We start from the raw sequence: 55161 nt of genomic DNA, 5'->3' as shown, positions 1-55161 counted from the left end.
GCGATGCGCGACACCGTGCGCACCTGGCGGCCCGACGCGGTCGTCCGCGAGCCCGCCGAGTACGCCGCCGCGGTCGCGGCGGACGAGGAGGGTGTGCCGCACGTGCAGGTCGGCGTCGGGCTGATCTCCGCGCAGCTGCAGATGACGGACCTGTCGTCGGAGGCGATGGAGGCGTGGCGCCCGGGGCTGACCGAGCATTCGGCAGCGTGGCGGGGAACGTCCCGTTCGCGGCGCCGATCTTCGACGTCGCCCTGGAGGCCGTGGCTGACCTCCCGGCGCGGGTGCTGCTCACGACCGGCCACGGGATCGAGGACGGGCGGCTCGCCGCGCCCGGGCCGCACGTCCACGTCGAGCGCTGGGTGCCGCAGGCCGACGTGCTCGCGAGCGCGAGCGTGGTCGTCTGCCACGGCGGCTCGGGGACGACGCTCGGCGCGCTCGCGGCCGGGGTGCCGCTGGTGATCACGCCGCTGTTCGCCGACCAGCCGGAGAACGCCCGCCGGGTCGCCGAGATCGGCGCGGGCGTGCGGGTCGGTCCCCGCGATCCCGGCGCCCCGACCAGCGCCATCGACCCGGCCGACCTCCGGCGAGCGATCACCGACGTCCTCGCCGACCCCGCCCCGGCCGCGGTGGCGCGACGAGTGGCCGCGGAGATCGACGCGCTGCCGCCGGCCGACGACGCCGTCGCCGTGATCAGTGCAGCTGTCCGGTGAGGGCCGACCCGGCCCGTCCGCGAATCACCCCGTGAGGCCCGACGCCGTGACCCGTCCCGTGACCTCGCGCAGCGTCGCGAGGAAGCGCTGCGGCGCCGATGTTCGGCTCTCGCGGCGCGAGCCGGTCACCGTGAGAATGCGGGACCCGACGTCGACCGCCGACGCGAAGACGCTGACGCCCTCGGTGCGCAGATAGGACAGCGTCAGGTCGGGCACGATGCCCGCGCCGAGTCCGGCGGAGACGAGCGCCAGCATCGTCTGGGATTCGGTGCAGATGTGCTGGTATCCGGGCTTGATGGAGTATTCGGAGCAGAGCCTTTCCAGCATCTGCCGAGTCGGTCGGTCACTGGGCGAGGTCACCCACGTCCCGGCGAGGAGTTCCTCGACGCTTCCGGGAACCGACCACAGTTCCGGGAAGACGATGCGGAACTGTTCGCGGTACAGCTCGTCCTCGACCAGACCGGGATAGGACGCGGCCGGGCTGGTCCGGTCGACGTAGCGCTCGCCGATGAGGAGGTCGAGGTCGCCGGCGCGCAGCAGGTTGATGCCCTGGGTCTCGTTCACCTCGATCACCTGGACGTTCAGCGCCCCGTCGGTGATCGCGAGCTGCTGGAGGGTGGGGACGACGAGGTGCCCGAGGGCCGTGGCGAAGCCGCCGATCCGCACCGTGCCCGACGTCCCCTCGCGCAGCCGCTCGGCCTCGCGCTGGGCCTCGGCCAGCGCGTCCGCGACGTCGTCCGCGCGCTGGGCCAGCGCCAACCCCGCCTCGGTCAGCCGCACGGTGCGTCCGCCGCCGCGCTGCGTGCGGTCCAGCAGCGGCAGCCGTGCCTCGGCCTCGAGCCGCGTCAGGTGCTGCGAGACCCCCGACGCCGTCAGGTGCAGCGCCGTCGCCGCCGCGTGCACGCTCCCGGTCCGGTGGACCGCACGCAGGACGAGGAGGCGGTGCGGGTCGATCGACATGAAGTGATGCTGAACCAGGACTGGAGCAGCTGTCACTGCCGTCCGTGACACTCGTCGTGCAGAATCGGTTTCGTAGGACGAACGTCGCGATCCCCCTCTCCCCGGAATACGCGCCTCGTGCCGATTGCCGCCCCGCGAATTCGGCGGCGATGCGATTCGACCTGTCGAACGGAGTGACCACCGATGGAAATCACTGCTTCTGTCATGACCGCTCCGAACGAGCCGTTGGAGACGGTCACGCTCGAGCTCTCCGATCCGCGGCCCGACGAGGTCCTCGTGCGGCTCGCGGCGACGGGCATCTGCGCCTCGGACGCCCACACCCACACCGGGCGCATCCCCTCCCCGTCGCCGTGCGTGCTCGGGCACGAGGGTGCCGGGGTCGTGGAACGGGTCGGGGCGAACGTGACCCACGTGGGCGTCGGCGACCACGTCGCGCTCTCCTGGGTGCCCAGCTGCGGCGTCTGCCGCCACTGCGTCTCCGGGCGGCCGGTCCTGTGCACCGCGGCGGCCCCCGCGCTGCTCGCCGGGACCCTCCTCGACGGCACCGTGCGCCTGCACCGCGACGGCCGGCCCGTCAGCCACTACTCGTTCCTGTCCACCTTCGCGACGCACGCCGTGGTCCCCGCCGCGAGCGCCGTCCGGATCGGTCGCGACGTCCCGCTGGCCGTCGCGAGCCTGGTCGGGTGCGGCATCCTCACCGGCTACGGCGCGGTCGTGAACAAGGCCAAGGTCACCCCGGGCAGCTCGGTGCTGGTCTTCGGCGCCGGCGGCGTCGGGCTCAGCGCCGTCATGGCGGCGCGCGTCAGCGGGGCCGGGCAGATCATCGTGGTCGACCCGGTCGAGTCGAAGCTCGAGGAAGCGACGGTCTTCGGGGCGACCGCCGGGCTCGTCCCGTCCGACGACCTCGTCTCCCGCATCCGCGACCTCAGCGGCGGGGGCGTCGACTACGCGATCGACGCCGCCGGGGGAGAGGGCATCCTCGGCCAGGCCTTCGCCGCGACGATCCCCGGCGGCACCATCGTCTGCGTCGGAATGCCGGACGTCGACGCGCGCCCGTCGCTGCCCGGGCCGGAGCTGGTGCGCGACGAGAAGATCGTCACCGGCAGCCTGTACGGGTCGTCGCGGCCCAGCCTCGACATCCCGTCGATCCTGCGCCAGTACGCGGCGGGCGTGCTGCCGCTCGACCGCATGATCACCCAGGCCTACGACCTCGACCGGATCGACCACGCCTTCGCCGACATGCGCGCGGGCAAGCTCAAGCGCGGCGTGGTCGTGTTCGACGAGCAGCTGGCGGGACTCCCGGCCCCCGACCCCGTCGTCACGCTGGCGGCCTGACTCCGCCGATCGTCCGGTCGATCGCCGCTGCTCCGGAACCGGCCCAGAGCAGGTACACCGTCGACACGAGCAGCGCCGGTGCCACCCCGAGGTGGATCGGCCCGCCCACCTGGACCCCGGCGGTCGCGATGGCGCCGGCCATGTTCAGCGCCATGCCGAGGGCCGCCAGCCGGGTGCCCACGCCGAGGACGAGCATCAGGCCCGCTCCCAGCTCGAGGGCGCCGACCAGGTAGACGAGCACGCTGGAGTCCGGGAGCCCGAAGCGGACGAACTCGCCGAGCTCGTCCTCGTGCAGCAGGAACTTCGGCAGGGAGAAGAGGACGAACGCCAGCCCGGTGACGATGCGCAGCGCCGCGGTGGCGACGGCCGTGCGCCCGTGGACCCGCGTGCCGAGGAACCGCTCGACCGGGCCGCGGGGACGATCGCGTGCGACGTCGCGGTCCTGGGCCATGATCGTTCTCCCCTCGATCAGCCGATCGCCCGCTCCCGACCGGCCCAGTGCGGCGCGCGGAGGGCCTTCTTGTCAACCTTCCCGAACGGCGTGACCGGGAGGTCGTCGACGAGCTCGGCGGACTTCGGGCGGGCGTAGGCGGCGAGGCGGCCTCGGGACCACTCCAGGATCTCGTCCACCCCGACGGAACCGACGATCACCGCGTGCACCGCCTCGCCCCAGTCGTCGTGCGGCACGCCGATCACGGCGACCTGGGCGACCCCCGGGTGCTCGGCGAGCACGTTCTCGACCTCGCTGCAGTAGACGTTCATCCCGCCGCTGATCACCATGTCGGCGCGGCGGTCGCGCAGGTGCAGGTAGCCGGCGTCGTCGAGGAACCCGACGTCGCCGGTGCGGATCCAGCCGCCGGGCAGGAACTTGTCCGCGGTCGCCGACGGGTCGTCGAGGTAGCCCTCGAGGACGTAGGGAGATCGCAGGCACACCTCGCCCGTCTCGCCGGCCGGGACCATCGAGAGCTGATCATCGACGATCGCCACGTCCGCCATGATCGACGCCCGGCCGCAGGAGTCGAGCAGTTCGGGGCGCGCCGGGTCGTGGTCGTCCTTGGCCAGCCGCGTGCCCCAGTTCGGGCACTCGGTCTGGCCGTAGAGCTGCACGAACACCGGCCCGAACACCTCGAGCGCGCGGGTGAGCCGCGCGGGCGTGATCGGCGCCGCGCCGTAGACGACCGTCCGTAGGCCGAACGGCTCGGGACCGTCGACGGCGTCGAGCAGCCGGTAGAGCATCGTCGGGACGAGGAAGGTCCACGTGATTCCGCGAGCACGGACCGCGTCGAGCACGCGCTCGGCGTCGAACCCGTCCTCGATCACGCTCGTCGCGCCCCGGATCAGCGCCGACTGGGCGAACAGGCCGGCGGCGTGGGCGAGCGGCGTGGTCAGCAGCAGCCGGTCGTCCTGCACGATCTCGGCTTCCAGCAGCTGCGCGTAGTGGACGGCGACGGCCGAGGCCTGGGTGTGCACGACGCCCTTGGGCTTCCCGGTGGTCCCGCCGGTGAAGTAGATGGCCGCGCGCGCCCCGGGTCCGACCGGCGCCGGCAGGGCGTCGAGCGGGCCCTCGGTCGCCAGCTCGTCCTTCAGGATCACCGGCGCCGGGTGGTCCACGCCGAACACCGGGTCGACGATCACCACCCGGGCCTGCGTCGCCGTGACGATGTACTGCACCGTCGACGCCGGCAGCAGCGGGTTCACCGGCACCTTCACCGCGCCCATCAGCGCGATCGCCACGTCGGCGACGACGAACTCGACGCCGTTGCCGAGGTGGAGCGCGACGGCGTCACCGGCCTCCACCCCGTACGCCCGCAGCTGCGCGACGACGGCGCGCGCCCGGCGCTCGACGTCGGCGAAGGTCCAGCTCTCCCCGCCCGACTCGATCGCGGTCCGGTCCCGGTAGCGGTGCAGCGCCGCCGCGAACTCGGCTCCGAGGGTGCTCCGCACGATGAGTTCCTCTCAGTGCATCGCCATGCCGCCGTCGACGCCCAGCGTGGTCCCGGTGATGTAGGACCCGGCGTCGGAGGCGAGCAGCAGCAGGGGACCGGCGAGCTCGTCGACACGACCGATCCGGCCGAGCGCCGTGACCGAGCGGACCGACTCGGCGCTGCTCTCGTGCGAGAGCAGCGGCGCGGTCATCTCGGAGGAGAAGAAGCCGGGCGCCAGCGCGTTGACCCGGATCCCGTGGCGGGCCCACTGGCGCGCCAGGTCGCGGGTCATGCCCAGGAGCCCGGCCTTGGAGGCCGAGTAGGCGGCCTGGGGGAGCTCGGTCGTGGTGAGCGCGAGGGCCGAGGAGATGTTGACGACCGACCCGCCGCGCTCGCCCGCGATCATGGCCTGACCGGCGGCGACGGCCACCTGGTAGGCGCCGAGCAGGTTGACCTCGAGCAGGCGCGCCGCGCGCAGGGGGTCGTCGCGCTCGCTGCGCCGCGCGTACCCGGCGCCGGCGTTGTTGATCAGCACGTGCACGCCGCCGAGCTCCTCCACCGCGACGTCGACCAGTGCGGTGCACTGTGCCGGGTCCGTGACGTCGGTGGGCACGGCGAGGCAGCGGCGGCCCTCGGCGAGGACGGCCTCCGCGACCGTGTCGAGCATGTCGCGGCGCCGGGCGGCCACCACGACGTCCGCACCGGCCCGGGCGAGCACGGTGGCGAAGGAGGCACCGAGCCCCGACGACGCCCCGGTGACGACGGCGACGCGCCCGTCGAGGCGGAAGGCGGCGCAGGGATCGGTCACGGCGTGGCGTCCACGGCGAGCGGGTCGGGCAGCGCCCCGAGCATCGCGCGCATGCTGCCGCCGGCGGCGAGGCCCCCGAGCGCGAGCGCGAAGATCTGGTCGGCGAGCCGGAGGTCCTCCTCCTCGCCGTGCGGCGTGAACCAGTGCTGCATCCAGTCGATCATGCCGACGATGGCGCGGGCGACGATCCGCGGCTCGGCGGCCAGCGAGAACTCGCCGCACGCCGCGCCCTCGGCGACGAGGGCCTCGACCGCCTCCATGTACCGGGCGTCCATCCGCCGGAACTCGGCGAACCGTGCCGACTGCTCGAGGCGTCCGAGGTGCTCGAGGTAGACGAACGCCGCGGGGTAGTACTCGCTGAAGATCCTGATCTGCATCCGGACGAGCTCGCGCAGCCGCACCGCGACGCCGCTGTCGGTGTCGGCGAGCAGCCGTTCCAGCTCGTCGAGCAGCGCCCGGGCGGGCTGCTCGACGACGGCGAGGAGGAGGTCCTCCTTGCTGTCCACGTAGTTGTAGACGCTGCCCTTGAGGATCCCCACGCGCGTGGCGATGCCCTCGAGGGTCGCGTTCTCGTACCCGTGCTCGCGGAACTCCTGGCCGGCGGCCTGCAGGATCTCCGGCCAGCGGCTGGGACGGGGCATGGGGGACTCCGGGTCGGCTCAGAGAGAGAACTGCGCGGGGAAGCGTTGCATGCCGCGCGACAGCAGGACCGGATGCCAGTGCAGCGGCTCGTCGTCCAGGCGCAGTCCGGGGAGGCGCGCGAACGCCTGCGGGATCGCGATCGAGGCCTCGAGCCGGGCCAGGGGAGCGCCCAGGCAGTAGTGCATGCCGATGCCGAACCCGAGCTGGCCGGACTTCTCGCGGGTGATGTCGAGGGTGTCCGGGTCGTCGAACACCTCCGGATCGCGGTTGGCCGACGACGGGCAGAGGAACACGCGCTCGCCGCGGCGCAGCACCCGGCCGCGCAGCTCGACGTCGTCGCCCATCACCCGGGCGACGGTCTTGGCCGGGCCGTCGAACCGCAGGGCCTCCTCGACGGCCCCGCCGACGAGCTCGGGGCGGGCGTCGAGCAGCCGGCGCTGCTCGGGGTGCTGCAGCAGCGCGAGGATCCCGCTGCCGATGAGGTTCGTCGTCGTCTCGTGGCCCGCGAACAGCAGCAGGACACCGGTCGCGATGACCTCGTCGTGGCTCAGCGCGTCGCGGGCGTCACGGGCGCTGATCATCGCGGAGATCAGGTCGTCGGCGGGCTCGCGCTCGTGGGCGCGGACGAGGTCGCCGAGGTAGGCGGTCAGCTCGGCCATGCCCTCGGCGCCGACGGCGTGCCGGGTCGCGTCGCCCATGCCGCCGAAGACCAGCCCGGTGATCTGGTCGGACCAGTCCTTGAACTGCTCGCGGTCCTCGCGGGGCACGCCGAGCATGTCGGCGATCACCGAGGCGGTCAGCGGGTAGGCGAAGTCGCCGATGAGGTCGACGGTGCCGGTGCCGCGCGCGACGATCCCGTCCAGGAGCTCCGACGCGATCACCTCGACCGACGAGGTCATCTCGGTGACCGCGCGGGGGGTGAAGGCGCGGCTGAGCAGGCGGCGCAGGCGCTTGTGGTCGGGCTGGTCCTTGAACACCATCCAGCCCTCGAGGACCTCGAACGCCGCGCGCACCCGCGGGTCGGCGTCCGGGCCCTCGAGCTTGGCGCGGCGGTAGGGCGTGATGCGGTCCGACGAGAACCGGTCGTCGCGCAGCGCCGCGGCGACGTCGTCGTAGCGCGTGACGAACCACGACCGGTACTTCGTGCTCCAGTGCACCGGGTCGTGCTCGCGCAGCGCGGCGAGCAGCGGGTACGGGTCGGCCACCGCCTCGTCGCTGAGCAGGTCCGCGCGCTCGAGGTCGATGTGCTGGGCTGTCACCGGGCCTCCAGCACCGTCACGACGCACGAGTTGCCGTCGAGGACCGACACGCCGCCGCCCATGGTCTCGACCAGCCCGAGGCGGGCCCCGCCGACCTGGCGCGCGCCGCACTGCCCGCGCAGCTGCCAGGTGATCTCCGCGATCTGCGCGAGCCCGGTCGCGCCCAGGGGGTGGCCGCGGGAGAGCAGCCCGCCCGACGGGTTGACCGGGTGCGCGCCGCCGAGGGCGGTGACGCCGCCGGCCGCGGCCTTGCCGCCGTCCCCGGGCGGCACGAGCCCGAGGGCCTCGGTGGTGACGATCTCGCCGATCGTGAAGGCGTCGTGGACCTCGACGACGTCGACGTCGGTGGCCGCATCGAGGCCGGCGGCGCTCAGGGCGTCGCGGGCGGTGTCGGCGACGATGTCGTGGCCCCAGACGTGGGGGGAGCGGTGGTTCCACGGCGCGCCGCTGCGCAGCGCCGCGCCGCGCACAACGACCTCGCCGGACCCGCCGGAGGCCGCCGTCAGCACCGCCGCGGCGGCGCCGTCCGAGGTCGGGCAGCACTGGAGCAGCGTCAACGGGTCGGCGATCATGCGCGACGCCAGCACCTCGTCGACCGTGTACTCCCCGGAGTACTGGGCGCGCGGGTTGTGCACGGCGTGCGCGTGGTTCTTCACCGACACGGCGGCGAGCTGCTCGAGCGTGGCCGCGCCGGTGTACAGGTACCGGGCGGCGCTCATGGCGTACATCGCCGGCATGGCCAGCCCGGCGCGGCCCTCGGGGTCGGTGGTCTCCGGGACGATCGCGCCGGAGAACGCCGTGCTCATCTGCTCCAGGCCGAGCGCGAGGACCCGCCCGTAGCGCCCGGTGCGGACGGCCTCGTGCGCCTCGACGAACGCCGTGGTGCCGCTGGCGCAGGCGTTCTCCACCGTGAGGATCGGGACGCCGGTGATGCCCATGGCCCGCAGGACGCGCTGGGCGACCCCCGCCGGCGCGAACACCGTGCCGACCCAGACGGCGTCGACGTTCTCCACCCCGGCGTCCGCGAACGCCTCGCTGACCGCGTCGTACGCCAGGCCCACGAGGTCGCGCTCGGGCTGGCGCCCGAAGTGGGAGGTGCCGACGCCGGCGACGGCGACCGGCGCGCTCACCGGGTCACCTCGACCTGGAGGTCGCCGGCGTCCGAGACGCCGGTGAGACGCGCGCCGCCACCGATCGGCGCGGGCTCGTCCCCGGCGACGTGCGCGAGCACCCGCGGCCCGTCCTCGAGGTCGACGTAGGCGAGCGCGTACGGCGGGGTGTGTCCGGGGACGGCGATCCGGACCACGGTGCTGCTCCACACGGTGCCGAGCGGGCCGAAGTCCGCGGGCTCCACCTCGGCGCCGCAGGCCGGGCAGCGCGGCCAGGCGTAGGCCACCGGCTCGGCGCAGGCACGGCAACGACGTCCCGCGACGACCCAGTCGCCCTGGGCGGTGCGGCGGATCTCCGGGCGCGGATCGCTGCCCGTCGGCGAGGTCATGAGCACTCCTGCGTCTCGACTGTCGACCATGTAAGCAAACGTCGAGTCGGCTAACAACACCAGGTTTGGCGCGGCGTCAGGAGGTTAACGACGAACCCGCGGGCCGAGTCTTGACACCACTCGTGAGCCGGACCACAGTGAGCCCAACGTCGATGGCAAACTCACGTTTGCCAACGCCGACCCCCCGCCCCCTGAGTGCGTGCTCGAGTCGAGCAGGAGGACCGATCGATGAAGTTCGGCTTTTTCACCATGCCGGAGCACCCGCCGATCGAGAACTGGACGCTGTCCTACGACCGCGACATCGCCGCGATCGTCGAGGCGGAGCGGCTCGGGTTCTCGGAGTACTGGATCGGTGAGCACCACACCGGTGGGTACGAGAACGTGCCGGTGCCGGAGTTCATGATCGCGAAGGCGTCGGCCCTGACCCACACGATCCGGCTCGGCACGGGCGTGGTGAACCTGCCGTACCAGGACCCGTTCATGGTCGCCGAGCGCCTCGCCTTCCTCGACCACCTCACCCACGGCCGGCTCGAGTACGGCTTCGGCGGCGGGGGGCTGCCGACCGACAAGGCGCTGTTCGGGCTCGAGCCCTCCGAGGCCGCGCCGCGGACCAACGAGGCGCTGGAGATCATCTGGCAGCTGCTGACGTCCGAGGACCCGGTCAGCTACGAGGGCGTGTACTGGAAGTACGAGAACCGCCAGCTGCAGGTCGGCCCGTACCAGGACGTCCCGCCGTTCGCGATCGCCGGCCTGACCGGCACGCACAACTACGCGAAGTGCGGCGAGAAGGGCTGGAAGCCGCTGTCGGTGCACTTCGCGCCCACCGACAACGGCACGTACATGGACGCCCCGGACCTCAAGGCGATGGGCGCCGCCATGCTCGAGGCGGGCAACCGCGCGGGCATCGCCGAGTCGGTGACCCGCGAGAACTGGCGCGTCGTGCGCGAGGTCTACGTGACCGACAACAAGGACCAGGCGCTCCGCGACATCCGCGAGGGCGTCAAGCTCTCCTACGACTACCTGTTCGGCCTCGGTCTCGGCGCCCTGATGAAGATCGGCGACGGGATGACCGACGCCGACCTCACCCTCGACTGGATGGTCGAGAACATCCCCTGGATCGTCGGCAGCCCCGAGGAGTGCACCCGCCAGATCCAGGAGCTCGAGGAGGAGACCGGCGGCTTCGGCACGCTGCTCATCAACTGCCGCGACTGGGTCACCACCGACAAGTGGAACCGCTCCCTGGAGATGTTCGCGCGCTACGTCATGCCCCACTTCCAGGCGAACCAGCGCATGGCGCGTCGCCAGAAGATGGCCAACGTCGCGCTCGGGATCGCCTGATGGCGCCCGGGATCACGCGCCTCGAGGGGCGCGTCGCGGTCATCACCGGCGGCGTCCAGGGGATCGGGCGGGCGGTGGCGCTGCGCGTCGCCGCCGAGGGCGCCACCGTGATCATCGGCGACCTGCAGGACGACGACTCGACCGCCAAGCAGATCGTCGCCGACGGCGGGCAGGCCACCCACATCGTCATGGACACGCGCCAGCGTGACGACTGGAAGCGCCTCATGGACGAGGCGATCGGCGGGCACGGCCGGCTCGACATGCTCGGCAACATCGCCGGGGTCACCAACACGTTCGGTCCCGACAACGTCGTCGACCTCGACGACATCGGCTGGGACCACGTCGTCAACACCGACCTGCGCGGTGTCTGGCTCGGCATGCAGGCCGCCATCCCGCGGATGCTCGAGAACGGCGGCGGCAGCATCGTCAACATCGGCTCGATGGCCGCGCTCAAGGGCCTCGAGAACCTCGCGGCCTACTCCGCGGCCAAGGGCGGGGTCGTGAGCCTGACCCAGCAGGCGGCCATGGAGTACGGCCCGCAGGGCGTCCGCATCAACTGCATTTGCCCCGGCACGATCGACACCCCGATCCTCGCCGGCATCACCGACAGCATGAAGAAGAACTTCGAGGCCGCGCACATCATCCCGCGCCTCGGCAAGCCCGAGGACATCGCGGCCGCCGCGGCGTTCCTGTTCTCCGACGACGCCGCCTTCTGCACCGGCGAGATCCTCCCGGTCGACGGCGGCTGGAACACCAAGGGCAGCGCCGGCTGATCCAGCCGACGCGAGCGCGGGACCGGCGCCTCCCCCCGGCGCCGGTCCCGCGCTGTGGTGACGACACGAAGGAGTCAGCGTGGACCTGTCCGGACAGACCGCCGTGGTGACCGGCGCCGGCAGCGGTATCGGCAAGGGGATCGCGAAGGCGCTGCTCGAGCGCGGCGCGAACGTGGTCGGGCTCGAGATCGAGCCGGCCAACATCAAGTCGGCGGGCGAGGAGCTCGCGGGCGGCCACCGTCTGGCCTGGTCCGAGGGGTCGGTGGCCGTGGCCGCGGACGTCGAGGCCGCCTTCGACCTCGCCGAGAGCCGCTACGGCACCGTCGACCACCTGGTCAACAACGCCGGCACCGCCTCGCTCTCCCTGGTGATCGACACCCCGGAGGAGGAGTGGGACCTCATCGTCGACACCTGCCTCAAGGGCACGTTCCTGTGCACCAAGGCCTTCGCCCGGCGGGCCCTCGCCGCGGGGAAGGGCGGCACGGTCGTCAACATCTCGTCGCTCAACGCCATCGCCGCGACCGACGGCCTGGGGCACTACTGCGCCGCCAAGGCCGGCGTCATGAACTTCACCAAGGTCGCCGCCGGTGAGCTCGGGCGCCACGGCATCCGCGTCAACGCGATCGGGCCCGGCACGGTCAACACGCCGCTGGGCGCCGGCTTCACCGTCGGGCAGATCGGCCAGGAGTTCCTCGACCGCACCCTCGTCGGGCCGCCGCGCCACCAGGAACCCTCGGACATCGCCGACGTCGCCCTGTTCCTCATGTCGCCGACGGCGGGCCGGATCACCGGCCACTTCATCCCCGTCGACGGCGGCCAGCACGTGCGCGGCCTGCACTCCTACTGGGACGTCGCCGAGGCGCAGGGCATCGTCGCGCGGCCGGCCCAGTGACGACCGAGGCACGGCCGCAGGCCCCCACCACCGACGGGCCCCCCCTCGACGACCGCGGCTTCCCCCGCTTCTGGGACGCCGAGCGCGAGACCCGCAGCCCCGCGGAGCGCGACCGGGTCGTCCTCGAGCGCATGCAGCACCAGCTGCACTACGCGTACGCCGAGCTCCCGTTCTACCGGCGCCACTACGACGCCCACGGCTTCCACCCCGACCAGGTGCGGTCGATCGAGGACTTCACCACCAAGGTCCCGGTGATCACCAAGAAGATGCTGATCGCCGACCAGCGCGAGCACCCGCCCTTCGGCAGCTACACACCGGAGTTCGCGCCGGGGCAGATCGCGCGCATCCACGGCTCGTCGGGCACCTCGGGGACGCCGACCATGTACGCGGTCTCCCACGGCGACTGGCGCCGCGCGGCCGACGTGCACGCCATGGCCCAGTGGTGCGCCGGGATCCGGCCCGACGACCTCGTGCAGGTCGGCTTCCCGTTCGGCCTGTTCTTCGGCGGCTGGGGCGTCGTGCAGGGCGCCGAGCGGATCGGGGCCACGGTCTTCCCGCTCGGCGTCACCGACTCCGAGCGCCACCTCGAGCTGATCACCACGCTGGGCTCGACGGTCTTCAGCGCCACGCCGTCGTACTGCATCCACCTGCTATCGGTGGCCGAGCGCCTCGGCATCGACCTGGCCGCGAGCACCGTGCGGCGCATCCTCGTCGGCGGGGAGCCCGGGGGCAGCCTGCCCGGCACCCGCAAGATCATCGAGGAGGGCTGGGGGGCGATCGCCAGCGACGCCGGCTCCACCTCGGAGATGTACCCGTTCCAGACCAGCGTCGGCTGCGAGGCCGGGACCGGCACCCACCTGATCACCGACGAGGTGTTCACCGAGGTCGTCGCCGCCAACGACCTCAACGCGCCGATCCCGGTCGGCGACCGCGGCGCGGTCGTCTACACCCACCTCTGGCGCGAGTCGCAGCCGATGATCCGCTTCGCGCCGGGCGACGAGACGTACCTGGCGACCGACCCCTGCCCCTGCGGGCGCACCTACCCGCGCCTGCCGGAGGGGATCCTCGGCCGCCTCGACGACATGCTCGTCATCCGCGGCGCGAACGTCTTCCCGAGCGCCGTCGAGACCGGCCTGCGCACGATCCCGGAGCTCGGCCCCGAGTTCCGCATGCTCGTGACGAAGGTGGGCGCCCTCGACGAGCTCACGGTCGAGGCGGAGCTGACGCCCCGCGCTGCCGGCGAGGCACCCCGCGAGGAGCTGACCCGTCGCGTCGAGGACGCGCTGCGCCGCAGCGTCCAGATCCGCGTGCCGGTGACCCTGCTCGAGCCCGGAACCCTGCCCGAGACCACGTTCAAGGCCCGCCGCGTCGTCGACCAGCGGCCGCGGGCCTGACGACGAAGGAGCCGATCGGTGATCGTCCAGCTGTCCGCGGACTCGGCCCACGTGGCGGAGCCCGACGACTGCGCCCGCCTGCACGTGACGACGTCCCTGCCCGCCGACGCGGTCGACGGCGCCCTGCGCGGGGCGGGGATCGGGCGCCTCGACGCCGAGGACGCCCTGCTGGACCTGGAGGTCCTGCGGACCCGCGCCCGCGCCGGGGCGCGGGAGCCGGACTGGGACGAGAAGTGGACGAAGATGATCGACTACGCGAGGTCGAAGGGCTGGGTCACGCCCGACGACGGCGCCGTCCGGGCCCACGTCGAGTACGGGGCGGACCGGTGACCACGGTGGAGAAGGTCCGCGTGCCCCTGACCGGTGACGACCTGCGCCAGGTCTACGGCCGGTTCCCGACCGGCGTCGTCGCGGTGTGCGCCGAGGTGGACGGCGCGCCCGTCGGCATCGCGGTGAGCACGTTCGTCCCGGTCTCGCTCGACCCGCCGCTGGTCAGCATCTGCGTGCGGACCGAGTCCACGACCTGGCCGCTGCTCCGGCGGGCGCCGCGTCTCGGCATCAGCGTCCTCGGGGCGCACCACGAGGGCGTGGCCCGCGCGCTCGCGGGTCCGGCCGAGCACCGCTTCCGCGACGTCGCCGTCGAGCGGCGGGACGCCGGCGCGCTGTTCGTCACCGAGGCCCCGCTGTCGCTGAGCGTCGGCGTCATCGACGACGTCGTCGCCGGCGACCACCTCATCGCCGTGTGCCGCGTCGACGAGGTCCTCGTCGACGACGGCCACGGCCCGCTCGTCTTCCACCGCAGCGCGCTGCGTCCCCTGGCCGCCTGACGGCGGAATGGCGGGGAGCCGGCCGAGGTTCCCCGCTCATGAGGATCGGCATCATCGGTGCGGGCAAGATCGGCGGAACGTTGACGCGGCGCCTGGCGGCGCTGGGTCACGAGGTGCGTGTCGCGAACTCCCGGGCACCCGAGACCCTGGCCGAGCTCGCGGCGGAGACCGGGGCGACGGCCGTCTGGGCGCGCGAGGCCGCGGTCGACGCCGACGTGGTGATCGTCAGCATCCCGCAGAAGAACACGCCCGACCTCGAGCAGGGGATCGTGGCGTCGGCGAAGCCGGGCGCCCCGGTGATCGAGACGAACAACTACTACCCGCAGCAGCGCGACGGGCGGATCGACGCACTGGAGGACGGCACGCCGGAGAGCGTGTGGGTGTCCGGGCTCCTCGGTGTCCCGGTGCTCAAGGCGTTCAACGGGATCAACTGGAAGCACCTCCTCGAGCGCGGCACGGCGCGCGGGGAGCCGGGGCGCATCGCCCTCCCGGTCGCCGGCGCGGACGGTCCGGCCAAGGACACCGTGCTCGCGCTGATCGACGAGCTGGGGTTCGACCCCGTCGACGCCGGCCCGCTCGAGGAGTCCTGGCGCCAGCAGCCGGGCTCTCCCGTGTACGGCGCGGACCACGACGCGGACGGCGTCCGACGTGACCTCGCCGAGGCGTCGCCGGAGCGCCCCGACGGGTTCCGCGCCGCCTGAGCCGGGGCCGGGATCGTTGCGGCCGGGACACCTCGCCCGAGCAGGTCGAGGCGGGCAACTCTTCGGTGAGAATGCTTCGATTTCCGAAGCGTTTCCAGCAGAGCGAGGACGCCCTGGTGAGCGCACCGGAACTCTCGCCGGGTCGACCGGCGAGACATGGGCGCAAGATCGCGTCGAGACGGACCGTCCGGCTCGACGCGATCTCGCGTCTAGACGTCAGCTCCCGGACTTGAGCTGTTCGTTCCGCATGATCGTCCAGGTGACCATCGCCGAGTCGAGGTACGCCCGCACCTCGACGATCTTCGCTCCCGGCTCCGCGGAGTCGAAGCGGCAGATCCAGCACAGCGCCTGGTCGTACGGCGCGCCGTCGAGGGTCGTCGACAGCGCGTGCAGTTCGGCGATGGTCGTCGCGCCGTCGAGGAAGAGGTGCTTCACCTCGAGCTGCGTGCCGTGCTGCATCAGGGCGCCGAGCCGCCCGAACGTCTCCGCGACGAAGACCTTCTTGTCCGTGTAGTGCCCGGCGAGCTGGTGGGTGCCCTGGACGGTCCAGTCGACGTCGTCGGCGACGCGCTCGAAGAACTCCGGAGTGGTCTCCGGCGAGCCGAGAAGGGCGAAGAGCTGCTCGCGGTCCTCGCGGAGATCCATGGAGCCCGACGCTAGCGACCCCCGCCGGGAGTGACCAGGCTCGTCTCGTCGGCGAGCACCGCACAGCCCGGCGTGGGCCACTCACCCCCTCAGGCCGGCGCCGTCGCCCCCGCCCGGCTCAGGGTGAAACCCTCGTAGCCCTTGGCGGCGACGTCGTCGCAGATGCCCCGGTAGACGCCGACCCCGCCGGCGTACGGGTAGAGCGTGCGGTGCTTGCCGGGGATGTTGGCCCCGACCCACCACGAGTTCGCCCGGGGGAGCAGCGTCGTCGCGGTCACCTCGTCGTGGTGGGCGACCCAGCCCTCCTCGGCCTCGGCGGTCGGCTCGATCCGCTCGATGCCCTGGTCGCGCAGGTGGCGCAGGCAGTCGGTGACCCAGTCGACGTGCTGCTCGATCGAGACCGGCATGTTGCTCAGCACCGAGGGGCTCTGCGGGCCGGTGATCATGAAGAGGTTCGGGAAGTCGTGGGTCGCGATCCCGAGGTAGGTCCGCGTCCCCTCGGTCCACTTGTCGACGAGCGAGAGCCCGTCGCGCCCGGTGATGCCGAGCTTGAACAGGGTGCCTGTCATGGCGTCGAAGCCGGTCGCGTAGACGATGCTGTCGACCTCGTACTCGCCGTCCGCGGTCCGTACCCCCGTGGGCGTGATGGCCTCGATGGGGGAACGTCGGACGTCGACCAGGGTGACGTTGTCCCGGTTGTACGTCTCGTAGTAGCCGTTCTCCAGCGGCGGACGCTTGGTGAAGAACGGGTGGTCCTTCGGGGCGAGCATCTCGGCGATCTCCGGGTCGTCGACCCGCTCCCGGATCTTGTTGCGCAGGAACTCGGCGGCCGTCTCGTTGGCGTCCTCGTCGAGGAGCAGGTCGTTGAACGTGGTGCCGAGCCGGAAGCCGCCCTGCGCCCACGCGTCCTCGAAGATCTCCTGGCGCTCGTCCTCGGGGACGGAGAGCGCGGTGCGGTCCGCGACGTCGTACGGGAACCCGAAGGCCGTGTCGCGGGTCCGCGCCCAGATGTCGCGGTAGTCGTCCTTGATCCGCCGGTCGAACTCGGCGGTCACGGGGTGGTTGCCGCCGGCGATGTCGTAGTTCGGCGTCCGCTGGAAGACGGTGACGTGGGCGGCCTCCTCGGCGACCTCGGGGATGAGCTGGACCCCGGTGGCGCCGGTCCCGATGACGGCGACGCGCTGGCCGGTGAAGTCGACGCCTTCGTGCGGCCAGAGCCCGGTGTGGAACGAGCGGCCGCGGAACTCGTCGCGGCCCGGGAACTCGGGCAGGTTCGTCGTCGACAGGCAGCCCACGGCGGTGATCAGGAATCGTGCGGCGTAGCGGTCACCGTCGGCGGTGGTGACCAGCCAGCGCCCGGCGTCGTCGTCCCACGACGCGGCGGTGACGGTGGTCCCGAAGCGGATGTCGCGGCGCAGGTCGAAGCGCTCGGCGACGTGCTGGAGGTAGCGCAGGATCTCCGGTTGGGCCGCGAAGCGCTCCGTCCACGTCCACTCCTCGAGGAGATCCTCGGAGAGCCGGTCGGAGAAGCTGTAGAAGTAGCTCTCCGAGTCGCAGCGTGCGCCGGGGTAGCGGTTCCAGTACCAGGTGCCCCCGAGGTCGTCGGCCGCCTCCAGCACCACCGTCGACATGCCGAGCGTGTCGCGCAGGCGGTGGAGCATGTAGAGGCCGGAGAAGCCGGCCCCGACCACCAGGGCGTCGAGTTCAGGGAGATCGGTCTCGGACATCGGCGTCCTCCTCGTCGGCGCCCGGCCCCCGACGGCCGTGTGGCGCGCGTCACCACATGGTGACGCTCCGAAGCCACTTTCTCGACCGCCGGTCGGCCGAGTGACCGCCCGCCCGGGAGCGCTCTGGGTGACCTGCGTCATGATTTGCGCGGACCATCTGGACCGATGACGGGAGCGCGAGCAGATGCGCGTGGGTGTGCTGACCGGCGGCGGCGACTGCCCCGGTCTCAACGCGGTGATCCGGGCGATCGTCCGGCGCGGTGTGCCCGAGTACGGCTACGACTTCCTCGGCTTCCGCGACGGCTGGCGCGGACCACTGGAGGCCGAGACCCGCCCGCTGGACATCCCGGCCGTGCGCGGGCTCCTCCCGCGCGGCGGCACGATCCTCGGCTCGTCGCGCACCAACCCGTTCAAGATCGACGACGGGGTCACGCGCATCCGCAAGAACCTCCAGTCGCTCGGCGTCGACGCGCTGATCGCGATCGGCGGCGAGGACACCCTGGGCGTCGCCAGCGAGCTCCACGAGAAGGGCGTCAAGGTCATCGGGGTGCCGAAGACGATCGACAACGACCTCTCGGGCACCGACTACACCTTCGGCTTCGACACCGCGGTGACGATCGCGACCGAGGCCATCGACCGCCTCCACACCACCGCCGAGTCGCACCACCGTGCGCTGATCGTCGAGGTCATGGGCCGGCACGCGGGGTGGATCGCGCTGCACTCCGGCATGGCCGGCGGCGCGAACGCCATCCTCATCCCCGAGGTGCGCTTCGACATCGACCAGGTCTGCTCCTGGGTGGAGAGCCGGTTCCGGCTGGACTACGCGCCGATCATCGTCGTGTCCGAGGGCGCAATGCCCCAGGACGGCGAGAACGTGCTGGTCGCGGGCGGGAAGGACGAGTTCGGCCACGCCCGGCTCGGCGGCATCGGCGACTGGCTGGCCCACGAGATCGAGTCGCGCACCGGCAAGGAGGCCCGCACGACGGTGCTCGGGCACGTCCAGCGCGGCGGGACGCCGAGCGCGCGCGACCGCTGGCTCGCTACCCGTTTCGGCCTGCACGCCATCGACGCGGTCGCGGGCGGGCAGTGGGGCCAGATGACGGCCCTGCGCGGCACCGACATCACGATGGTGCCGCTGCGCGAGGCGACCGAACAGCTCAAGCTCGTCGACCCGTCCCTCTACGCCGAGGCCGAGGTCTTCTTCGGCTGATCAGCGCCCCGGGAGCACCTCGGCGAGCTCGTAGACGAGGTCGAAGCCCACGCGCCGGCCGAGGCCGACGGCCTGGACCGTGTTGAGCCAGGCGTAGCGCGGGTCGGCGGTCTCGAAGGTCGGGGCGACGACGAGGTCGACGGGGATCCCGTCGGAGAGGCGGGCGCGGCCGCCGTAGCGCATGAAGATCACCGCGTCGTCGTCGGTCCGGAACGCCATGCGCGCGTCGACGTGGCAGGTGCCGTCCGGGGCGACGGTCATCCAGTCGTGCCCGGCCCGGCCCTGCTGGCGGGCGCGGACGCGGTCGCCGTCCCAGCGGCACTCGCCGACCTCGCCGAGGACGCGCCGTCCGGCGGGCAGGCCGTCCTCGATGGTCCGCTCGCGCACGGTGATGGTCAGGGTGCCCAGGGGGCGGGTCTCCGGCACGGTGGCTCTCCCGTCCTACAGAGAAGGGTTCCGACGGTCAGGATGTGTCCCTAGTCTCAGTGGGATGGGTAGCGCCAACAGCGAGTTCGACTTCCAGGGCATCCACCACCTCGCGCTCGTGTGCTCGGACATGGCGCGCACCGTCGAGTTCTACAGCGGCGTGCTGGGCATGCCGCTGGTGAAGACGATCGAGCTGCCCGGGGGCCGGGGGCAGCACTTCTTCTTCGACTGCGGCGGCGGCGACTGCCTGGCGTTCTTCTGGTTCCCGCACGCCCCCGACGCGGTGCCCGGCGTGTCCGCGCCCGCCGGGCGCCCGGGCGAGGTCGACCTGGCCAACGCGGTCGGCGCGATGAACCACGTGTCGTTCACCGTGCCCGAGCCGAAGTTCCTCGAGTACTACGAGAAACTGCAGGCCAAGGGCATCGACTGCACGCCGGTCATCGACCACGACGACAGCCCGCGCGGGATCGCCCCGTCGTTCCACGAGGGCGTGTTCGTCCGGTCGTTCTACTTCCAGGACCCCGACGGGGCGCTGCTCGAGTTCGCCTGCTGGACGCGCACGTTCGGGCCCGGCGACGTCTCGCACGTGCCGCGCACGGCCGCCGAGCGCACCGTCCCGGTCGGGCTGTAGCGCGATGGAGGGCGGCGACACCGACGTCGTCGACCGGTTCTTCGCCGCGCTGGAGGCGGGCGACTTCGCCGGGGTGGAGGCGCTCTACCACCCGGAGGCGGTCATGTGGCTCAACGACGGCACCGAGCGCGACGTGGCCGGGACGCTCACCGTGCTGAAGGGCCTGCACGCGGTCGTCGACGGCTTGCGCTACGAGGTCGCGCGCCGCCACGTCGTCGACGGCGGCGTCGTCCAGCAGCACGCGCTGTGCGGGCGCCTGCCCGACGGCACCGAGGTCCGCATGCCCGCGGCGATGTACCTGGAGATCGCCGACGGCCGGGTGCGCCGCATCGAGGAGTACCTGGACTCCGCCCACGCGGCGCCGATCCGGGCGGCACGGGGCGCATGACCGTCACCCGCGAGTTCGTCTCCGCCGTCTCGCCCTTCGCCCCGCGGGCGGGAGCGGGCGGGCATCCCTGCCAGGGGCTCTACCACCGCGCGGCCGGCACGAGCCCGCGCGTCGCGGTCATCGCCGCCCACTACGACGTCGACTTCGCCGAGCACTACCTGGCGCCGTACCTGGCCGCCCGCGGCTACGGCTTCCTCGGGTGGAACACCCGCTTCCGTGGCAACGGCGCCCACTTCCTGCTCGACCACGCCCTCGCCGAGATCGGCGTCGGCGTCCGGTGGCTGCGCGAGCAGGCCGGCGTCGAGCGGGTCGTGCTGCTGGGCAACTCGGGCGGCGGGTCGCTGATGGCCGCCTACCAGGCCCAGGCGGTTGCCGGGACCGTCACGGCGTCGTCGCTGGAGGCCGAGGACGCGATCGCCGACCTGCCGCCGGGGGACCTCTTCGTCTCGCTGGCCGCGCACACCGGCCGTCCCGAGGTCCTCACGGCGTGGATGGACGCCTCGGTGATCGACGAGACCGACCCGGCGGCCTGCGACCCCTCCCTCGACCCCTACGACCCGGCCCACGGCCCACCGTTCGACGAGGAGTTCCAGGCGCGCTACCGGCAGGCCCAGCGCGCCCGCAACATCCGGATCACGGCCTGGGTCAAAGCGGAGCTGGGCCGGCTGAAGGCCACGCGCGCCGACGACCGGCTCTTCACCGTCCACCGCACGTGGGCCGACCTGCGCATGATCGACCCGATGATCGAGCCGTCGGAGCGGCGCCCCACGTGGTGCTACCGGGGCGACCCGCAGGCCGCGAACTACGGGGTCATGGGCATCGGCATGGTCTCGACGCTGCGCTCGTGGCTGTCGATGTGGAGCCTCGAGACCTCGGAGTGCCAGGCGGCGCTGCACCTGCCACACGTCACCGTGCCCTCGCTGGTCATCCAGGCCCGCGGCGACACCGGCGTCTTCCCCGGCGACGCGCGCGCGATGCTCGACGGGCTGGGCGCCGACGACCGGCGCGTCGTCCTGCTCGGCGGCGACCACTACTTCCTCAAGCCCGAGGGCGCGCGGGACGAGGTGGCCGACGTGATCGCGGAGTGGCTCGGAGCCCGTGCCTAGTCCGTCCCCACCAGCACCGGGAAGCCGACGCCCTCGGCCTGGAGCGCCAGGCAGTCCGCCGCGGTCGGGCGGGGGAGCGGGCGGGTCCCGAGGGCGCGCAGGACCAGCCCCATCACCAGCCCGGCGCGGGGCAGCGACGCGTGGGGTGTCTGCGCCGACGGGCAGACCGACTGCAGCCGGATCGCCGTCACGCCGGGCAGCGCCGCGGAGTCGGCCGGCCGGACGATCCCGTCGGTCTCGGTCCACAGCGACAGCCACGGGATCGCGGGCCGCGGGCGGACGGCCAGCTCGGTGAGCAGCGCGCTGCCCGGGACGAGCTGGCGGCACGCCTGCTCGCACACCTCGGGGGTCAGCGCGGTGCCGGCGGCGGCGATCTCCGTGCCCTGCAGGGGCGAGCCGAGGGTGACGACGCGACGCACGGCCGGCGCGGTCCGCCCGGTGGCCAGGTACTGCCACACCGCCACCCCGCCCGAGGAGTAGCCGACGAGGTCGACCGTCCGCACGCCGTGACGCAGCAGGTCGCGGACCGTGCCGTCGATCATCGCGGCCTGGCTGCGCAGGTCCCCGGTGCCGTTCGCCGGGAGCGCCACGACGACGCTCGGCCGCCCGACGATGCGCAGCCGGAAGGCGAGGCCGACGAGGGCGTCGCGCGCGCCGCCGTAGCCGGGCACCAGCACGACCGCGCCCTTGTCGAGCGGGTCCGCGGCCGGGGGCACGCCCCACTCGCGGACGACGGCGTCCGTCACGAGCGTCGTCGCGGCGAGGAGCACCGCGGTCACCGCGAGCAGGAACGTCCGCCGCCGCGGCGCGCGGTCCCCGAACGGCGCCCACCGCGCCCACGCCGGCCACCCGTCCTGACCTCGTCGTGGACCGGCCATGCGTCGAACCCCTGCTCTGCGCCCCGGACCTCAGTATTCGACGACGTCCGCGGGTTCTCCACCCCGTCGCGCCGGCCCGGGCGCGGGCCGCCTGCTGCCGCGCCGGGTCAGGACGCCGACGCCAGCGCCTCGGTGAGCAGGGCGACGAGCGCCGCGTGCTGCGCGTCGGTGGACGACCCGAGCTCCTCGTCGGACCCGTCGAGGGCCACGGCCGCGAGGTTGGCCTTCTCGCCGAGGAGGTCGGCGATCCGGGCGTCGATCGTCTGCGCGGCGAGGATGCGCCACGCGGTGACCGGCTGGGTCTGGCCGATGCGGTGGCACCGGTCGATCGCCTGGGTCTGCTCGGCGGCGGTCCAGGGCAGCTCCGCCAGCACGATGTCCGAGGCGACCTGCAGGTTGATGCCCACCCCGGCCGCGGTCAGCGAGCAGACCGCGACGGCGACGTCCGGGTCGTCGACGAAGGCGTCGATGTTGCGCTGGCGGACGTTCGGGGTCTGGTCGCCGCGGATCGAGGAGAACCGGACACCCTGCTTGGTGAACAGCTCCTCGGCGGCGTCCATGACGTCGACGTGCTTGGCGAAGAACACGACCTTGCCGGAGCTGCGGGCGAGCTGGGCGGCGTAGTCGGCGGCGAGCGTCGCCTTCGCCTGCCCGATGCGGCGCATCATGCTGAAGACGTTGTCGCCGTTCGAGGCGCCGGCGGCGTCCTTCTGCTCCCAGGTGGCCACGCGGGCCACGAGGTCGTGGTCGATGCCCTCGACCGGGCCGGCGTCGCGGGCGGCGAGGGCGTCGGTGTAGCGCGACACCATCCGCTGCGCGAGGTCCCGCTCGGCCGCGCGGATCGACCGTCCGGTGGGCCCGTCGAGCTCGACGGGCAGGTCGGCGATGCGGCGCGCGGGGATGTCGGCGGCCACGTCGACCTTGCGGCGGCGCACGATGCCCCGGTCGACGACCGCCTTCCGCGCGGCGGGGTAGAAGCCCCGGTCGGCGGGCGTCAGGCCGGTCTCGGTGAGGGCGTCCATCAGGGCGCCGACCGGCTTCTTCACGTCGATCCAGCCGAGGAACTCCCAGATGGCGAGGAAGTCCTCGATGTCGTTGATCAGCGGCGTGCCGGTCAGGGCCATGAGCAGCGGGTTCGCGGTGAACGACCGGATCCGCTCGGAGAGCGCCAGCACGTGCTGCGAGCGCTGCGAGGTCTTGTTCTTGATGAAGTGCGCCTCGTCGACGACCATCCCGCGGAAGCCGAAGTCGCGCAGCCACCCGACGTGCCGGTCGAGCACCTCGTAGTTGACGACGACGATGTCGGCGAACCCGTCGACGTTGTGGCCGTCGCCCTGGATCGCGGTGGCCTTGCGGCGCGTCGACCACAGGCCGGCCTCGCGGACCCAGTTGGTCTTGACGACGTTGGGGGTGACGACGAGCAGCGGGTACGCCTTCGCCGCCTCGGCCGCGAGCAGGGCCTGGGCGGTCTTGCCCAGCCCGGGCTCGTCGGCGAGCAGGAAGGTCCGGTGGCCCTCGGCGGCGGCCGCGACGACCCCCGCCTGGTGCGGCATGAGCTCCTTGCCGCCGGCGGCCTTGCGCGAGCCGGAGCCCGGGAGCTCCATCGTCGCCGAGCCCTCGCCGGCGCGCTCGAACGAGCGCAGCAGCGGGTCGAGCAGCTCCCAGCCGTCGAGGCGGGTCGGACGGGCCGCGGCCGGGCGGGCGGCCGAGAAGTCGGGGGCGAGGAAGGGGTTCGCCATCTGGCGCGAGACGACCGACTGCGGCACCACGCCCTGCTTGACGGGCGCCGGGGCCGGCTCGTCCTCCTCCTCGGCGGGCGGGGCCTCCTCGCGCTCCGGCGTGATGCCGGCGCGGCGCATCATGTCGCGCTCGAGCGAGCGGGCCTCGTCGGAGACGACGGCGTCCTCGCCGAGCAGCGCCAGGAGCGCCTGGTCGCGGACGGCGGTCTTCGCGAGCGACGTGGCGATCTCGTCGAGCTTCTTGAGCCGGTCGCCCTTGCGCGCGTCGCTGAGGTCGTCGTTCGCCCGGATGCGCGCGCGCTCGTCGCGCAGCAGCAGGGCGACCGCCTGGAACTTGGTGCGGGTCGCCGACGTCGGCCTGCCCTTCTTCAGGGCGGCGCCGATCTCGTCGACGGCGCGCGTGAGGACCGAGACGACGTCCTCGCGCCGGCGTCCGCGCTGCGGGCGACCGGGGTTGCCGCGGCGGCCCCGGGACTGGGGCTGGCCTCGACGAGCCATGTGCCTCCTCCGCACGACATACGAGATGTCGTGCCTGGTGCTGAGGTCGCGGGGGAGCCGGTTGGCTCCTCCACGGGCGCGGGTCGGACCGCGGGTCCCGCGGCAGATCGACGCGGTGTGATCCCGGCGGCGCGACGGAACAGCGCCTCGGTCCGGCTCACTGGTCCACCACCCGAGGGGTGGTGGACGGCGTGCCGTACATCCAGCATACGCCGAACCCCGCGAATGCGTCGCAGCGACGCGCCCGGTCGACCGCTGCGGACCCGGGGACCGCCGGGCTAGGGTCGTTCCATGCTCGCCGGGGCCCTGCTGACCACCCGGGATCACATCGATCTCGCGCGCGTGTCGTCGGCCCTCTGTCGCCGCTGAGCCGCTCCCTCGACCTCCTCCTCCCGCCGGACCGCGGCCGCGCCCGCGCGCGCCGCTCCGGCGTGCCCTCCTGCCGAAGGACACCGCCATGACCGCGACGGCCACCGCCCCGTTCACCGACGACCAGCTCGACGAGATCTTCACCCCGGTCTACGCCCGCATCGCCGACGGTGCGGTGCAGCGCGAGCAGGACCGCTCCCTGGCCCACGACGAGGTCGCCGCGCTCAAGGAGGCCCGGTTCGGGGCGCTGCGCGTGCCGGTCGATCTCGGCGGCTACGGCGCCTCGGTGCGCCAGCTCTTCCGCCAGCTCGTCCTGCTCGCCGCCGCCGAGTCGAACCTGCCGCAGGCGCTGCGCGTGCACTGGTGGTTCGTCGAGGAGCAGCTGCTCGCGCCGGACGGCCCCGAGCGGGAGCGCTGGCTGCGCGCGGCCGCCGACGGCGTGCTCGTCGGCAACGCGATCTCCGAGCCCGGCGTCGGCGCGATCGACCGCTACAGCACGGCGGTGACCCCGGACGGGGCCGACCTGCGCCTGTCCGGCACGAAGTACTACAGCACCGGCAGCCTCTACGCCGACCACATCGTCGTGGCCGCCGACCAGGACGGCGAACGCGTCGCGGTCCTCGTGGACGCCGACGCCGACGGCGTGACCCAGCACGACGACTGGGACGGCTTCGGTCAGCGCCTCACCGCCAGCGGCACCACCGAGTTCAGCGACGTGGCGGTGCCCGCCGACCGGGTCCTCGGCCCCGGCTACGGGACGCCGGGCCGGACGTACGGCACGTCGTACCTGCAGCTGGTGCAGCTCTCGGTGCTCGCCGGCATCGCCCAGCGGGCCACCGACGACGTCACCGGCTGGGTGCGCGACCGCACCCGCACCTTCACCCACGCGCCCGCCGACCTGCCGCGCCACGACCCGCTCGTGCAGCAGGTCATCGGGAAGCTGTCGGCCACCGCCTACGCGGCGCGCACCCTCGTGCTCGACATCGCCGACCAGCTCGACCACCTGCTCGCCACCGACAGCTCGGACGCCGACCTGCTCGACCGCGTCGAGGTCGACGTCGCCCGCGCCCAGGCCGTCGTCATCCCGACCGTCCTCGACGCCACGACGCAGCTGTTCGAGGTGGGCGGGGCGTCGATCACGTCGGAGAAGCTGCGTCTCGACCGGCACTGGCGCAACGCCCGCACGATCTCCGTGCACAACCCGCTGATCTACAAGCTGCAGACGATCGGCGACCACGTCCTCAACGGCGCCGAGCTGCCCTACGCGTGGAGCGCCGGTCGCCGCTGATCTGCGGCCGAACGGTGGCCCCGGGGAGGGGGTGACACCCCTATCGTGGCTCCCTCCCCGGGAGAGCGAGGCCGTCGATGACCCTGCTGCAGTTCGGGGACGAGGGTGCCCGTCGGATCGAGCGCGTCTACGCCACGCCCGACGTGGTCGAGCAGCGCCGGCAGGTCCTCGACCTCCTGCGCCCCGTCGCCGGTGAGGAGGTCTCGACGTCGGGTCCGGGCCCGGCTTCCTCCTGCGCTCGATCGCCGAGGCCGTCGGGCCCGCGGGGTCCGCGCGGGGTCTGGACCCGAGCCCGGCGATGAACGCCATGGCCCAGGCCCGCTGCGCCGACGTCGCCTGGGTCGGGATCGACGAGGGCGGCGCCGAGGGCCTGCCGTACGCCGCCGGGTCGTTCGACGCCGTCGTGTCGACCCAGGTCTACGAGTACGTCGTCGACGTCGCGGCCGCGCTCGTCGAGGTCCGGCGGGTCCTGCGCCCCGGCGGGCGGGTGGTCATCCTCGACACCGACTGGGAGTCCGTGGTCTGGCACGCGGGAGACCGCGAGCTGCACCGGCGCGTCATGGCGGCGTGGGAGGAGCACCTCGTCGACCCGCGCCTGCCCCGCACCCTCCCCGGCCTGCTGGAGCGGGCGGGGTTCCGCGTCACCGACCGCCGCCTGGTCCCCATGTTTAACCCCGAGTACGCCGAGGAGACCTACAGCGCCGGCACGATCGACACCATCGGCGCCTTCGTGACCGGCCGCCAGGGACTGGGCGAGGACGACGTGGCGCGCTGGGCCGCGGACCTGCGCTCCCGCGGCACCGACTACCTGTTCAGCCTCAACCGGTACGCCTTCGTCGCGGTCGCGACGGGCGACCCGCCCTGATCATCGCGTGACGGCGGCCGCCGCCGACCCGAAGCGCGCCCGCAGGTCCCGCTTGAGGATCTTCCCCGTGGCGTTGCGCGGGATCTCCTCGACGAGCTCCACCGCCCGCGGGCACTTGTAGCCCGCGAGCCGTCCCCGGCAGTGGGCGACGACGTCCTCCGCGCTCACCGACCCGACCACGATCGCCGTCACCCGTTCGCCCCACTGCTCGTCGGGCACGCCGATCACCGCGACGTCGACGACGCCCGGGTGCTCGCTGAGCACGCGCTCGACCTCGGCGGGGTACACGTTCTCGCCGCCGGTGATCACCATGTCCTTCGTCCGGTCGACGATGGTGAGGTAGCCGTCGGCGTCGCGGACGGCGACGTCGCCGGTGTGGAACCAGCCGTCGACCAGGGCCTCGGCGGTGGCGTCCGGACGCTGCCAGTAGCCGACGAAGACGTTCGGCCCCCTGATCGTCAGCTCGCCCGGCGTGCCGTCCGGGGCGTCGACCCGGGCCTCGACGTGCCGCAGGGGCAGGCCGACCGAGCCCGCCTTCGCGGGGACCGCGGACCGGTCCATCACCGTGCACGTCGGGCTGGTCTCGGTGAGCCCGAAGCCCTCGAGGAACGCCCAGCCGCGGTCGGCGAAGTGCCGGATGACGGGCAGCGGGCAGGGCGCCCCACCGCTGAGGACCCAGCGCACCCGCGACCCGTCGAAGTCGACCACGTCGGCCCGCATGAGCATCGCCCACATCGCCGGCACCAGGAACTGGACCGTGACGCCCTCGCGCGCCATCAGTGCCGCCGTCTCCACGGGATCGAAGCGCGGCACGGTGACGACCGTGCCGCCGAGGTAGAGCAGCGGCAGCGTGAAGATCCCGAGCGCGCCGATGTGGAAGAGCGGGGCGACCGAGAGGGTGACGTCGGAGCGCAGGAGCCCCTCGCCCGCCGAGACCATGTTGATCGCGTTCCACGTCAGGTTCCCGTGGGTCAGCATCGCGCCCTTGGGGCTGCCCGTGGTGCCCGACGTGTACATGATCAGCACAAGGTCGTCCGCGCCCGCGGCGACCGTGGGCCCCGGTCCGGCGCCGGTCAGGAACTCGTGGAGGGACTCGAGGCCGGTCGCCGGTCCCCCGAGCACGACCGTGCGCCCGATCCCGACACGCTCCGCGACCTCGGCGGCGGGGCCGGCGAGGTCCGCGGACGCGAAGAGGAACGAGGCGCCGGCGTCGGACAGCACGAAGGTGATCTCGTCGGGCGTGAGCCGGAAGTTCACCGGCACCCCGACCGCACCGATCCGCGCGATCGCGAAGACCACGGCCAGCATGTCGGGATGGTTGGTCGAGAGCAGGCCCACGCGGTCGCCGGCGCGGACGCCCGCCGTGTCGAGCGCGCCCCCGATCCGGGAGACCCGGTCGGCGAGCTCCGCGTAGGTCGAGCGCTCGCCCGTCACGCCGTCGACCAGCGCGACGGCGTGCGGGCGGCGCCGGGCCTGCGCCGCGGGCCAGTCCCCGAGGGAGAGGTCCATCAGGGGAGCAGCGGCCCGGCCGCCCGCGCCCCGGCGAGCAGCTCCTGCGCCTCGTCCTCGGTCAGCGCCGCCTCGACGACGCGACCGCACGCGGCGTCGACCGCGGCCGAGACCTCGGCCATCTCCGCCGAACGGCTGCCGGCCTCGGGCCAGGGCTTCGGCCACCCGAACGCCTCGGCGTAGAACTCGCCGCCGTCGGACATGATCGCCTCGACCGGGGTCAGCCCGGCCGCGGTGACCGCGGCGACGTGGACGCCGCCGCGCCACTCGCGGAGCAGGTTGAGCGCGTGCGCGGCGCGGGCCCGCGGAGCGCCCGGACGGGGCATCGCCCGCCAGGCCGCGAACAGCGGGGTCCCGGGCGCCGCGTCGACGACGGCGGTGGCGAGGTCGGCGAGCCGTCCCGCGGTGGCCTCGTCGAGGCCACCGAGCTTCTCCTCGCCGTACTCGGCGCACGCCTCGGCGAACGTCCGGGCGGCGGTCTCCCGGCTGCACACCTTGCCGACCGCGGGCCAGAGCTGGGCCGCCGCGCCGGGGGCGAGGAAGCCGTGCGCGGTGGCCGCGACCTCGGGCGTCGTGTCGCCGAGGACCCCGAGCCGTCCCGCCACGTAGAGCTGCAGGGGGTCGGGGAAGCCGAGCTCCTCGGCTTTCGCCGCGGTGGGCGGGGCCAGCATGAAGGAGCCGGCGGTGTCGTAGAGGGTCCGCCCCAGCTCGCGGGCGGTGTCGGTGCCATGGTCAGCCATGTCGGTCCCCTCAGCGACGCTGGAAGTCGAACAGCGCGGAGTCGGGCAGGATCGCCAGCGGGGTCGCGAGGCGGTTGGAGAACGAGAAGAAGGCGGCGACCTCGAGCACCTCGAAGATCTCCTCGTCGCTCATCCCGACGGCGCGCAGGGCGTCGAAGTCGGCGTCCTGCATGCGCTCCGGGGCCTCGGTGACCTTCACGGAGAAGTCGCAGATCGCCCGCTCGCGCTCCGAGAGGTCGACCTCGCGGTAGTTGTGGGAGATGCGCTGGGCCCGCTCGCTGCTCTCGAGATGGGTCGCCATGCCGCCGGTGTGGTGCATGGTGCAGTAGGTGCAGCCGTTGATGTTCGAGACGACGGCGGCGATCATCTCCCGCTCGAGCATCGGGATCACGCCGTTGCTCGGGGTGAACAGCGCCTCGTAGTAGCCGAGGAACCGGCGCAGGACGTCCGGGTGCACGGCGAGCGCCTTGATCCAGTTCGGCACCCCGCCCTGCTTCTCCATCGCCGCGTACAGCTGGGCGACCTTCGGGGGAAGGGAGTCCTCGTCGGCGATCCCGAGGCGGGAGATGCGCTCGGTGGTGCGCACCGCGGTGTCGGTCATGATCTTCTCCGTTCGTCCTGGTACGTCGTTGTCCAGAGAGGTCGAGCTCAGAACTCCACGATCGCCTTGACGTTGCGCCCGGCGTGCATGTCGGCGAACGCCTCGTTGACCCGGTCGAGGGGATAGCGCCCGGTGATGAACTCGTCGATCTTGAGACGGTTGTCGCCGTGCAGGCCGAGCAGCATCGGGATGTCGGCGGTGGGCGCACAGTTGCCGTAGAGCGAGCCGAGCAGCCGCTTCCCGTAGAGCGTGAGCTCGATGGGGGAGACCGGGATCCCGACGGTCGCGCCGGGCCCGAGGCCCGTGACGACCGCGGTGCCGGCCTTGCGGATCGCCGCGAACGCGGCCGCGATGTGGTCGGGCGTGGTCACCCCGACGCAGACGATCGCGACGTCGGCGCCCTGTCCGTTGGTCAGCTCCCGGGCCCGCTCGGTCGCCTCGGCCATGTCGGCGTAGGTGGCGGTGGCCCCGGCGGTGATCGCCGCGTCGCGCCGGAGCTCGACCGGGTCGACGGCCAGGACGTGCGCCGCGCCCGCCATCGCCGCGCCCTGCACGGCGTGGACGCCGACGCCGCCGACGCCCATCACGATGACGACCTGGCCCGGGCGGACGTCCCCGACGCGCACGGCCGAGCCCCAGCCGGTGCCGACGCTGCAGGCGGTCAGGCAGGCGACGTCGAGCGGGATGCTCTTCGGGATCCGGACCGCCGAGCTGGTCGAGACCAGGGTTCGCTCGGAGAAGGTGGAGACGCCCGCGGTCTGCGCGAGGTCCTCGCCGTCGAGGCGCAGGCGGTAGCTGTCGGGGTCGTCGGCGCGGGCGCCGGCGAGGGTCTGTGCGCCCAGGTCGCAGAGGTTCTGCTGCCCACCCGCGCACCACCGGCACCGCCCGCAGGACGGGATCCAGGCGAGCACGACGTGGTCACCGACCTCGAAGCCGCGGGTGTTCGGCCCGACCTCGACCACGACGCCGGCGCCCTCGTGCCCGCCCGCCATGGGCAGGTTCACGCCGAGGTCGCCGCACTTGATGTGGTCGTCGGAGTGGCAGACGCCCGAGGCCACCATCTCCACGACGAGCTCGTCCTGGCGCGGTGCGTCGAGCTCGATGGTCGTGATCTCGAAGTCGCCCGGTGCCTCGTAGAGCACGGCGGCCCGTGACTTCATCGCCGTCCCTCCGGGGTGCAGACCCAGCGCGCGGACGCGACGTCCCACCAGCAGCGGTCGTCGTGCGGGTGCGGCACGGCGCCCGGAGGCAGCGACCCCTCGCGGTAGAGGTCGGCGTAGCGCTCGCGCAGCACGTTCTTGCGGATCTTGCCGCCGACGGCCTCCGGGAACGCGTCCACGAACACCACCTCCTTGGGCATCTCGAAGCCGGCCAGCGTGGGACGGCAGTGGGCGAGGAGCTGGTCGGTCGTGGCGCCGCCCGGCTCGTGGAGCAGGACGACGGCGGTCACGGCCTCGCCCCACCGGTCGTGGGGGAGCCCGACGACCGCGGCGCGCGCGACCGCGTCGTGCGCCATGAGCGTCTGCTCGACCCGGATCGAGGACACGTTCTCCCCGCCGGTCTTCACGATGTCCTTGAACCGGTCGACGACGATCCGCTGGCCGGCCTCGCCGGTGCGGAAGGCGTCGCCGCCGTGGAACCAGCCGTCGCGCATCGCGCGCTCGGTGGCGTCGGGCTCGCGGTAGTAGCCCGGGGTCAGGGCGGGGGAGCGGAAGACGCCCTCGCCGGTCCCGGAGGCGTCGGCGTCCGCGATCGCCGAGGCCATGAGGGGGTGGGGCAGCCCGACGTAGTTCTGCTGCGGCGCGGACCGCTCGTACAGGTCCTCGTGCTCGTCGAGGAAGAAGCGGTGGCAGCAGCAGATCTCGGTCTGGCCGATGATCTCGGTGACCGCGATCGGGCGCCGGAGGGTCTCGCGCAGCGACCGGTACGCGGCGGGGTGCAGCGGCGCGAAGCCATGGACGACGCTGGTCAGCGAGCCGGCGTCGAGGTGCGGCGCGGCGCGCAGCGCGGCGTCGAGACCCTGCACGACCTGCGGCGAGCCGGCCCACAGCGCGGTGATGCGGTGCCGGTCGACCGCGGCGGCGAGGTCCCCGGGGACCGGTCGGCGGCCCAGCACGACCCGGCCGCCCGCCAGCAGCGCGGAGAAGATCGTGATGTCGCCGACGTGGTAGACGATCGGCAGGAACCCGCCCAGCACGACGTCGTGGTCGTGCCGCAGCCCCTGGGTGAGGTTGCCGGTCATCGCCATCGCCTCGAGGACCGTCTTGACGTGCGGGATCATCACGCCCTTCGGCGTGGCCGACGTCCCCGAGGTGAAGAGGATCTGCCAGATGTCGTCGCCGTGGACGCCGACGTCGGGCTCGGTGGCGGGCTGGTCGCCGACGAGCTCGCGGAACGACGGCGCCGGAGCGTCGCCGCCGACGGCGATCGCGGCGAGGGTCTCGACGCCCGCGGCCGCGAGCGGCTTCTGCAGCCCCGCCCAGCTCTCCGCGTCGACGAGCGCGAACCGGGCCCCGGTCAGGCGCAGCAGCTCCTCGACCACGTCGGGGGCGAGCTTCGGGTTGAGGGGCGCGGCCGTGACGCCGGCCTTGGCGAGCCCGACCTTGGCGACGAGCGCCTCGACCGAGTTCTCGCAGACGAGCGCGACGACGTCCCCGGGCTCGGCGCCGCGGGCGAGGACGGCGTGGGCGAAACGGTTCGCCAGGTCGTCGGCGGCGGCCACCGTGAGCTCGCGGTGGTCGGGGTGCTCGCAGGCGTCGTCGAGGGCGGTGATCAGCACGGCGTCGGGCCGGCTCCAGCGCATCCGCTCGAACGTGTCGCCGACGCTGAGCCGGGTCGCCCGTGTGTCGGCGCGACGGCCGCGGAGCCGGGTGACGTCGACGGTCACCGGTCGGCCCCGGCCCGCTCGCGGGGGAGGTCGTGGTACTCCGGGTTGGCCTCGAAGCCCATCGCGAGCGCGAGCCGGTTGGTGAAGGAGTACATGGCGGTCAGCTCGGCGACGTCCCAGACCTCGTCGTGGGTCAGGCCCACCGCCTCGAGCTCCTCGAGGTCCTCCCGGCCGACCTCGGCAGGGCGGCGGGTCAGCTTGTCCGCGTACCGGCAAATCGCGAGGCGCCGCTCGTCCAGGCCGGCGTGGCGCCAGTTGTAGAGGATGCGGTCGGCCTGCGCGACGTCCCCGAGTGCCTGGCGCAGGGCGTGGACGTGCGAGGTCAGGCAGTAGGTGCAGCTGTGGATCGCCGAGACGACCACGGCGATCATCTCGCGGTCGGCCTCGTCGAGGTTCTCGGTCGGCACGTGGAGCTGCGCGTAGTGCGCGAACCACGCGGAGAAGCGCTCGGGGCGGTGCGCGTAGCCCAGGAAGACGTTGGGCACGAAGCCGAGCTCCGCCTCCGCCTTCCCGCAGAGCGATTGCAACCCCGGGGGGAGGTCGGCCACGCTCGGGACCGGGAAGAAGCTTCCGTTGCTGCTCATCGGCGAGGCGGCCCCGTTCTGGTCGATATAATGACCGTGCGGTCGCTAAAGTAGCCGCGTGGTTTCCCGTGGGCAAGAGTCCGTGCGCGCCGATCGTCGCCGTCGTCCTGCGACGATGGCCGCCATGTCCGGTGCGAACGCCGTCGTGGGGCGCAACGTCGGGATGCTGCGCAGCGAGCGACGGATGTCGGCGTCCGAGCTGGCGCGCAAGGCAGGCATCAGCAAGGCGACCGTGCTGTCGATCGAGATCGGGAAGGCGAACCCGACCGTCGAGACGCTCCAGTCGCTGGCGGACGCGCTGGGGGTGACGATCACGGATCTGGTGTCGGACGGGGCCCGCCGTGTCGTCGCCGACGTCCGGCGACGGGCCGAGGCGAGCTGGCACCCGCTGGGCACCCTGCGCATCCGTCCGCTCGCCACCATCTACGGGCCGAACCTCGTCTACGTGTTCGTCGCGGTCCTCAGCGAGGAGGGCTACTCCGACGACGGTCACGAGGCCTCGAGCGTGGAGAGCCTCTACGTCCTGTCCGGGACGGTGTCGGCCGGACCGGTCGACGACCCGAAGACGCTCGGCCCCGGGGACTTCATCCGTTTCACCGCCGACGGGCCACACATGTACCGGGCCCTCGACGGCACCGCCGAGGCCCTGCTCGTGATCGGCCGCAACCAGGTGCCCGACGTCGGGATCCCGGGCGAGGAGGAGTAACCGGGCGCTCACGGAGCGCGGAACCGCGGGCCGTCACGGACGATGGCTCGATGGCGGAGACCGGGCAGACGAGCGAGCCGGACACGGCGTCCGGCACCAGGCTGGCACGCACCGTCGGCACGGTCCTGCTGTTCTTCTTCATCGTCGGCGACACGCTCGGCGCCGGGATCTACACCCTGGTCGGCACCATGGCCGCGGACGTCGGCGGCATGCTGTGGCTGCCGCTGGTGATCGCGCTCGCGGTGGCCTTCCTGACCGCCGGGACCTACGCGGAGATGATCAGCAAGTATCCGCACGCCGGCGGCGCCGCGCGGTACGCGGAGCGCGCGGCGCCGACGCCGTTCCTGACCTTCCTCGTCGGGTTCTTCATGCTCTCGGCCGGCATCGTCACCGCCGCCCTGCTGGCCAGCGCCTTCTCCGGGGACTACTTCACGACGCTGGTCGAGCTCCCGGCCGCGCCGGTCACCGTCGTCTTCCTGCTGCTGCTCATCGGGATCAACCTCCGCGGTGTCCGCGAGTCGCTGGCGGCCAACACGGTCGCGACGGTCATCGAGACCAGCGGCCTGGTGCTGGTGATCGCCCTCGCGGCCATCGTGCTGGGCAGCGGGGGCGGCGACCTGTCGCGCGTGCTCACCCCGTCGCCCGACCAGCCGATCCTCGTCGGCGCCTTCGCCGCGTCGGTGGTCGCGTTCTTCTCGTTCCTGGGCTTCGAGGCCGCGGCGAACATGGCCGAGGAGGTCAAGGCGCCCAGCCGGGCCTACCCGCGGGCGCTCTTCGGGGCGGTCGGCACCGCCGGCCTCGTCTACCTGCTGATCGCGCTCGGGTCCGCGATCGTGGTCGACCCGCGGGTGATGGCCGAGTCCACCGGCCCGCTGCTCGAGGTGGTCACCGCCTCGGGGCTGCCGATCCCCGACTGGCTGTTCTCCGTCATCGCGCTCGTCGCGATCGCCAACGGGGCGCTGCTGTTCATGGTGATGGCCAGCCGGGCGGCCTACGGGCTCGCCGAGGTCGGCCTGCTGCCGGCGGTCTTCGGCCGGGTCGCGCCGCGGCGGCGGACGCCCTGGGTCGCGATCCTCGTCGTCGGCGCCGCCACGATCGGGATGAGCTTCGTCGCCACCATCAGCACCCTGGCCGACACCACGGTCCTCCTGCTGCTGTTCGTCTTCATCTCCACGAACGTCTCGTGCCTGGTGCTCAAGAAGGACCGCGTGGAGCACGAGCACTTCCGCGTGCCCGCCGTCGTCCCGGTGCTCGCGATCATCGCGAGCGTCGTGCTGCTCACCCAGCAGTCGCTCGAGATCTGGTTGCTCGCGGCGTGCTTCGTCGTCGTCGGGACGGTCCTCTTCCTCGTCGCGCTGGCCGGGCGCCGCCGCCGGGAGACCTGAGAGCGCTACTCCCGCTCGACGGTGCGGTGGCCCTGCGCCGGCGTCCACCACTCGACGACGAGGAGCGTCGCCTGCGGGTTCAGGTGGGTGTGGACGACCTCGGCGACGTCGGCGCGGAAGAGGTCGCCGCTCGGGCCCTCGGTGATCTCCCCGGACGCGATCGCCCGCCCGGCGATCTTGGCCTCGCCCGGCCACTGCGCCTCCTGGCCGTCGACCGGGTCGACGGTGGCGCTGTGCAGGGCGAACCGGGGATCGCGACGCAGGTCGGCGCCCTTGCGCGCGCCGGACATCGAGCCGAAGGTCAGCTCGCCGTCGTCGAACGCCGTCTCGATGCCGGAGATCCGCGGCGACCCGTCGGCGCGCAGCGTCGCGATGGTCTTGTGCCGGTGCGCGTCGAACAGCGCGCGGACCCGCGCTGCGAACTCCGGCGCCCCGGCTTCGACGTCCCGCCAGCTCGTCATGCGCCGATGATGGCACCGGGGTCCGACACCACACGGCCGCTTGTCCCCGATCGGCCCAGCCGCCACGATGCGAAGCGTGACGACCGGGGGACTGCGGCAGCTCGGGGTCGTCTACGACGTCGACGGGGTGCTGCGCATCGCCCCGCTGCGCCGCCAGTGGGGGCGGCTGCACGCCCTCGTCGCCCGCGGCTCGCGCGACCGTCGCTCGCTGCTGGGCATGCAGCGCGTGCTCGGGGTCCTCGCCGACGGCGAGCCGCCCGCCGACGTGTACTTCCTGACCGCGCTGCCGTTCCGGCTGGCCCGCCCGTTGCGAGCCGCGCTGCGCCACGACCAGTACCCCGGCGGCACGTTGCTGATGGCGGGGCAGTCCCTGTTCTCGGGCTGGCTGTTCGGCGCCGGCCTCGAGCGCAAGCGCGCCACGCTCGACCGGCTCGCCGCGGAGCACCCCGACACGTCCTGGGTGCTCGTCGGCGACGACGCCGGCCACGACCCGCAGCTCTTCGAGGGCTTCGCCCGCGACCACCCCGGACGCGTCGCGGCGATCGCGATGCGCCGGCTCCTGGGCGTCGCGGACGCGTCGACCAGCACCGACGGCGACGGGCCGCCGGTCGTCGAGGCCCCCAACGGCGAGGAGCTGCTGCCGGGGCTGCGCACGGTCCTGGGCCTCGAGAACACCGAGCGGGAGCCGCGGATCGACGACTGGTTCCTCACCGAGTCCCAGCGCGGCAACCCCGCGACGCGGCTGCGCCCGTGGACCGAGGGCAACGACGTGCGCCTGCGCGTGCACGGCAGCGCCTACTACCGGGTCCTCGCCGCCCGCCTCGCCACCACCGGGCCGGGCGACCAGGTGCTCTTCCTCGGCTGGCGCGGCGACGGCGACCAGCAGCTCGGCGACCAGGGCCCGACCGTCTCCCAGGCGCTCGCGGACGCGGCGCGCTGCGGGGCGCGGGTGTGCGGGCTGCTGTGGCGCTCGCACCTGACGATGTTCGGCTACCACGTCGCCCAGAACCGGCGCCTCGTCGCGGACCTGCAGGCGGTCGGCGCCGAGGTGCTGCTCGACCAGCGCATCCGTCCGCTCGGCAGCCACCACCAGAAGCTCGTCGTGATCCGCCACGACACCGACCCGCACGACGACGTCGCCTTCGTCGGCGGCATCGACCTCGTCCGCGGTGCGCGCGACGACATCGTCCACCTCGGCGACCCGCAGTCCACGGCGGCCGCCGACTCCTACGACCGCGACCCCCGCCACGACGCCCAGCTCGAGCTGCGCGGGCCCGTCGTCCGGGATCTCCACGAGGTGTTCTTCGAGCGCTGGGTCGACCCGACGCCGCTGGTCCGGCTGCCCTGGCACGTGGTCCCCGACCTCGTGCACCGCCTGCCCCGGCACGGGTCCGCGCTGCCGCCGCCGACGCCGGACCCGCCCGCGACCGGGTCGTGCGCGGTCCAGGTCCTGCGCACGTACCCCCGCCGGACACCGCCGACCCCGTTCGCGCCGTGGGGCGAGCGCAGCGTCGCCCGCGCGTTCATCAAGGCGCTGGGGCGCGCGCAGCGGCTCGTGTACGTCGAGGACCAGTACCTGTGGTCCGCGGACGTCGCCCGCGTGTTCGCCGCGGCCCTGCGCCGCGCGCCCGACCTGCACCTCGTCGCCGTCGTGCCGCGCCCGCACCACGACGCCGGGCCGAATCCTGCGATGATCGGGCAGGCCGAGGCGATGGCGATGGTGCACGAGGCCGGCGGCGAGCGCGTCCAGATCCTCGACGTCGAGAACGACGAGGCGAGCCCGGTGTACGTGCACGCCAAGGTCTGCGTGATCGACGACGTCTGGTGCACCGTCGGCAGCAACAACTTCAACACCCGGTCCTGGACCCACGACTCCGAGCTGGTCTGCGCGATCCTCGACCAGGAGCGCGACGGCCGGGCACCCGCCGACCCCGGCGGCCTCGGTGACGGTGCCCGTGGCTTCGCCCGGCGCCTGCGTCTCGAGCTGATGCGCGAGCACCTGGGTCTGACCGGGGACGACGAGATCCTCGACCCCGACCACGCCGCCGACGTCGTCCGCGCCCGGTCGGCGGCGCTCGACGCCTGGCACGCCGGTGGCGGCGAGGGCGTGCGACCGCCCGGCCGGCTGCGACGCCACACCCCCGTGCACGAGCAGGTCGAGATCACCCTGCGGCGACGCTGGATCACCGGCCCCGCCTACCGGATGGTGCTCGACCCCGACGGGCGCCCGCTGCGCGCCCGGCTCCAGCGGACCTATTGAATGGCGCGATCGGAGACTCCACGCGCCTGCGGGTGATGACGTTCAATGTCCGCGGCTTCACGACGCCCGTGGACGGGCGCCACCGCTGGCCGCGGCGGGCGGCACGCAACGTCGCGACGGTCCGCGAGCAGGCGCCCGACGTCCTCGGCGTGCAGGAGCTCCAGCGCGCCGCGCTGGCCACCTACCGCCGCGAGCTGCCCGACCACGGCCTCGTGCTCGGCCCCGCCGCGGGCACGCGCCGGCGACCGGAGCACAACGCGATCCTGTACGCGCCCGACCGCCTCGAGCTGCTCGACCACGGCGGCTTCTGGCTCAGCGCCACCCCCGACGTGCCGTCGGCCTCCTGGGGCACGCGCAATGCCCGGGCCCTGAACTGGGCGACGTTCGCGGTGCGCGGCACCGGCGCGACGTTCCGCCACGTCAACGTCCACCTCGACCACTGGAGCTCCCGCGCGCGGGAGGAGAGCGTCCGGCTGTTCCTGCGCCGCCTCGACGACGGGGCGCCGACGGTCGTGACCGGCGACTTCAACTGCCCGCCCGGCTCGCCGCCGTACCGCGCGCTGCTCGGGCACGGGTACGACGACACGTGCCTCCAGGACGAGGAGACCTTCCACGGGTTCGGCACGGTCCGCGCCGCGGTGGTGCGCCGGTTCCACCGGGGCCCGCTGCGCCTCGACTGGATCCTCGCCGAGCGGGGCCGGTGGGAGGTCGAGGGCTCGCGGATCGTGCGGGGGACCGGGGCGAGCGACCACGACCCCGTGGTCGCGGACCTCCTGTTGTCCGGGTCGTGACGACTACAGTGCTCGCGGGGTGATGCGGGTGGACGTCGATGACCTCGAGGGCTACGTCGACCGCTGGTCGCGGGCCCACGGCGGCTACGACGCCCGGTCGTCCCCGTCGACCATGCTCTGGTTGCGCATCGCGCACCGGCTCGGCGCCCCGCTGGCCCGCCGCGGGGTCCCGCCGACCCGCGTGACCCTGCTCGGCGGCGTCGTCGCGGTCGCCGTCGGTGCCGTCGCCGCGCTCGGTGGGCGCTGGCCGGTGCTCGCGGCCGCGCTGGTCGTGGTCCTCGCCCTGCTCGACGGCGTCGACGGGGCGGTCGCCGAGCTGACGGACTCCGCCACCGGCTGGGGCCGGGTCGTGGACCAGCTCGTCGACCGCGTCGGCGACCTCAGCATGGTCGCCGGGCTCTGGGCACTCGGGGCGCCGGGCCCGCTGTGCGCCGTGGCCGCGGTGCTCACCGTGCTCGACGAGGCGATCCGGGGCGGCGCGGCCGCGGAGGGCGTCGGCGGCGTCGGCCTCGTGAGCTTCCCGGAGCGCCCGGCGCGCCTGGTGATCGGCGGCGTCGCGCTCCTCGGGGCCGGGGTCGTGCCGTCGGTCGCCGGCACGACGGTCACCGTCGCCGCCGGCCTCTGGACCCTGCTGGCCGTCGTCGCGACCGTGCAGCTGGTGGTCAACGTCCGCCGCCAGCTGCTCGGGCGCCCCCGCAACGTCGCGGAGCGCGAGGACTCCTGACCTACCGACGGTCGACGATCTTCCAGTACGAGTCCTTGCGCACGACCTTCCCGTCGCGGAACTCCCAGTGGTCGCAGCCCCGGACGCGCACCTCGTCCCCGTCGGGCGTGGTGCCGGTGAGCAGCCACTCCGAGACGCCCAGGTCGCCGCAGACCCAGTGTCGGTCCTCGCCGTAGTGGGCGTCGGGCAGTCCCGCGAACCGGCTCGCCAGGCCCTCGCGCACGGCCGCCCGGCCGACCAGGCGCCGCCCCCAGGGGTCCGGACCCCGCGGCATGTCGAGGGAGCAGTCGTCGGCGAAGAACGCCATGATCGCGTCCAGGTCGTGGGCGTTGAAGGCCGCGGTGAGCGCCTCGAGCGTCTCCCCGTGCCCCGCTGGGTCCATCGTCGGTCCCTCCTCGAGTCGTTCAGGCGAGCCGGTGCACGGTCAGCACGACGGTTCCCTGGTTGTTGCCGTAGGAGCCCCAGGCGTCGTTGCCGTACGCCCAGAGATGGCCGGCGCGCTGCACCCGGCGATCGAGCGCGTCGCCGACGACGAACTCCTCGTCGGGCGCGACGACCTCGCCCGCGTCGTCGGTGACCTCGTTCGCGACGAGCCCGACGAGCGCCATCAGCGGGACGTCGGCCCGGCGCCGGGCACCGACGAGGTCGGCGTCCGGGTTGCCGGTGACCAGCCGCAGCGCCCCCTCCGCCAGCCCCACCACGCGCCCGACGCCGTCGCCCACCAGCGGCCAGCGGGCGGCGCCGGCGGGCCCGCCGCCCCCGAGCGGGGTGCCCCAGCGACCGTCGGCCGTGAAGCGGTAGGTGCCCGGCTCGAGGTACAGGCCGGTGGCGTTCCAGCTCCGGTCCGCCGCGAGCCGCACCGGGACGTCCTCGCCCGGCGCGAGGCGTCGCGTCGGGCGGTACCGCAGGTCGGGCGGGTCGTCGGCGAAGGCCAGCTGGCGGGTGTAGGCGGAGGCGTCGACGGCGGGCAGCCGGCGGTCGGCCTCCACGGGCGGCGCGGCCCGGGGCCGGGGCTGGAAGGCGATCTCCTCGAGCGCGCCGAGGGGCCCGTCGGGCATCTCGTGCAGCGTGCCGTTGACCGGGTCGGGGTCGAACGGCGCGCCGGTGAACCGCAGCCCGACCGCGGTGCGGGCCTCCTCGATCATCCAGCCGAGCGGGCCGTCGCTGAGCCGGCGGTCGTCGGGGTGACCGCCGCCGACGTCGCGGTGGTCGCCGGGGAACCAGACCTGGGCGACGTCCTGCCCCTCCGCCGCGTCCCCCCACAGCGTCGGCCGGAACGGCCCGCGCATCTCGTCCAGCGACACCGCGTGGCGGGCGTGCGGGATGCGGGGATCGAGGACGACGTCGAGGAACTCGTAGCGCCGGCGGGACCCGAACGGATCCGGGAGCGCGAGGTGGCGCGGGATGCCCAGCGCGCCGACGGTGTCCCAGACGCCCACGAAGACCACCGGGATGTCGGGCGAGCGGGGGTCGTAGGCGAGCGGGACCGCGTCGTCGACCGCGGAACCCCGACGGATCCGGCCGGCGCGCCGGTCCGCGCGGCCCTCGGCCTTGTGCGTCTCGTACCGCCCGTGGGCGGCCGCCACCGCCGCCTCGAGGGCCGTGGCCCCGAGATCCGTGCGGTCGACGATCCCGACGGCACCGACCATCCCGGCCAGGCTCCGCGCCAGGTACGCGCCCCGGCTGAACCCGAAGACGCTGATGCGGTCGCCCGGCCGGAACGTCTCGACGAGGAACCGGTACCCCGCCCGCAGGTCACGGTCGAGGCCCCAGCCGGTGAGACCCCCGCGGACCTGGTCGACGACGCCGCCGTTCCCGACGCCCCGCACGTACGTCTTGCGGTCGGCGGGGAGGTCCAGCCGGTCGAACAGACCGACGACGTTGGTGTGGTCGGCGCGGTCCTGCCAGGTGCCGTCGCAACAGACCACGAGGTCGGGCATCGCCCCAAGCTCCCAGGGGTCCGCCCGGGCGGGGAATGCGCAGAACTGCGTAGTCAGGCCGCCACGGTCGTGTCCACCTCCGCGTAGAACGAGCGCAGCAGGGCGTCGAGGCGCATCTTCTGCTCCTTGCCCGCGATGACGTGCGCGGCGTCCCACCACGTCTCGTCGCGGCCGTCGGGCAGCAGCTCGGCGAGCAGCCCGGTGTGGTCGACGGTGGTGATCGGGTCGCGGCCGGCGTGCAGCACGAAGCTCGGGACGCGGATCCCGCCGAGCCGGTCGCGGGTGTCGTGGCCCAGGCACGCCTCGACCAGCCGGCCGTGCGCGTCGGCCTTCCCGGCGAGGTCCCCCCAGGCGCCGTCCGGGCCCAGCAGCCGGTCGCGGTGGCGGCCGTAGAACGCCGGCGCGAAGCTCAGCGACGCGCAGAGCATCTGGAACGCCGCGAAACCGAGCTCCTGGTGCACGCGGCGCAGCATGGTCAGCTGGTCGGCGAGCGCCGGGTCGGCCCAGGCCCACGAGCCGGTCATGAACAGGGAGCGCACGAGGTCCGGGCGCCGGATCGCGAGCTCCTGGCCGATGCAGGCGCCCATCCCGACCATGCCGAGCACGTGCGCCTCGCTCCACCCGAGGTGGTCGAGCAGCGCGGCGACGTCGTCGGCGTACGACCGGGTGGAGGCCTCGGCGTCCGGGTGGTCGTCGCTCTCGCCGAGGCCGCGGTAGTCGAAGACGACGACCTCGAAGTCGGCGACGGCGGCGCGGGGGAGGTCGCCGAGGCGTCCGTGGCAGTAGGTGCCCCAGCCGCCCATCGCCACCATGCGCGGCCGGTCCTGCCCCGCGCCGTGGACCTCGAAGTGCAGGCGGCGCCCGTCGACGGTCAGCTCAGGCACCGGCGATCGCCTCGAGCCCGGCGATCGCCGCGTCGACGTCGACGACGTCCGCGTAGCGGCGGCCCACGTCGGCGAGGTTGGCCCGGTGCGCCTCCTGCTGCTGGTCGCCGCAGCACTCGCCGACCACGATCGTGCGGAGCCCGTGGGAGAACGCGTCGACGATCGAGGCCCGGATGCAGCCCGAGGTCATGCAGCCGAGGACGACGACGGTATCGACGTCCCAGTACCGCAGGATCGAGGCGACCGGCGTGCCGAAGAACGCCGACGGCGCCTTCTTGATCACCAGCTCGTCCGTCGGGTGCCAGACCTTCGGGTCGATCTCCGCGCCCGCGGACCCCGGCGTGATCTCCCCGAGCTCGGGCATCTTCCAGCGCCCCAGGTCGGCGGGGCCGTCGAAGGCGACGGCGGTGTGCAGCACCGGGACCCCGAGCGCCCGGGCGCGGTCGAGCAGCCGGCCGCTGCGCTCGACCGCCTCGCGCACGTACGGGCTGCGGCCGAGCGCGAACTCGCCCTCGGTCAGCGCCCGCTGGAAGTCGACGACCAGCATCGCGGCGCGTCGGCCGAACCCGATGTCGTGGCTGGAGTAGCCGGCGGCGTCGAACTCGTCGGTCATGGGGTCCACTCCTAGATCACGTCGGCCGCGCGCAGGTCGCGCACGGCCTCGGGGGTGTAGCCGAGGCGCTCGGTGAGCACCTCGTCGGTGTGCTCGCCGAGCTCCGGGCCCAGCCAGGCCACCTCGCCGGGCGAGCCCGACAGCCGCGGGAACACGCCCTGCATGGGGAACTCGCCGAAGCGCGGGTCGGCCATCGACAGGATCGACTCCCGGGCCCGGAAGTGGGGGTCGGCGAGCATCTCCTTGGCCCGGTAGATCGGGCCGGCGGGGACGCCGTGCTCCTCGAGGTGGGCGAGCACGTCGTCGGCGCTCCGCGTCGACGTCCACGCGGCCACGATGGCGTCGAGCTCCTCGGCGTGGGCGCCGCGCGCGGCATGGGTGGCGAAGCGCTCGTCGTCGCCGAGCTCCGGGCGGCCCATCGCCGTGGCCAGCCGGCGGAACACCGTGTCCATGTTCGCCGCGACGAGCACGCTGCCGCCGTCACCGGTGGGGTAGACGTTGCTCGGCGCGACGCCCGGCAGGGTCGCCCCGGTCCGGGTGCGCTCGTGGCCCGCGAGCACCCACTCCGGGATCAGCGACTCGGTGACCGCGAGGACCGACTCGTAGATCGACGCGTCGACCACCTGGCCCTCCCCGGTGCGGCGGCGGTGCTCGAGCGCCGCCAGCGCCCCGAGCGCGCCGAACATCGCGGTCAGCGTGTCGCCGAGCGAGATCCCGCAGCGCCCCGGCGGCCGGTCGGGCTCGCCGACGAGGTGGCGCAGCCCGCCCATCGCCTCGCCGATCGAGGCGTAGCCGGCGCGGTGCGCGTAGGGGCCGGTCTGCCCGTAGCCGCTGATCCGGACCATGATCAGGCCGGGGTGGTCGGCGGCGAGCGTCGCGTGGTCGAGCCCCCAGCGCTCGAGGGTGCCGGGCCGGAAGTTCTCGACGACGATGTCGGCCTCGCCCGCCAGCTTCCGGGCGATCTCGCGGCCCTCGGGGGTGCGCAGGTCGCAGGTCACCGACCGCTTGTTGCGGGCGACGATCGGCCACCACAGCGAGCGGTCGCCGGCCTTGCGGCCCCACTGGCGCATGACGTCGCCGCGCTGCGGGTCCTCGATCTTGACGACGTCGGCGCCGTGGTCGGCCATGAGCTGGGCGCAGTACGGGCCGGCGAGCAGCTGGCCCATCTCGAGGACGCGGACGCCGGCGAGGGCGCCGGTCCGGATCGCCGACGGGGCGGGGTCGGCGGCGTACGCCGTCATGCACGTGCTCCTGTCGTCGGGTGGCTAGGCTTCCGCACCGTGGAGCGGCGGTGAACCGCGCGGACACGGCGTACCGCCGGCTGCGGCGCGAGATCCTCGAGGGGGTGCTGCCCCCGGGGACGCCGCTGCCCGAGGTCGAGTCGGCCGAGCGGCTGGGCGTCAGCCGGACGCCGGTGCGCGAGGCGCTGGGGCGTCTGGCGGGGGAGTCGCTGGTCGAGGTCTCGCCGCGCCGCGCTGCGCGGGTGGCCCGCTGGCGGCCCGAGATGCAGCAGGAGATCCTCGACCTGCGCGTCGTCCTGGAGTCGCACGCCGCCGAGCTCGCCGCCGCCTCGATCGGCGCGGACGACCTGGCGACGCTCGGGCGGCTCTGCGACGAGGGCGACGCCGTGGTCGCGGCGCCGACCGTCGACCTCGTCGCCTTCGCCGAGAACGCCCGCGAGTTCCACCTCGCCGTCAGCGCCGCCACCGGCCGGCCCCGCCTCGACGCGATGGTCCACGGCCTGCTCGACGTGCCCGCGGTCGCGGCGCGCTACAGCGCCTTCCGCCCCGAGGACTTCGTGCGCAGCGCCGCCCACCACCACGAGCTGGTCGAGGCCTTGCGTGCGGGCAACGCGCCCTGGGCGGGCCACCTCATGCGCGCGCACATCCTCGCGGCGCGGGAGGCCATGCGGATCCCTCACCGGGACTCCGCCGACGTCGACGACTCCGCCAGCTCCGGGCCGGGCGAGCCCGCCGGGTAGCGGGGCAGGCGACGCAGCATCGCGACGCCGACCACCGAGGCGATCCCGCCGAGCACCAGGGCGATCGCCAGCGGCACCGACGAGCCGCCGAACGTCGCCACCAGCGCGAGCGCCGGCAGCGGCAGCAGCGCGCCGCCGATGACGTTGGCGAGGGCGAACGAGACCGCGACGCCGGTGTAGCGCAGGCGCACCGGGAAGGCGTCGCTCATCAGCGACGGGAGCGCGCCGTTGCCGAGCCCGTAGGGGATGACGCCGATCGCCATCGCGACCCACAGCAGCGCCGGCTCCCCGGTCGCGACCAGCCCGAACGCCGGGAACGCCCAGACGATCGTGAACAGCCCGGCGACGAGGACGAGGCGCTCGCGCGACACCTTCTTGGCCAGCAGCGCCGCGCCGATCGTGTAGGGCACGAGCAGCAGGCCGCAGAGGACGAGACCGACCTGGACGTCGTGCGCGTCGATGCCCTCGACGTAGCTCTTGGCGTAGGCGAGCAGGCCGGTCATCAGCGCGTAGACCACGACGATGATCGAGAGCCAGGCGAGCGTGACGGCGAGGATCGGCCGGCCGGCCTCGCGCATCGTGGCGGCGAAGGTCGCCGGGACCTCGTCACGGGTCTTCTTGAAGTCCGGCGTCTCCTCCAGGCGCAGCCGCACGAACATGCCGAGCGCGACGAGCACGAACCCGGCGAGGAACGGCACCCGCCAGCCCCAGGCCAGGAACGTCTCCTCGTCGACCGCCGAGGCCACGACCAGCAGCGACGCCGCCGCCAGCGCAAGACCGAGCACCGAGCCGACCTGGGGGAGCGAGCCGTAGAGGACCCGGCGCGACGGCGGCGCGTGCTCGACGGCGACCGCGACCGCGCCGCCCCACTCACCGCCCACCGCGAGGCCCTGGACCAGGCGCAGGACCACCAGGAGCACCGGGGCGGCGATGCCGATGGCGGCGTAGGTGGGCAGCAGACCGACGCCCGCCGACGCGACGCCCATCAGGGAGAGCGAGAGGACCAGCGCGCCGCGACGTCCCCACCGGTCACCGAGCCGCCCGAACACCCAGGCGCCCAGCGGCCGCACGAAGAACGCGACCGCGTGGCTCGACAGGGCGGCCAGCGTCCCCAGCCACGGCTGCGCGCCGGGGAAGAACAGCGGCCCGAACACCAGCGCGGCGACGAACGTGTAGAGGATGAAGTCGTAGATCTCGACCAGCGTGCCGATCATGCAGGCGAACGCGGTGCGGCCCGGCGAGAGCCCGGTCCGCGGCCGTTCGGACGTGGGGGCGATCTGCTCGGTCGGACGCATGGCCCCGCCTCTCCCGTCCCGCCGCGCGCGGGCTCCTGAGGGCTCAGCGTGCAGTGATCCGGGTCATGAACGCAAGAGTCTTGTATACCCGAAGGACGCGAGACGGCCGTCGGAGGCCGCTGTGCCGTCGAATCCGGCCGTCTTGCATACACATGGAGCATCGTGGCTCGGGAGGACCGCCTCCCGCATACTCTGCGTGATGACCCAGCCGGAGACGTTCGGGCCCTACCGCCTCGAGGAGCGGATCGGGCGCGGCGGGATGGGCGAGGTCTACCGGGCCTTCGACACGGCGCGCGAGCGCACCGTCGCCCTCAAGCTCCTGCACCCGGCCCTGGGTGCCGACGCCGCGTACCGCGAGCGCTTCCGGCGGGAGTCGCGGACCGTCGCGCGCCTGTCCTCGCCGCACGTCATCCCGATCCACGACTTCGGCACGATCGACGGCCGCCTCTACATCGACATGCGGCTGGTCTCGGGCGACGACCTGGCGGCCGTGATCCGCAGGACCGGCCGGCTGGAGCCCGCGCGGGCGGTGGAGATCGTCCGGCAGGTCGCCGACGCCCTCGACACCGCGCACGAGGGCGGGCTGGTCCACCGCGACGTGAAGCCCTCCAACGTGCTGGTCGCCGAGCAGCGCGACCGCGACTTCGTCTACCTCGTCGACTTCGGGATCGTGCGCGCGGTCGACGGCGCGGCGGACGGCGCCACGCTGACGGGGACGGGCACGGCGATGGGGACGCTCGCCTACATGGCGCCCGAGGTGTTCGTCCGCCGCGACGTGGACCGCCGGATCGACGTGTACGCGCTGGGCTGCCTGCTGGTCGAGGCGATCGCCGGGCGCCCGCCGTTCCCCGGCGAGGGCCCGGCGCTCATGGACGCGCACCTCCACGCGCCGCCGCCGCTGCTCTCCGCGCTCGTGCCCGGCGTCCCGCCGGCGTTCGACGCCGTGGTGGCGACGGCCATGGCCAAGGACCCGTCCCGGCGCTTCGCCACGGCGGGCGGGCTCGCCGAGGCCGCCGTCGCCGCGCTCGAGGGCCGCCCGGCCGGTCCCGGCGCGCCGCCGCCCGCGATGTGGCCGCCCCCGCCGATGGCGCCCCCGCCACACCTCCGCCCGCCGGGACCGCCGCCGCGCTCGCGGGGCACGGTGATCGCGCTCGTCGCCGGCCTCGCCGTGCTCCTGCTGGCCGTCGGCGTCGGGGCCGTCGTCCTCACGACGCGGACCCCGGCCCCTCCGCCGGCCCCTCCGCCGGCCCTCGCCGCCGTGTTCCCGGGCGCCGGCGGGACGTCGTGCGGACCCGCGGGCGGGCTCGACGAGTTCACGACGCGCAGCGGCGCCGTGCCGGTCGAGGCGATCGTGTGCGAGTACCCGGACGTCGCCCCGGACGCCCTGGTGCTCTACGCACGGTGGCCGGACGCCGCCGCGGCGACCGCCTGGTACCGGGACACCGCCGAGCTCGGACCGCGCGTCGACCCGGGCGCGGCGTGGGTCGTCGACGACGTCGTCCAGGGCCCGCTCTATACCGCCGAGAGCGACGGGACGGTCTACACGACCGGTCTCTACGAGGGCATGGCCTGGACCTGGGAGATCCGCACCGGCTCGACGGGCGACGCCCGCCGGGTCCGGGAGCAGCTGGTGTTCCGCCCGCGCGCCGAGCTCGGTGGTTGACGCCACGCTGCCGGGCGCAACCGGGTTGACCTAGCGTGGACGGCGGCTCCTGACAGGAGACACGGCCAAACGCGGGGGAACGGGAGCGATGAGCGAGGACCGACGGGTGCTGTTCCTGCAGCACCAGGACGACTGTGGACCCGGCTACCTCGGGGACCGTGTGCGCGAGCTCGGGCTGCCGATGGACGTCGCCCACCTGAGCCACGGCGACCGCCCGGCGGACCCGTCGCGCTGGTCGCTGGTCGTGTCCCTCGGCTCCGACGACTCGACGCTCGACTCCTCGGTCGCCTACCTCGACCACGAGCGGGCGTTCCTCGCCGAGGCGGTCGCGGCGGACGTCCCCGTGCTCGGCGTGTGCTTCGGCGCGCAGATGCTCGCGACCGTCCTGGGCGCCAGCGTCCGCACGCTCGAGCGCCCGGAGATCGGGTGGCTCGACGTCGAGACCCGCCGGCCCGACGTCGTCGGGTCCGGGCCGTGGCTCGTGTGGCACCTCGACGCGTTCGCGTGCCCGCCCGACGCCGAGATGCTCGCGTCGACCGACGCCGCCGTGCAGGCCTTCCGCCAGGGTCCGCACCTCGGCGTCCAGTTCCACCCGGAGGCCACGCCGGAGAGCGCCGGGGCCTGGGCGGCGAAGTACCCGAAGGCGCTCGCCGCGGCCGGGATCGACCGGACCGCCCTGCTCGACGAGACCGATCGTCGGCAGGACGAGTCCCGCGAACGGGCCGCCGCGCTGCTCGACGAGGTGGTGAACGGCGTTTCCTCTGCGGGTGCGGGGACTACTCTCGACCTGTGAGCTCTGCGACCGACGACCCCGAGGCGGCGGAACCCGGCTCCGTGCCGGAGGAACCGGCGGCCCCGGGGCTCGGCGAGCTCGAGCACGTCATCGCCTCGCGGACCCGGGAGTACCGGATCGCCAAGGGCCTGACGATGACGTCCCTCGCGCGCCGCGTCGGCATGTCGAAGGCGATGCTCTCGAAGATCGAGAACGCCCAGACGTCCTGCAGCCTCTCGGTGCTCTCCCGGCTGGCGGCGGCGCTGGAGATCCCGGTGACCGCGCTGTTCCGCGGCATCGACTCGGACCGCGAGGCGGTCTACACCCCGGCCGGGCGCGGCGCCGAGATCTCCCGGCGCGGCAGCAACGTCGGGCACGTCTACCGGATGCTCGGGGCGCTGCGCGGCCAGCACAAGCGGCTCGAGCCCCTGCTGTGCACGCTCACCGAGGCCAGCGAGGTCTTCCCGCTCTTCCAGCACCCGGGCACCGAGTTCCTGTTCGTGCTCGACGGCGTCATGCGCTACGTCCACGGCGACGCCCAGTACGAGATGCACGCCGGCGACTCGCTGATCTTCGACGGCGAGGGCCCGCACGGGCCGTCGGAGCTGGTGCAGCTCCCGATCACCTTCCTGACCGTCACCGGCTACGGGCACATGCCGCCCGTGGCCTGAGCACCGGCCACCGTCCCCGTCAGGTCCCGGCCGCGGCGAGCAGCTGGCCGATGATCACCATGACGACGCCGCCGGCGAGGACGACGTAGGGCCGGATCCCGGCGCGGCGGGGGAGCGCGACGGCTCCGGGCTCGCCGTTCTCCGCGGGGAGGTCGTCGCTGAACGAGGCCGGGAAGACGCCCTTGTCGACGACCTTGTGGCGGTAGTAGAAGACCGGGACGATGATCGCCGCCGCGATCAGCCCCGTCAGCAGGGCGCCGCCACCGTAGACGTTCGCCCCCCAGCCGAGCAGCAGGGCGTTGACGAACGCGAGCACGGTGCCGATCGCGATGAGGATCGTCGGCGCGCGGTAGGGCCGTGGCGCGTCGGGGTTGTCGACCCGGTGCATCCACCCGGCGTTGAGGTTGAGGAAGTTGAAGATCATGTAGCAGACCGTGGACGTCGCCAGGACGAACACGTAGTCGCTGAGCAGCAGCAGCACCAGGTTGAACACGAGGTCGGTCCACATCGCCCGCGTCGGCGCGCCGTGCTGGTTGGTGCGCGACAGGAAGCGGGGGAGCCACCCGTCCCGCGAGCCCTGGTAGAGCGTGCGCGACGAGCCCGCCATCGTCGTCATGATCGTCAGCAGCAGCGCGAGGACGAGCATGACGATGAGCAGGTTGGCGACGACCGGGCCGCCGCCGACGATCTCGGTCATCGCCTGGCCGACACCGTTGCCGTCGACGATGTCGTCCTGGGTCAGGCGCTCGACGCCGAGGGCGCCCTGGAAGGCGAACGGCACCAGCGTGTAGATGACCAGGCAGGCGATGCCCGCCGAGAGGATCGCCCGCACGGTGTCGCGACCGGGGTTCTTGAACTCGGCGGTGTAGCAGATCGAGGTCTCGAAGGCGTACGCCGACCACGCGGCGAGGAAGAGCCCGCCGGCGAACAGCGTCCACCCGCTCGCGTCCCAGGCGCCGGAGAGCGGGACGAACGGCTGGAAGTTGGCGGCGACGACGTCGCCGGTGATCAGGGGCACGACGCCGATCACGAGCAGCGGCACGAGGACCGCGAGGCCGATCACCGTCTGCACGCGGGCCGCCCGCAGGATGCCGCCGTGCTGGAGGCCGAAGACCAGGAGCAGGAACAGCGCCGCGATGACGAACTGGGCGTTGAGGCGGACCTCGAGGCCCTCCTGGATGAAGCCCAGCGGGAGCAGGGTCATCGACCAGGTGTTGATCGTCGCCTCGGCCGGGAAGAGCGCCGTCAGCACGTAGCCCGCGGCGAGCCCGGACCCGACGGTGAGCACCGGTGACCAGGCGAGCCAGTTGCACCACACCGACAGCGGGGCGACGGGCTTCGCGTACCGCACCCAGGCCATCGCCCCGTAGACCGAGGCGCCGCCGGACTTGCTCGGGAACAGCCCGGCGATCTCGGCCCAGACGAAGGACTGGAGCAGGCCGAAGACGATGGACACGGTCCAGACCAGCGGCGACGGAGCGCCGACCGTGGCCGCGATCGCGCCGATGGAGAAGAGGACGAGGGCCGGGACGCCGCTGGCGATCCAGAAGGCCCCTTTCCAGTCCAGGGTGCGGTGCAGACCGCTGTCGATACCGCCGGCCGCCGTGTCCGAGGTGCTCGGCGTGCGTTGCGGTTCGGGATCCCGCGTCGTTTCGGACATCGCCCGTTCCTTCCGTCCTGCGCTGCGCGTCAGTCGGTGCTCTCGGGCGTCTCCGGTGTCTCGTCCGCCGTCGGATGTGCCCGTCTCCAGAGGTGACCCCGGTCGAGGTCGGGCCCGGCCCGCGACCTCGGTCGCGGGCCGGGCGCCGTCACGTCAGAACGTGAACGACTTGTCCCAGCGCTCCACGGTCGGAGGGGTCCAGTTCTCCCCGACCGTCGCCGATTCCGTCAGCCACGGGCCGAGCTCGGGCTGGGGGAACTTCGCGTGCTGGTGCTTCAGCCAGATCCCGTAGGAGTTGCCCTCCTGGAGGTGCTTGATCAGCACCTTCCGCGCGAACTCGTCCTCGCGCCCCGACGGGATGTCGAAGTGAATCTTGAGGAACGCGTTCGTGTAGCGGTCGAAGACGGCGGGGATGCCGTCCTCCTCCATGAGGTGGATGTCCTCGAGCCAGTTCAGGTCGTCGCCCGGCGTCGAGGCCTGCAGGTCGATGCCCTCGACCAGGCCCGGATCGAACTGGTACGGGAAGGTCCGCCCGGTGAGCTCCTCGGTGTCGATGCCCTGGCGGGTCGTCAGCCGCCGCTGCGACAGGTCGAACTGCTTCTCGGGCCCGTCAGACATCCGAGCCTCCCCCGTCGTTGGCGACGTGCTTGGCGAGCAGGGTCTTGATCTCCTCGAGGGTCTGCGACTCGGTGACCCCGGGGATGTAGCTGGTGCCGGCCAGCGGCACCCGCGCCATCGCCGCCGCCTCGGTGGTGAGTGCGGCGAGGTCCTCGGGCTCGAGGCTGTGCACGTCGGTCTTGCCGCACGCGCGAGCGAGCATCTGGACCTCGAGGGTCAGGGTGTGCAGGAAGTTGTAGACGCGCGTGGCGCCCTCGTCGACGTCGAGGCGCTTGCGCAGCTCCGGGTCCTGGGTGGTGATGCCGGCCGGGTCCTTGCCGGTGTGCCAGTGGTAGAACTCGGCCGCCGAGACGCCGAACGTGCCCTGGTAGTCGGCGCCCTCGACCTCCTTGTTCGACCCCAGCGCCATGAGCGCGGCGCTCCCGATGGCGATGGCGTCGGCGCCGAGCGCGATGCACTTGGCGACGTCCCCGCCGTTGCGGATCCCGCCGGCCACCACGAGGTCGATCTCGTCGGCGAGGCCGACGTCCTCCAGGGCCCGGCGGGCCTCGGGGATCGCGGCGAGCAGCGGGATGCCGGTCTCCTCGGTGGCGATGTGCGGGCCGGCGCCGGTGCCGCCCTCGGCGCCGTCGAGGAAGATCACGTCCGGACCGCACTTGGCGGCCATCCGCACGTCGTCGTAGACGCGCGAGGCACCGAGCTTGAGCTGGATCGGGACCTGGTAGTCCGTCGCCTCCCGGACCTCCTGGATCTTCAGCGACAGGTCGTCCGGGCCGAGCCAGTCGGGGTGCCGGGCGGGACTGCGCTGGTCGATCCCGGCCGGCAGCGAGCGCATCTCGGCCACCTGCTCGGTGACCTTCTGGCCCATGAGGTGCCCGCCCATGCCGACCTTGCAGCCCTGGCCGATGAAGAACTCGACGGCGTCGGCCAGCATGAGGTGGTGCGGGTTGAACCCGTACCGGCTCTGGATGACCTGGTAGTACCACTTCGTCGAGAAGTCGCGTTCGGGCGGGATCATGCCGCCCTCGCCCGAGCACGTGGCGGTGCCGGCCATCGACGCGCCCTTGGCCAGGGCCATCTTGGCCTCCAGCGACAGCGCGCCGAAGCTCATCCCGGTGATGTAGATCGGGATGTCGAGCTCGAGCGGGTTCTTGGCGAACCGCGACCCGAGGACGGTCTTCGTCGTGCACTTCTCGCGGTAGCCCTCGATCACGAAGCGCGTGAGCGTGCCCGGGAGGAACACGAGCTCGTCCCAGTGCGGGATCTTCTTGAAGATGCCGCCCCCGCGCATCCGGTAGCGGCCGAGATCGGCCTTCACGTGGATGTCGTTGATGACCTCGGGAGTGAAGATCCTGCTCTTGCCCAGCCCCATGCTCTCGGAGCTGGCCATCTCGTCAGCCATGTGACCCTCTCCTCACAGGACGAGCTTGCGCTCGGACGGCTCGAGGTTGTCGTAGTTGTAGAGCTGCTTGCCGCAGACGAACTTCCGGAAGGTGTCCGGCCGGTCCATGCGGTAGATCCCGAGCTTGCGGTCGAGCAGCTCCTCGTCGTCCGGCGTCAGCTCCTCCTCGACGCAGTCGACCCCGAGCGCGGCGACGGTCCCGCCGACGTAGATGGCGCCGTCGTACATCGAGTCGCCCATGCCGGGCCCGACGTCGCCACAGATGATCTGGCGGCCGCGCTGCATCATGAAGCCGGTCATCGACCCGGCGTTGCCGCCGATGATGATCGTGCCGCCCTTCTGGTCGATGCCCGTGCGGGCGCCGACGTGGCCGCGGACGACGAGGTCGCCCCCGCGCATGGCGGCGCCGGTCAGCGACCCCGCGTTCTTGTCGATCACCACGACGCCGGACATCATGTTCTCGGCCACCGACCAGCCGACGCGGCCGGTGATGTGGATCTCCGGCCCGTCGCCGAGCGTGGCGCCGAAGTAGCCGAGGCTGCCGTTGATGGTGATCCGGCACCGGGCGAGCAGGCCCACCGCGATCGAGTGCTTGGCGCCGGGGTTCTCGACCCGGATCTCCCGGACGCCCTCGCCGTAGACCAGCCGGCGCAGCTCGAGGTTGACCAGCCGGGGGCTGAGATCCGCGGCGTCGAACGTCGCGGTCCCGCCCTCGATCCGGGCCACCTTCGGCGCCTCGGCGTCGGGCTCGGCGAGCCCGCGGATGTCGTTGCGCACCCCGCGGGTGTCCTGCTCCGTCGGTGGGTTCATCGCGACCACACCAGCACCTCCGACTCGTAGGGGTCGTAGGAGTCGATCTCCTGGGGGAGCACCGCGCGGATCGCGCTCTCCTCCGACGCGAGCGCGACCAGGTTCTCGCCCTCGTGCAGGACCAGCGGCTTCGCGGCCATCGCGTCCTTCGCCATGCCGAGGCTGTCCTCGGTCACCACGAGGTAGGTGAAGACGCCGTCGAGGTCGTCGAGGCTCTGCTTCATCGCGGTCTCGAGGCTCGTGCCGTCGGCGAGGCGCTCGGCCAGGTAGACCGCGATGATCTCCGAGTCGCACTCGGACTGGAACCGGTGGCCGTTGCGCTCGAGGCGCCGGCGCCACTGGTGGTAGTTCGTCAGCTGGCCGTTGTGCACCACGGCGACGTCGGAGAACGGGTAGGCCCAGTACGGGTGCGCCCCGGCGATGTCGACGTCCGACTCCGTCGCCATCCGGACGTGCCCGATGGCGTGCGTGCCGCGGAAGCTGTCGAGGCGGTACTGGTCCGCGACCGTCTGCGCGTCGCCGAGGTCCTTCACGATCTCCAGCGAGTGCCCGAGCGAGAGCACCTCGCACCCTGGGATGTCCTCGACGTAGTCGGCCAGGGGCTTGAGCTCGCCCTCGTAGCGGAAGGTCGCCCGGTACGCGTAGGCCGACTCGCCCTCGACGCGGTCGACCGTCGCCCCGATCTTGGAGAGGCGGGACTCGACCTCGCGGCGGTTGCGCTCGAGGCGCTCGTTGTAGTCGAAGTCGGACGTCTCGTTCGGGTCGGCGAGCTTGAAGCGCATCACGACGAGCTCTGACGGCTCGCCGTAGAGCGCGTATCCCGCGGAGTCCGGTCCACGGTGCTTCATGGACTGGAGCATCTTCGTCATCTCGGTACCGACGTCGCCCGGCCCGTCCGTGTGGATGATTCCTGCGATCCCACACATGGCGTTCTCCTTCCGATCGGTCAGGGGAGGATGTCGAGGTATTCCTTGACGTCCCAGTCGGTCACCGCGGCACAGAACCGCTCCCACTCGTCGCGCTTGTAGTGCTCGAAGACCCGGTACATGTCGCCGGGCATCGCGCTGCGCACGACCTCGTCCGCGTCGAGCGCGCGGAGCGCGTCGCCGAGGTTCATGGGGATCTTCCGGACCTCCTTGCCCTCGGCCATCGCGTTGTAGATGTTGCGTTCCTCGGGCGGCCCCGGGTCGAGGTTGCGCTGGATGCCGTCGCCCATCGCCTGGATGAGGGCCGCGAAGGAGAGGTACGGGTTCACCGCCGAGTCGACGGAGCGGTACTCGAAACGGTCGGGCGAGCTCACGCGCAGCGCGGTCGTGCGGTTCTGGAATCCCCAGTCGGCGAACAGCGGCGCCCAGAACCCGGCGTCCCAGAG

The 55161-nt window shown here is 73.2% G+C and carries 56 protein-coding genes and 2 pseudogenes (2 of these 58 running past the window's edge); 26 read left to right on the top strand and 32 right to left on the bottom strand.

The genetic code is table 11. From position 1 onward, the window contains the following. Positions 1 to 114 (top strand): annotated as a pseudogene (locus EV188_RS33285) (hypothetical protein) (its annotated part extends 285 nt beyond the left edge of the window); the annotation flags it as partial. Between the two features lie 92 nt (positions 115 to 206). Next, on the top strand, positions 207 to 710 hold the full coding sequence (locus EV188_RS31905; protein WP_166660050.1) for a glycosyltransferase: 504 nt from the start codon (positions 207 to 209) through the stop codon (positions 708 to 710). Between the two features lie 24 nt (positions 711 to 734). Here the strand turns inward: EV188_RS31905 and EV188_RS24600 are convergent, their stop codons facing one another. Next, positions 735 to 1670 carry a LysR family transcriptional regulator gene (locus tag EV188_RS24600; RefSeq protein ID WP_133828964.1) on the bottom strand — a complete coding sequence of 312 codons (936 nt, stop codon included), beginning with the start codon at positions 1668 to 1670 and terminating at the stop codon, positions 735 to 737. 204 nt (positions 1671 to 1874) lie between these two features. Here EV188_RS24600 and EV188_RS24595 point away from each other — a divergent pair, with 204 nt between their 5' ends. After that, positions 1875 to 3005, top strand: coding sequence for a zinc-binding dehydrogenase (locus tag EV188_RS24595; RefSeq protein WP_166660049.1), 1131 nt, complete (start codon positions 1875 to 1877; stop codon positions 3003 to 3005). On the opposite strand, the gene EV188_RS24590 is transcribed toward EV188_RS24595, so the two are convergent. Genes EV188_RS24590 through EV188_RS24560 form a run of 7 tightly spaced genes read right to left on the bottom strand, consistent with a single transcriptional unit; the run spans position 2989 to position 9137 of the window. Continuing rightward, positions 2989 to 3456: a DoxX family protein gene (locus tag EV188_RS24590; protein WP_133828962.1), complete on the bottom strand. Its 468-nt coding sequence runs from the start codon at positions 3454 to 3456 to the stop codon at positions 2989 to 2991. The two genes, EV188_RS24595 and EV188_RS24590, sit on opposite strands and share 17 nt — an antisense overlap. Before the next feature lie 17 nt (positions 3457 to 3473). After that, positions 3474 to 4949 (bottom strand): AMP-binding protein, encoded by a 1476-nt coding sequence (locus tag EV188_RS24585; protein WP_208114365.1) that lies wholly within the window; start codon positions 4947 to 4949, stop codon positions 3474 to 3476. A 12-nt stretch (positions 4950 to 4961) separates the two neighbouring features. Next, entirely contained in the window at positions 4962 to 5738 is a 777-nt protein-coding gene (locus EV188_RS24580) for an SDR family NAD(P)-dependent oxidoreductase (RefSeq protein WP_133828961.1), read from the bottom strand. Then, complete coding sequence (locus EV188_RS24575) at positions 5735 to 6379, bottom strand: TetR/AcrR family transcriptional regulator (protein WP_133828960.1); 645 nt, start codon at positions 6377 to 6379, stop codon at positions 5735 to 5737. Before EV188_RS24575 ends, EV188_RS24580 begins: the two co-directional genes overlap by 4 nt. 18 nt (positions 6380 to 6397) lie before the next feature. Then, positions 6398 to 7639, bottom strand: coding sequence for a cytochrome P450 (locus EV188_RS24570; RefSeq protein WP_133828959.1), 1242 nt, complete (start codon positions 7637 to 7639; stop codon positions 6398 to 6400). After that, positions 7636 to 8769: a thiolase family protein gene (locus EV188_RS24565; protein WP_133828958.1), complete on the bottom strand. Its 1134-nt coding sequence runs from the start codon at positions 8767 to 8769 to the stop codon at positions 7636 to 7638. The genes EV188_RS24570 and EV188_RS24565 overlap by 4 nt, the downstream gene beginning before the upstream one ends. Further along, on the bottom strand, positions 8766 to 9137 hold the full coding sequence (locus EV188_RS24560) for a Zn-ribbon domain-containing OB-fold protein (protein ID WP_208114364.1): 372 nt from the start codon (positions 9135 to 9137) through the stop codon (positions 8766 to 8768). Before EV188_RS24560 ends, EV188_RS24565 begins: the two co-directional genes overlap by 4 nt. 228 nt (positions 9138 to 9365) lie before the next feature. Here EV188_RS24560 and EV188_RS24555 point away from each other — a divergent pair, with 228 nt between their 5' ends. The 7 genes from EV188_RS24555 (at position 9366) to EV188_RS24525 (ending at position 15062) form a co-directional block, all read left to right on the top strand. After that, the gene (locus EV188_RS24555; protein WP_133828956.1) at positions 9366 to 10475 is read left to right on the top strand and encodes an LLM class flavin-dependent oxidoreductase; all 1110 of its coding nucleotides are present in this window, start codon (positions 9366 to 9368) and stop codon (positions 10473 to 10475) included. Beyond that, on the top strand, positions 10475 to 11248 hold the full coding sequence (locus tag EV188_RS24550) for an SDR family NAD(P)-dependent oxidoreductase (protein WP_133828955.1): 774 nt from the start codon (positions 10475 to 10477) through the stop codon (positions 11246 to 11248). Before EV188_RS24555 ends, EV188_RS24550 begins: the two co-directional genes overlap by 1 nt. A gap of 79 nt (positions 11249 to 11327) precedes the next feature. After that, positions 11328 to 12140, top strand: a complete 813-nt coding sequence (locus EV188_RS24545) for an SDR family NAD(P)-dependent oxidoreductase (RefSeq protein WP_133828954.1) — start codon at positions 11328 to 11330, stop codon at positions 12138 to 12140. Then, positions 12137 to 13534 (top strand): phenylacetate--CoA ligase family protein, encoded by a 1398-nt coding sequence (locus tag EV188_RS24540; RefSeq protein WP_133828953.1) that lies wholly within the window; start codon positions 12137 to 12139, stop codon positions 13532 to 13534. Before EV188_RS24545 ends, EV188_RS24540 begins: the two co-directional genes overlap by 4 nt. Positions 13535 to 13552: 18 nt before the next feature. Beyond that, positions 13553 to 13864, top strand: a complete 312-nt coding sequence (locus EV188_RS24535; RefSeq protein WP_133828952.1) for a hypothetical protein — start codon at positions 13553 to 13555, stop codon at positions 13862 to 13864. Beyond that, positions 13861 to 14361, top strand: coding sequence for a flavin reductase family protein (locus EV188_RS24530; RefSeq protein WP_243741970.1), 501 nt, complete (start codon positions 13861 to 13863; stop codon positions 14359 to 14361). Before EV188_RS24535 ends, EV188_RS24530 begins: the two co-directional genes overlap by 4 nt. Before the next feature lie 38 nt (positions 14362 to 14399). Further along, entirely contained in the window at positions 14400 to 15062 is a 663-nt protein-coding gene (locus EV188_RS24525) for an NADPH-dependent F420 reductase (protein WP_133828951.1), read from the top strand. Positions 15063 to 15278: 216 nt separating this feature from the next. Here the strand turns inward: EV188_RS24525 and EV188_RS24520 are convergent, their stop codons facing one another. Together EV188_RS24520 and EV188_RS24515 are read right to left on the bottom strand one after the other, a co-directional pair. Then, positions 15279 to 15707 (bottom strand): nuclear transport factor 2 family protein, encoded by a 429-nt coding sequence (locus EV188_RS24520; protein ID WP_208114363.1) that lies wholly within the window; start codon positions 15705 to 15707, stop codon positions 15279 to 15281. 89 nt (positions 15708 to 15796) lie between these two features. Beyond that, positions 15797 to 17434, bottom strand: a complete 1638-nt coding sequence (locus EV188_RS24515) for a flavin-containing monooxygenase (protein WP_133828950.1) — start codon at positions 17432 to 17434, stop codon at positions 15797 to 15799. Positions 17435 to 17618: 184 nt separating this feature from the next. Here EV188_RS24515 and EV188_RS24510 point away from each other — a divergent pair, with 184 nt between their 5' ends. After that, positions 17619 to 18644: a 6-phosphofructokinase gene (locus tag EV188_RS24510; protein ID WP_133828949.1), complete on the top strand. Its 1026-nt coding sequence runs from the start codon at positions 17619 to 17621 to the stop codon at positions 18642 to 18644. Here EV188_RS24510 and EV188_RS24505 read toward each other — a convergent pair whose 3' ends face one another. Next, positions 18645 to 19070: a DUF3237 domain-containing protein gene (locus EV188_RS24505; protein WP_133828948.1), complete on the bottom strand. Its 426-nt coding sequence runs from the start codon at positions 19068 to 19070 to the stop codon at positions 18645 to 18647. It abuts the gene before it with no gap. Positions 19071 to 19134: 64 nt separating this feature from the next. Here EV188_RS24505 and EV188_RS24500 point away from each other — a divergent pair, with 64 nt between their 5' ends. From EV188_RS24500 to EV188_RS24490, 3 genes are read left to right on the top strand one after another with little or no spacing between them, the layout of a single operon-like run. Continuing rightward, positions 19135 to 19701 (top strand): VOC family protein, encoded by a 567-nt coding sequence (locus EV188_RS24500; protein ID WP_133828947.1) that lies wholly within the window; start codon positions 19135 to 19137, stop codon positions 19699 to 19701. 4 nt (positions 19702 to 19705) lie between these two features. Continuing rightward, positions 19706 to 20089, top strand: a complete 384-nt coding sequence (locus EV188_RS24495; RefSeq protein WP_133828946.1) for a nuclear transport factor 2 family protein — start codon at positions 19706 to 19708, stop codon at positions 20087 to 20089. After that, on the top strand, positions 20086 to 21195 hold the full coding sequence (locus EV188_RS24490) for an alpha/beta hydrolase (protein WP_133828945.1): 1110 nt from the start codon (positions 20086 to 20088) through the stop codon (positions 21193 to 21195). The genes EV188_RS24495 and EV188_RS24490 overlap by 4 nt, the downstream gene beginning before the upstream one ends. Here the strand turns inward: EV188_RS24490 and EV188_RS24485 are convergent. Both EV188_RS24485 and EV188_RS24480 read right to left on the bottom strand, forming a co-directional pair. Next, entirely contained in the window at positions 21192 to 22073 is an 882-nt protein-coding gene (locus tag EV188_RS24485) for an esterase/lipase family protein (RefSeq protein ID WP_133828944.1), read from the bottom strand. The two genes, EV188_RS24490 and EV188_RS24485, sit on opposite strands and share 4 nt — an antisense overlap. 107 nt (positions 22074 to 22180) lie before the next feature. Next, on the bottom strand, positions 22181 to 24310 hold the full coding sequence (locus tag EV188_RS24480; RefSeq protein WP_133828943.1) for a DEAD/DEAH box helicase: 2130 nt from the start codon (positions 24308 to 24310) through the stop codon (positions 22181 to 22183). Positions 24311 to 24601: 291 nt separating this feature from the next. Between EV188_RS24480 and EV188_RS33280 the strand changes: the two genes are divergently transcribed. From EV188_RS33280 to EV188_RS24470, 3 genes and pseudogenes are all read left to right on the top strand, one after another. After that, positions 24602 to 24679 (top strand): putative leader peptide, encoded by a 78-nt coding sequence (locus EV188_RS33280; RefSeq protein ID WP_424922955.1) that lies wholly within the window; start codon positions 24602 to 24604, stop codon positions 24677 to 24679. A gap of 88 nt (positions 24680 to 24767) precedes the next feature. Continuing rightward, on the top strand, positions 24768 to 25967 hold the full coding sequence (locus tag EV188_RS24475) for an acyl-CoA dehydrogenase family protein (RefSeq protein WP_133828942.1): 1200 nt from the start codon (positions 24768 to 24770) through the stop codon (positions 25965 to 25967). A gap of 214 nt (positions 25968 to 26181) precedes the next feature. Continuing rightward, positions 26182 to 26832 (top strand): annotated as a pseudogene (locus tag EV188_RS24470) (methyltransferase domain-containing protein); the annotation flags it as partial. Here the strand turns inward: EV188_RS24470 and EV188_RS24465 are convergent. Genes EV188_RS24465 through EV188_RS24440 form a run of 6 tightly spaced genes read right to left on the bottom strand, consistent with a single transcriptional unit; the run spans position 26833 to position 33153 of the window. Next, on the bottom strand, positions 26833 to 28341 hold the full coding sequence (locus tag EV188_RS24465; protein WP_133828941.1) for an acyl-CoA synthetase: 1509 nt from the start codon (positions 28339 to 28341) through the stop codon (positions 26833 to 26835). It lies immediately after the preceding pseudogene. Then, positions 28341 to 29081: an SCO6745 family protein gene (locus EV188_RS24460; protein ID WP_133828940.1), complete on the bottom strand. Its 741-nt coding sequence runs from the start codon at positions 29079 to 29081 to the stop codon at positions 28341 to 28343. The genes EV188_RS24465 and EV188_RS24460 overlap by 1 nt, the downstream gene beginning before the upstream one ends. A 10-nt stretch (positions 29082 to 29091) precedes the next feature. Then, positions 29092 to 29682: a peroxidase-related enzyme gene (locus EV188_RS24455; protein WP_133828939.1), complete on the bottom strand. Its 591-nt coding sequence runs from the start codon at positions 29680 to 29682 to the stop codon at positions 29092 to 29094. 47 nt (positions 29683 to 29729) lie between these two features. Then, positions 29730 to 30842, bottom strand: coding sequence for an NDMA-dependent alcohol dehydrogenase (locus EV188_RS24450; RefSeq protein ID WP_133828938.1), 1113 nt, complete (start codon positions 30840 to 30842; stop codon positions 29730 to 29732). Then, a complete protein-coding gene (locus EV188_RS24445) occupies positions 30839 to 32569 on the bottom strand; it encodes a class I adenylate-forming enzyme family protein (protein WP_243741969.1) in 1731 nt (576 codons plus the stop codon). The genes EV188_RS24450 and EV188_RS24445 overlap by 4 nt, the downstream gene beginning before the upstream one ends. Then, complete coding sequence (locus EV188_RS24440; protein ID WP_133828937.1) at positions 32566 to 33153, bottom strand: peroxidase-related enzyme; 588 nt, start codon at positions 33151 to 33153, stop codon at positions 32566 to 32568. Before EV188_RS24440 ends, EV188_RS24445 begins: the two co-directional genes overlap by 4 nt. A gap of 124 nt (positions 33154 to 33277) precedes the next feature. Here EV188_RS24440 and EV188_RS24435 point away from each other — a divergent pair, with 124 nt between their 5' ends. Together EV188_RS24435 and EV188_RS24430 are read left to right on the top strand one after the other, a co-directional pair. Continuing rightward, complete coding sequence (locus tag EV188_RS24435) at positions 33278 to 33859, top strand: helix-turn-helix domain-containing protein (protein WP_166660048.1); 582 nt, start codon at positions 33278 to 33280, stop codon at positions 33857 to 33859. Between the two features lie 50 nt (positions 33860 to 33909). Continuing rightward, positions 33910 to 35244: an APC family permease gene (locus EV188_RS24430; RefSeq protein ID WP_133828935.1), complete on the top strand. Its 1335-nt coding sequence runs from the start codon at positions 33910 to 33912 to the stop codon at positions 35242 to 35244. Positions 35245 to 35249: 5 nt separating this feature from the next. On the opposite strand, the gene EV188_RS24425 is transcribed toward EV188_RS24430, so the two are convergent. After that, entirely contained in the window at positions 35250 to 35705 is a 456-nt protein-coding gene (locus tag EV188_RS24425; RefSeq protein ID WP_133828934.1) for a pyridoxamine 5'-phosphate oxidase family protein, read from the bottom strand. Positions 35706 to 35781: 76 nt separating this feature from the next. Here EV188_RS24425 and EV188_RS24420 point away from each other — a divergent pair, with 76 nt between their 5' ends. From EV188_RS24420 to EV188_RS24410, 3 genes are read left to right on the top strand one after another with little or no spacing between them, the layout of a single operon-like run. Then, the gene (locus tag EV188_RS24420; RefSeq protein ID WP_208114362.1) at positions 35782 to 37965 is read left to right on the top strand and encodes a phosphatase domain-containing protein; all 2184 of its coding nucleotides are present in this window, start codon (positions 35782 to 35784) and stop codon (positions 37963 to 37965) included. 35 nt (positions 37966 to 38000) lie between these two features. Continuing rightward, a complete protein-coding gene (locus tag EV188_RS24415) occupies positions 38001 to 38756 on the top strand; it encodes an endonuclease/exonuclease/phosphatase family protein (protein ID WP_133828932.1) in 756 nt (251 codons plus the stop codon). 28 nt (positions 38757 to 38784) lie between these two features. Then, entirely contained in the window at positions 38785 to 39480 is a 696-nt protein-coding gene (locus tag EV188_RS24410; protein ID WP_166660047.1) for a CDP-alcohol phosphatidyltransferase family protein, read from the top strand. 1 nt (position 39481) lies between these two features. Here EV188_RS24410 and EV188_RS24405 read toward each other — a convergent pair whose 3' ends face one another. The 5 genes from EV188_RS24405 to EV188_RS24385 are packed head-to-tail and all read right to left on the bottom strand — an operon-like array spanning position 39482 to position 44158. After that, positions 39482 to 39862, bottom strand: a complete 381-nt coding sequence (locus EV188_RS24405) for a nuclear transport factor 2 family protein (RefSeq protein WP_133828930.1) — start codon at positions 39860 to 39862, stop codon at positions 39482 to 39484. 22 nt (positions 39863 to 39884) lie between these two features. After that, positions 39885 to 41420: a T6SS phospholipase effector Tle1-like catalytic domain-containing protein gene (locus EV188_RS24400; protein ID WP_133828929.1), complete on the bottom strand. Its 1536-nt coding sequence runs from the start codon at positions 41418 to 41420 to the stop codon at positions 39885 to 39887. Positions 41421 to 41473: 53 nt separating this feature from the next. Beyond that, positions 41474 to 42304: an alpha/beta fold hydrolase gene (locus EV188_RS24395; protein ID WP_133828928.1), complete on the bottom strand. Its 831-nt coding sequence runs from the start codon at positions 42302 to 42304 to the stop codon at positions 41474 to 41476. Continuing rightward, positions 42297 to 42917, bottom strand: coding sequence for an isochorismatase family protein (locus EV188_RS24390; protein WP_133828927.1), 621 nt, complete (start codon positions 42915 to 42917; stop codon positions 42297 to 42299). The genes EV188_RS24395 and EV188_RS24390 overlap by 8 nt, the downstream gene beginning before the upstream one ends. A gap of 11 nt (positions 42918 to 42928) precedes the next feature. After that, on the bottom strand, positions 42929 to 44158 hold the full coding sequence (locus EV188_RS24385) for a CaiB/BaiF CoA transferase family protein (protein ID WP_133828926.1): 1230 nt from the start codon (positions 44156 to 44158) through the stop codon (positions 42929 to 42931). 50 nt (positions 44159 to 44208) lie between these two features. Between EV188_RS24385 and EV188_RS24380 the strand changes: the two genes are divergently transcribed. Then, on the top strand, positions 44209 to 44898 hold the full coding sequence (locus EV188_RS24380) for a GntR family transcriptional regulator (protein ID WP_166660046.1): 690 nt from the start codon (positions 44209 to 44211) through the stop codon (positions 44896 to 44898). On the opposite strand, the gene EV188_RS24375 is transcribed toward EV188_RS24380, so the two are convergent. Further along, positions 44835 to 46193: an MFS transporter gene (locus EV188_RS24375; protein ID WP_133828924.1), complete on the bottom strand. Its 1359-nt coding sequence runs from the start codon at positions 46191 to 46193 to the stop codon at positions 44835 to 44837. The genes EV188_RS24380 and EV188_RS24375 overlap by 64 nt on opposite strands. A 199-nt stretch (positions 46194 to 46392) precedes the next feature. Here EV188_RS24375 and EV188_RS24370 point away from each other — a divergent pair, with 199 nt between their 5' ends. From EV188_RS24370 to EV188_RS24360, 3 genes are all read left to right on the top strand, one after another. Continuing rightward, positions 46393 to 47856 (top strand): serine/threonine-protein kinase, encoded by a 1464-nt coding sequence (locus EV188_RS24370; RefSeq protein ID WP_133828923.1) that lies wholly within the window; start codon positions 46393 to 46395, stop codon positions 47854 to 47856. A gap of 88 nt (positions 47857 to 47944) precedes the next feature. Next, positions 47945 to 48649 (top strand): type 1 glutamine amidotransferase, encoded by a 705-nt coding sequence (locus EV188_RS24365; RefSeq protein WP_133828922.1) that lies wholly within the window; start codon positions 47945 to 47947, stop codon positions 48647 to 48649. Beyond that, a complete protein-coding gene (locus tag EV188_RS24360) occupies positions 48646 to 49299 on the top strand; it encodes a helix-turn-helix domain-containing protein (protein ID WP_243741968.1) in 654 nt (217 codons plus the stop codon). The genes EV188_RS24365 and EV188_RS24360 overlap by 4 nt, the downstream gene beginning before the upstream one ends. A gap of 19 nt (positions 49300 to 49318) precedes the next feature. Here the strand turns inward: EV188_RS24360 and EV188_RS24355 are convergent, their stop codons facing one another. The 6 genes from EV188_RS24355 to EV188_RS24330 form a co-directional block, all read right to left on the bottom strand. Next, complete coding sequence (locus tag EV188_RS24355; RefSeq protein WP_133828921.1) at positions 49319 to 50959, bottom strand: trimethylamine N-oxide permease; 1641 nt, start codon at positions 50957 to 50959, stop codon at positions 49319 to 49321. Between the two features lie 153 nt (positions 50960 to 51112). After that, positions 51113 to 51577, bottom strand: coding sequence for a hypothetical protein (locus EV188_RS24350; RefSeq protein WP_133828920.1), 465 nt, complete (start codon positions 51575 to 51577; stop codon positions 51113 to 51115). Further along, the gene (locus EV188_RS24345; RefSeq protein WP_133828919.1) at positions 51570 to 52979 is read right to left on the bottom strand and encodes an FMN-binding glutamate synthase family protein; all 1410 of its coding nucleotides are present in this window, start codon (positions 52977 to 52979) and stop codon (positions 51570 to 51572) included. Before EV188_RS24345 ends, EV188_RS24350 begins: the two co-directional genes overlap by 8 nt. A 12-nt stretch (positions 52980 to 52991) precedes the next feature. Beyond that, entirely contained in the window at positions 52992 to 53789 is a 798-nt protein-coding gene (locus EV188_RS24340; RefSeq protein WP_133828918.1) for a GltB/FmdC/FwdC-like GXGXG domain-containing protein, read from the bottom strand. Beyond that, on the bottom strand, positions 53786 to 54637 hold the full coding sequence (locus tag EV188_RS24335; RefSeq protein ID WP_208114361.1) for a class II glutamine amidotransferase: 852 nt from the start codon (positions 54635 to 54637) through the stop codon (positions 53786 to 53788). The genes EV188_RS24340 and EV188_RS24335 overlap by 4 nt, the downstream gene beginning before the upstream one ends. A 98-nt stretch (positions 54638 to 54735) precedes the next feature. Next, positions 54736 to 55161, bottom strand: the 3' end of a protein-coding gene (locus EV188_RS24330) for a glutamine synthetase family protein (RefSeq protein ID WP_133828916.1). It continues 975 nt past the right edge of the window; the window shows 426 of its 1401 coding nt (coding positions 976-1401); its start codon lies beyond the right edge, outside the window — the gene reads right to left on this strand; the stop codon is at positions 54736 to 54738.

Origin of the sequence: Actinomycetospora succinea, from assembly GCF_004363095.1 — a bacterium.
Classification (GTDB): domain Bacteria; phylum Actinomycetota; class Actinomycetes; order Mycobacteriales; family Pseudonocardiaceae; genus Actinomycetospora; species Actinomycetospora succinea.
The sequence above is the reverse complement of the archived record's forward strand: the minus strand, read 5'-3'. Positions and strand labels throughout refer to the sequence as shown.

Bases quoted from the DNA above. Each gene is read 5' to 3' on its own strand.
- EV188_RS24600 (WP_133828964.1), bottom strand. From the start codon at position 1,670: ATGTCGATCGACCCGCACCGCCTCCTCGTCCTGCGTGCGGTCCACCGG.
- EV188_RS24595 (WP_166660049.1), top strand. From the start codon at position 1,875: ATGACCGCTCCGAACGAGCCGTTGGAGACGGTCACGCTCGAGCTCTCC.
- EV188_RS24590 (WP_133828962.1), bottom strand. From the start codon at position 3,456: ATGGCCCAGGACCGCGACGTCGCACGCGATCGTCCCCGCGGCCCGGTC.
- EV188_RS24575 (WP_133828960.1), bottom strand. From the start codon at position 6,379: ATGCCCCGTCCCAGCCGCTGGCCGGAGATCCTGCAGGCCGCCGGCCAG.
- EV188_RS24560 (WP_208114364.1), bottom strand. From the start codon at position 9,137: ATGACCTCGCCGACGGGCAGCGATCCGCGCCCGGAGATCCGCCGCACC.
- EV188_RS24555 (WP_133828956.1), top strand. From the start codon at position 9,366: ATGAAGTTCGGCTTTTTCACCATGCCGGAGCACCCGCCGATCGAGAAC.
- EV188_RS24550 (WP_133828955.1), top strand. From the start codon at position 10,475: ATGGCGCCCGGGATCACGCGCCTCGAGGGGCGCGTCGCGGTCATCACC.
- EV188_RS24525 (WP_133828951.1), top strand. From the start codon at position 14,400: ATGAGGATCGGCATCATCGGTGCGGGCAAGATCGGCGGAACGTTGACG.
- EV188_RS24520 (WP_208114363.1), bottom strand. From the start codon at position 15,707: ATGGATCTCCGCGAGGACCGCGAGCAGCTCTTCGCCCTTCTCGGCTCG.
- EV188_RS24515 (WP_133828950.1), bottom strand. From the start codon at position 17,434: ATGTCCGAGACCGATCTCCCTGAACTCGACGCCCTGGTGGTCGGGGCC.
- EV188_RS24510 (WP_133828949.1), top strand. From the start codon at position 17,619: ATGCGCGTGGGTGTGCTGACCGGCGGCGGCGACTGCCCCGGTCTCAAC.
- EV188_RS24500 (WP_133828947.1), top strand. From the start codon at position 19,135: ATGGGTAGCGCCAACAGCGAGTTCGACTTCCAGGGCATCCACCACCTC.
- EV188_RS24495 (WP_133828946.1), top strand. From the start codon at position 19,706: ATGGAGGGCGGCGACACCGACGTCGTCGACCGGTTCTTCGCCGCGCTG.
- EV188_RS24490 (WP_133828945.1), top strand. From the start codon at position 20,086: ATGACCGTCACCCGCGAGTTCGTCTCCGCCGTCTCGCCCTTCGCCCCG.
- EV188_RS24485 (WP_133828944.1), bottom strand. From the start codon at position 22,073: ATGGCCGGTCCACGACGAGGTCAGGACGGGTGGCCGGCGTGGGCGCGG.
- EV188_RS24480 (WP_133828943.1), bottom strand. From the start codon at position 24,310: ATGGCTCGTCGAGGCCAGCCCCAGTCCCGGGGCCGCCGCGGCAACCCC.
- EV188_RS33280 (WP_424922955.1), top strand. From the start codon at position 24,602: ATGCTCGCCGGGGCCCTGCTGACCACCCGGGATCACATCGATCTCGCG.
- EV188_RS24475 (WP_133828942.1), top strand. From the start codon at position 24,768: ATGACCGCGACGGCCACCGCCCCGTTCACCGACGACCAGCTCGACGAG.
- EV188_RS24465 (WP_133828941.1), bottom strand. From the start codon at position 28,341: ATGGACCTCTCCCTCGGGGACTGGCCCGCGGCGCAGGCCCGGCGCCGC.
- EV188_RS24460 (WP_133828940.1), bottom strand. From the start codon at position 29,081: ATGGCTGACCATGGCACCGACACCGCCCGCGAGCTGGGGCGGACCCTC.
- EV188_RS24455 (WP_133828939.1), bottom strand. From the start codon at position 29,682: ATGACCGACACCGCGGTGCGCACCACCGAGCGCATCTCCCGCCTCGGG.
- EV188_RS24450 (WP_133828938.1), bottom strand. From the start codon at position 30,842: ATGAAGTCACGGGCCGCCGTGCTCTACGAGGCACCGGGCGACTTCGAG.
- EV188_RS24440 (WP_133828937.1), bottom strand. From the start codon at position 33,153: ATGAGCAGCAACGGAAGCTTCTTCCCGGTCCCGAGCGTGGCCGACCTC.
- EV188_RS24435 (WP_166660048.1), top strand. From the start codon at position 33,278: ATGTCCGGTGCGAACGCCGTCGTGGGGCGCAACGTCGGGATGCTGCGC.
- EV188_RS24430 (WP_133828935.1), top strand. From the start codon at position 33,910: ATGGCGGAGACCGGGCAGACGAGCGAGCCGGACACGGCGTCCGGCACC.
- EV188_RS24425 (WP_133828934.1), bottom strand. From the start codon at position 35,705: ATGACGAGCTGGCGGGACGTCGAAGCCGGGGCGCCGGAGTTCGCAGCG.
- EV188_RS24415 (WP_133828932.1), top strand. From the start codon at position 38,001: ATGACGTTCAATGTCCGCGGCTTCACGACGCCCGTGGACGGGCGCCAC.
- EV188_RS24405 (WP_133828930.1), bottom strand. From the start codon at position 39,862: ATGGACCCAGCGGGGCACGGGGAGACGCTCGAGGCGCTCACCGCGGCC.
- EV188_RS24400 (WP_133828929.1), bottom strand. From the start codon at position 41,420: ATGCCCGACCTCGTGGTCTGTTGCGACGGCACCTGGCAGGACCGCGCC.
- EV188_RS24390 (WP_133828927.1), bottom strand. From the start codon at position 42,917: ATGACCGACGAGTTCGACGCCGCCGGCTACTCCAGCCACGACATCGGG.
- EV188_RS24385 (WP_133828926.1), bottom strand. From the start codon at position 44,158: ATGACGGCGTACGCCGCCGACCCCGCCCCGTCGGCGATCCGGACCGGC.
- EV188_RS24375 (WP_133828924.1), bottom strand. From the start codon at position 46,193: ATGCGTCCGACCGAGCAGATCGCCCCCACGTCCGAACGGCCGCGGACC.
- EV188_RS24370 (WP_133828923.1), top strand. From the start codon at position 46,393: ATGACCCAGCCGGAGACGTTCGGGCCCTACCGCCTCGAGGAGCGGATC.
- EV188_RS24365 (WP_133828922.1), top strand. From the start codon at position 47,945: ATGAGCGAGGACCGACGGGTGCTGTTCCTGCAGCACCAGGACGACTGT.
- EV188_RS24355 (WP_133828921.1), bottom strand. From the start codon at position 50,959: ATGTCCGAAACGACGCGGGATCCCGAACCGCAACGCACGCCGAGCACC.
- EV188_RS24350 (WP_133828920.1), bottom strand. From the start codon at position 51,577: ATGTCTGACGGGCCCGAGAAGCAGTTCGACCTGTCGCAGCGGCGGCTG.
- EV188_RS24345 (WP_133828919.1), bottom strand. From the start codon at position 52,979: ATGGCTGACGAGATGGCCAGCTCCGAGAGCATGGGGCTGGGCAAGAGC.
- EV188_RS24340 (WP_133828918.1), bottom strand. From the start codon at position 53,789: ATGAACCCACCGACGGAGCAGGACACCCGCGGGGTGCGCAACGACATC.
- EV188_RS24335 (WP_208114361.1), bottom strand. From the start codon at position 54,637: ATGAAGCACCGTGGACCGGACTCCGCGGGATACGCGCTCTACGGCGAG.